Annotated in this window: 51 protein-coding genes (2 of these 51 only partly in view); 29 read left to right on the forward strand and 22 right to left on the reverse strand. The window is 43.3% G+C overall.

From position 1 onward, the window contains the following. From V7O63_RS09705 to mtaA, 3 genes are all read right to left on the reverse strand, one after another. Nucleotides 1-1,124, reverse strand: the 5' portion of a protein-coding gene (locus V7O63_RS09705; protein ID WP_340818293.1) for a Cache 3/Cache 2 fusion domain-containing protein. It extends 940 nt beyond the left edge of the window; 1,124 of the gene's 2,064 nt are visible here — the first part of the coding sequence; it begins with the start codon at nucleotides 1,122-1,124; its stop codon lies beyond the left edge, outside the window. 257 nt (nucleotides 1,125-1,381) lie between these two features. Then, the gene (locus tag V7O63_RS09710) at nucleotides 1,382-3,436 is read right to left on the reverse strand and encodes a Cache 3/Cache 2 fusion domain-containing protein (RefSeq protein WP_340818295.1); all 2,055 of its coding nucleotides are present in this window, start codon (nucleotides 3,434-3,436) and stop codon (nucleotides 1,382-1,384) included. A gap of 442 nt (nucleotides 3,437-3,878) precedes the next feature. After that, nucleotides 3,879-4,910 (reverse strand): methylcobamide:CoM methyltransferase MtaA, encoded by a 1,032-nt coding sequence (mtaA, locus tag V7O63_RS09715; protein ID WP_340818297.1) that lies wholly within the window; start codon nucleotides 4,908-4,910, stop codon nucleotides 3,879-3,881. A gap of 262 nt (nucleotides 4,911-5,172) precedes the next feature. Between mtaA and V7O63_RS09720 the strand changes: the two genes are divergently transcribed. Both V7O63_RS09720 and V7O63_RS09725 read left to right on the forward strand, forming a co-directional pair. Next, entirely contained in the window at nucleotides 5,173-5,976 is an 804-nt protein-coding gene (locus V7O63_RS09720; RefSeq protein ID WP_340818299.1) for a hypothetical protein, read from the forward strand. An 8-nt stretch (nucleotides 5,977-5,984) separates the two neighbouring features. After that, complete coding sequence (locus V7O63_RS09725; RefSeq protein ID WP_340818300.1) at nucleotides 5,985-6,926, forward strand: hypothetical protein; 942 nt, start codon at nucleotides 5,985-5,987, stop codon at nucleotides 6,924-6,926. Between the two features lie 45 nt (nucleotides 6,927-6,971). Here V7O63_RS09725 and V7O63_RS09730 read toward each other — a convergent pair whose 3' ends face one another. From V7O63_RS09730 to V7O63_RS09745, 4 genes are all read right to left on the reverse strand, one after another. Beyond that, nucleotides 6,972-7,565, reverse strand: a complete 594-nt coding sequence (locus tag V7O63_RS09730) for a Maf family nucleotide pyrophosphatase (protein WP_340818302.1) — start codon at nucleotides 7,563-7,565, stop codon at nucleotides 6,972-6,974. Between the two features lie 114 nt (nucleotides 7,566-7,679). Further along, the gene (locus V7O63_RS09735; RefSeq protein ID WP_340818303.1) at nucleotides 7,680-8,795 is read right to left on the reverse strand and encodes a hypothetical protein; all 1,116 of its coding nucleotides are present in this window, start codon (nucleotides 8,793-8,795) and stop codon (nucleotides 7,680-7,682) included. A gap of 57 nt (nucleotides 8,796-8,852) precedes the next feature. After that, the gene (locus V7O63_RS09740; protein ID WP_340818304.1) at nucleotides 8,853-9,254 is read right to left on the reverse strand and encodes a tetratricopeptide repeat protein; all 402 of its coding nucleotides are present in this window, start codon (nucleotides 9,252-9,254) and stop codon (nucleotides 8,853-8,855) included. A gap of 118 nt (nucleotides 9,255-9,372) precedes the next feature. After that, on the reverse strand, nucleotides 9,373-9,765 hold the full coding sequence (locus V7O63_RS09745; RefSeq protein ID WP_340818305.1) for a B12-binding domain-containing protein: 393 nt from the start codon (nucleotides 9,763-9,765) through the stop codon (nucleotides 9,373-9,375). Between the two features lie 252 nt (nucleotides 9,766-10,017). Here V7O63_RS09745 and V7O63_RS09750 point away from each other — a divergent pair, with 252 nt between their 5' ends. The 5 genes from V7O63_RS09750 (at nucleotide 10,018) to V7O63_RS09770 (ending at nucleotide 20,014) form a co-directional block, all read left to right on the forward strand. Then, nucleotides 10,018-11,529, forward strand: coding sequence for a small ribosomal subunit Rsm22 family protein (locus V7O63_RS09750; protein WP_340818306.1), 1,512 nt, complete (start codon nucleotides 10,018-10,020; stop codon nucleotides 11,527-11,529). Nucleotides 11,530-11,670: 141 nt separating this feature from the next. Next, a complete protein-coding gene (locus V7O63_RS09755; RefSeq protein WP_340818307.1) occupies nucleotides 11,671-14,145 on the forward strand; it encodes a DUF3656 domain-containing protein in 2,475 nt (824 codons plus the stop codon). A 70-nt stretch (nucleotides 14,146-14,215) separates the two neighbouring features. After that, on the forward strand, nucleotides 14,216-14,587 hold the full coding sequence (locus tag V7O63_RS09760; RefSeq protein ID WP_340818308.1) for a hypothetical protein: 372 nt from the start codon (nucleotides 14,216-14,218) through the stop codon (nucleotides 14,585-14,587). 181 nt (nucleotides 14,588-14,768) lie between these two features. Next, complete coding sequence (locus tag V7O63_RS09765) at nucleotides 14,769-15,701, forward strand: PAS domain S-box protein (RefSeq protein ID WP_340818309.1); 933 nt, start codon at nucleotides 14,769-14,771, stop codon at nucleotides 15,699-15,701. A 473-nt stretch (nucleotides 15,702-16,174) separates the two neighbouring features. Continuing rightward, the gene (locus tag V7O63_RS09770; protein ID WP_340818310.1) at nucleotides 16,175-20,014 is read left to right on the forward strand and encodes a methyl-accepting chemotaxis protein; all 3,840 of its coding nucleotides are present in this window, start codon (nucleotides 16,175-16,177) and stop codon (nucleotides 20,012-20,014) included. Between the two features lie 67 nt (nucleotides 20,015-20,081). On the opposite strand, the gene V7O63_RS09775 is transcribed toward V7O63_RS09770, so the two are convergent. Then, nucleotides 20,082-20,885: a winged helix-turn-helix domain-containing protein gene (locus V7O63_RS09775; RefSeq protein ID WP_340818312.1), complete on the reverse strand. Its 804-nt coding sequence runs from the start codon at nucleotides 20,883-20,885 to the stop codon at nucleotides 20,082-20,084. Nucleotides 20,886-21,081: 196 nt separating this feature from the next. Between V7O63_RS09775 and pncB the strand changes: the two genes are divergently transcribed. The 9 genes from pncB (at nucleotide 21,082) to V7O63_RS09820 (ending at nucleotide 28,797) form a co-directional block, all read left to right on the forward strand. After that, on the forward strand, nucleotides 21,082-22,290 hold the full coding sequence (pncB, locus tag V7O63_RS09780) for a nicotinate phosphoribosyltransferase (RefSeq protein ID WP_340818313.1): 1,209 nt from the start codon (nucleotides 21,082-21,084) through the stop codon (nucleotides 22,288-22,290). A 776-nt stretch (nucleotides 22,291-23,066) separates the two neighbouring features. Continuing rightward, nucleotides 23,067-24,302 carry an ABC transporter substrate-binding protein gene (locus tag V7O63_RS09785; RefSeq protein ID WP_340818314.1) on the forward strand — a complete coding sequence of 412 codons (1,236 nt, stop codon included), beginning with the start codon at nucleotides 23,067-23,069 and terminating at the stop codon, nucleotides 24,300-24,302. Beyond that, a complete protein-coding gene (locus V7O63_RS09790; RefSeq protein ID WP_340818315.1) occupies nucleotides 24,299-24,994 on the forward strand; it encodes a GTP-binding protein in 696 nt (231 codons plus the stop codon). The genes V7O63_RS09785 and V7O63_RS09790 overlap by 4 nt, the downstream gene beginning before the upstream one ends. Continuing rightward, entirely contained in the window at nucleotides 24,995-26,008 is a 1,014-nt protein-coding gene (locus V7O63_RS09795; protein ID WP_340818316.1) for an ABC transporter ATP-binding protein, read from the forward strand. Between the two features lie 81 nt (nucleotides 26,009-26,089). Beyond that, the gene (locus V7O63_RS09800) at nucleotides 26,090-26,275 is read left to right on the forward strand and encodes a DUF1059 domain-containing protein (RefSeq protein ID WP_340818317.1); all 186 of its coding nucleotides are present in this window, start codon (nucleotides 26,090-26,092) and stop codon (nucleotides 26,273-26,275) included. Nucleotides 26,276-26,413: 138 nt separating this feature from the next. Beyond that, nucleotides 26,414-26,695 (forward strand): hypothetical protein, encoded by a 282-nt coding sequence (locus tag V7O63_RS09805; protein WP_340818319.1) that lies wholly within the window; start codon nucleotides 26,414-26,416, stop codon nucleotides 26,693-26,695. Nucleotides 26,696-26,974: 279 nt separating this feature from the next. Beyond that, nucleotides 26,975-28,048 carry a mercury methylation corrinoid protein HgcA gene (hgcA, locus tag V7O63_RS09810; RefSeq protein WP_340818320.1) on the forward strand — a complete coding sequence of 358 codons (1,074 nt, stop codon included), beginning with the start codon at nucleotides 26,975-26,977 and terminating at the stop codon, nucleotides 28,046-28,048. Further along, nucleotides 28,048-28,353, forward strand: coding sequence for a mercury methylation ferredoxin HgcB (gene hgcB / locus V7O63_RS09815; RefSeq protein ID WP_340818321.1), 306 nt, complete (start codon nucleotides 28,048-28,050; stop codon nucleotides 28,351-28,353). The genes hgcA and hgcB overlap by 1 nt, the downstream gene beginning before the upstream one ends. A 237-nt stretch (nucleotides 28,354-28,590) precedes the next feature. Beyond that, nucleotides 28,591-28,797, forward strand: coding sequence for a TRAM domain-containing protein (locus V7O63_RS09820; protein ID WP_340818323.1), 207 nt, complete (start codon nucleotides 28,591-28,593; stop codon nucleotides 28,795-28,797). 321 nt (nucleotides 28,798-29,118) lie between these two features. On the opposite strand, the gene eif1A is transcribed toward V7O63_RS09820, so the two are convergent. Both eif1A and V7O63_RS09830 read right to left on the reverse strand, forming a co-directional pair. After that, nucleotides 29,119-29,454 carry a translation initiation factor eIF-1A gene (eif1A, locus tag V7O63_RS09825; protein ID WP_340820833.1) on the reverse strand — a complete coding sequence of 112 codons (336 nt, stop codon included), beginning with the start codon at nucleotides 29,452-29,454 and terminating at the stop codon, nucleotides 29,119-29,121. Between the two features lie 306 nt (nucleotides 29,455-29,760). Then, a complete protein-coding gene (locus V7O63_RS09830) occupies nucleotides 29,761-31,128 on the reverse strand; it encodes a DEAD/DEAH box helicase (protein ID WP_340818324.1) in 1,368 nt (455 codons plus the stop codon). Nucleotides 31,129-31,472: 344 nt separating this feature from the next. On the opposite strand from V7O63_RS09830, the gene V7O63_RS09835 reads away from it, so the two are divergent. Beyond that, the gene (locus V7O63_RS09835) at nucleotides 31,473-31,796 is read left to right on the forward strand and encodes a Rieske (2Fe-2S) protein (RefSeq protein ID WP_340818325.1); all 324 of its coding nucleotides are present in this window, start codon (nucleotides 31,473-31,475) and stop codon (nucleotides 31,794-31,796) included. A 306-nt stretch (nucleotides 31,797-32,102) separates the two neighbouring features. Then, nucleotides 32,103-32,591: a type IV pilin N-terminal domain-containing protein gene (locus V7O63_RS09840; RefSeq protein ID WP_340818326.1), complete on the forward strand. Its 489-nt coding sequence runs from the start codon at nucleotides 32,103-32,105 to the stop codon at nucleotides 32,589-32,591. Between the two features lie 14 nt (nucleotides 32,592-32,605). Here the strand turns inward: V7O63_RS09840 and V7O63_RS09845 are convergent, their stop codons facing one another. From V7O63_RS09845 to V7O63_RS09875, 7 genes are all read right to left on the reverse strand, one after another. Beyond that, nucleotides 32,606-33,361, reverse strand: coding sequence for a class I SAM-dependent methyltransferase (locus V7O63_RS09845; protein ID WP_340818327.1), 756 nt, complete (start codon nucleotides 33,359-33,361; stop codon nucleotides 32,606-32,608). 204 nt (nucleotides 33,362-33,565) lie between these two features. Beyond that, on the reverse strand, nucleotides 33,566-34,597 hold the full coding sequence (locus V7O63_RS09850) for a PKD domain-containing protein (protein WP_340818328.1): 1,032 nt from the start codon (nucleotides 34,595-34,597) through the stop codon (nucleotides 33,566-33,568). Nucleotides 34,598-35,068: 471 nt separating this feature from the next. Next, nucleotides 35,069-36,448 carry a methanol--corrinoid protein co-methyltransferase MtaB gene (mtaB, locus tag V7O63_RS09855; RefSeq protein ID WP_340818329.1) on the reverse strand — a complete coding sequence of 460 codons (1,380 nt, stop codon included), beginning with the start codon at nucleotides 36,446-36,448 and terminating at the stop codon, nucleotides 35,069-35,071. Between the two features lie 11 nt (nucleotides 36,449-36,459). Further along, complete coding sequence (gene mtaC, locus V7O63_RS09860) at nucleotides 36,460-37,224, reverse strand: methanol--corrinoid protein MtaC (RefSeq protein ID WP_340818330.1); 765 nt, start codon at nucleotides 37,222-37,224, stop codon at nucleotides 36,460-36,462. A 639-nt stretch (nucleotides 37,225-37,863) separates the two neighbouring features. After that, on the reverse strand, nucleotides 37,864-41,031 hold the full coding sequence (locus V7O63_RS09865) for a PAS domain S-box protein (protein ID WP_340818331.1): 3,168 nt from the start codon (nucleotides 41,029-41,031) through the stop codon (nucleotides 37,864-37,866). 243 nt (nucleotides 41,032-41,274) lie between these two features. Further along, nucleotides 41,275-42,039: a methanol--corrinoid protein MtaC gene (gene mtaC, locus V7O63_RS09870; protein ID WP_340818333.1), complete on the reverse strand. Its 765-nt coding sequence runs from the start codon at nucleotides 42,037-42,039 to the stop codon at nucleotides 41,275-41,277. A gap of 175 nt (nucleotides 42,040-42,214) precedes the next feature. Next, nucleotides 42,215-42,583: a VOC family protein gene (locus V7O63_RS09875; RefSeq protein ID WP_340818334.1), complete on the reverse strand. Its 369-nt coding sequence runs from the start codon at nucleotides 42,581-42,583 to the stop codon at nucleotides 42,215-42,217. A 95-nt stretch (nucleotides 42,584-42,678) separates the two neighbouring features. On the opposite strand from V7O63_RS09875, the gene V7O63_RS09880 reads away from it, so the two are divergent. From V7O63_RS09880 to V7O63_RS09900, 5 genes are all read left to right on the forward strand, one after another. After that, complete coding sequence (locus tag V7O63_RS09880) at nucleotides 42,679-43,590, forward strand: DMT family transporter (RefSeq protein WP_340818336.1); 912 nt, start codon at nucleotides 42,679-42,681, stop codon at nucleotides 43,588-43,590. A 139-nt stretch (nucleotides 43,591-43,729) separates the two neighbouring features. Continuing rightward, on the forward strand, nucleotides 43,730-44,062 hold the full coding sequence (locus tag V7O63_RS09885) for a carboxymuconolactone decarboxylase family protein (protein WP_340818338.1): 333 nt from the start codon (nucleotides 43,730-43,732) through the stop codon (nucleotides 44,060-44,062). Nucleotides 44,063-44,263: 201 nt separating this feature from the next. Then, nucleotides 44,264-44,587, forward strand: a complete 324-nt coding sequence (locus tag V7O63_RS09890) for a hypothetical protein (protein ID WP_340818339.1) — start codon at nucleotides 44,264-44,266, stop codon at nucleotides 44,585-44,587. 11 nt (nucleotides 44,588-44,598) lie between these two features. After that, the gene (locus V7O63_RS09895) at nucleotides 44,599-44,922 is read left to right on the forward strand and encodes a hypothetical protein (protein ID WP_340818341.1); all 324 of its coding nucleotides are present in this window, start codon (nucleotides 44,599-44,601) and stop codon (nucleotides 44,920-44,922) included. Between the two features lie 540 nt (nucleotides 44,923-45,462). Then, complete coding sequence (locus tag V7O63_RS09900; protein ID WP_340818343.1) at nucleotides 45,463-45,663, forward strand: hypothetical protein; 201 nt, start codon at nucleotides 45,463-45,465, stop codon at nucleotides 45,661-45,663. 49 nt (nucleotides 45,664-45,712) lie between these two features. Here the strand turns inward: V7O63_RS09900 and V7O63_RS09905 are convergent, their stop codons facing one another. Beyond that, a complete protein-coding gene (locus tag V7O63_RS09905; RefSeq protein WP_340818345.1) occupies nucleotides 45,713-47,113 on the reverse strand; it encodes a sodium:alanine symporter family protein in 1,401 nt (466 codons plus the stop codon). 124 nt (nucleotides 47,114-47,237) lie between these two features. Continuing rightward, a complete protein-coding gene (locus tag V7O63_RS09910) occupies nucleotides 47,238-48,347 on the reverse strand; it encodes a transposase (protein WP_340817689.1) in 1,110 nt (369 codons plus the stop codon). 402 nt (nucleotides 48,348-48,749) lie between these two features. Here V7O63_RS09910 and V7O63_RS09915 point away from each other — a divergent pair, with 402 nt between their 5' ends. Further along, entirely contained in the window at nucleotides 48,750-50,861 is a 2,112-nt protein-coding gene (locus tag V7O63_RS09915) for a M4 family metallopeptidase (RefSeq protein WP_340818347.1), read from the forward strand. Continuing rightward, the gene (locus tag V7O63_RS09920; protein ID WP_340818348.1) at nucleotides 50,858-52,207 is read left to right on the forward strand and encodes a PqqD family peptide modification chaperone; all 1,350 of its coding nucleotides are present in this window, start codon (nucleotides 50,858-50,860) and stop codon (nucleotides 52,205-52,207) included. The genes V7O63_RS09915 and V7O63_RS09920 overlap by 4 nt, the downstream gene beginning before the upstream one ends. 378 nt (nucleotides 52,208-52,585) lie before the next feature. Here V7O63_RS09920 and sfsA read toward each other — a convergent pair whose 3' ends face one another. Continuing rightward, nucleotides 52,586-53,323, reverse strand: a complete 738-nt coding sequence (gene sfsA / locus V7O63_RS09925; RefSeq protein WP_340818350.1) for a DNA/RNA nuclease SfsA — start codon at nucleotides 53,321-53,323, stop codon at nucleotides 52,586-52,588. A 244-nt stretch (nucleotides 53,324-53,567) separates the two neighbouring features. Here sfsA and V7O63_RS09930 point away from each other — a divergent pair, with 244 nt between their 5' ends. Beyond that, nucleotides 53,568-53,762 carry a hypothetical protein gene (locus V7O63_RS09930; protein WP_340818352.1) on the forward strand — a complete coding sequence of 65 codons (195 nt, stop codon included), beginning with the start codon at nucleotides 53,568-53,570 and terminating at the stop codon, nucleotides 53,760-53,762. A 230-nt stretch (nucleotides 53,763-53,992) separates the two neighbouring features. On the opposite strand, the gene V7O63_RS09935 is transcribed toward V7O63_RS09930, so the two are convergent. Then, nucleotides 53,993-54,658 (reverse strand): hypothetical protein, encoded by a 666-nt coding sequence (locus V7O63_RS09935; protein WP_340818353.1) that lies wholly within the window; start codon nucleotides 54,656-54,658, stop codon nucleotides 53,993-53,995. A 217-nt stretch (nucleotides 54,659-54,875) separates the two neighbouring features. Between V7O63_RS09935 and V7O63_RS09940 the strand changes: the two genes are divergently transcribed. From V7O63_RS09940 to V7O63_RS09950, 3 genes are all read left to right on the forward strand, one after another. Then, entirely contained in the window at nucleotides 54,876-56,594 is a 1,719-nt protein-coding gene (locus V7O63_RS09940; RefSeq protein ID WP_340818354.1) for an ATP-binding protein, read from the forward strand. A 125-nt stretch (nucleotides 56,595-56,719) separates the two neighbouring features. Continuing rightward, complete coding sequence (locus tag V7O63_RS09945; protein WP_340818355.1) at nucleotides 56,720-57,136, forward strand: HIT family protein; 417 nt, start codon at nucleotides 56,720-56,722, stop codon at nucleotides 57,134-57,136. 108 nt (nucleotides 57,137-57,244) lie between these two features. Then, complete coding sequence (locus tag V7O63_RS09950) at nucleotides 57,245-57,445, forward strand: helix-turn-helix domain-containing protein (protein WP_340818356.1); 201 nt, start codon at nucleotides 57,245-57,247, stop codon at nucleotides 57,443-57,445. A gap of 88 nt (nucleotides 57,446-57,533) precedes the next feature. On the opposite strand, the gene V7O63_RS09955 is transcribed toward V7O63_RS09950, so the two are convergent. Continuing rightward, nucleotides 57,534-57,671, reverse strand: partial view of a secondary thiamine-phosphate synthase enzyme YjbQ gene (locus tag V7O63_RS09955; protein ID WP_340818357.1) — the final stretch only. Its footprint extends 255 nt past the window's final position; 138 of the gene's 393 nt are visible here — the last part of the coding sequence; the start codon falls outside the window, past its right edge — the gene reads right to left on this strand; its stop codon occupies nucleotides 57,534-57,536.

The following is a 57,671-nucleotide window of genomic DNA, read 5'->3' on the forward strand; positions in this document are numbered from 1 at the left end:
GTTTCCAGTATGCTATTAAGACCCTGTGGGATATCTACAAAATCAATATCAACGTCTGTTTCCGCTCTGGAGTTGATCTTACCGTCCATTGCATCGTCAGATATCTTCCTGAAGTCTGAAACGATCCCATCAACACCTCTGGAAATGGATCTGCTTATCAGGACACCAGCAACAGAACCCAGAATGGCAAATGCAATCACAGCTGCTATTATACCGTTCCTGATAGCCCTTACAGGAGCTTCGAACTCATCGATGTATGTACCTGTTGCAATGATCCAGTCCTTTTCATCATAATAGGAATAGCTCATTACCTTTTCCCGGCCTTCCCATTCATAATCGATCCTTCCTTCTTTATTTGCAACCATCTCCTTTACAAAATCGTTCTTATAGATATTGTCGCCTTCACTGGTAGGATGGATTATGAGATTACCTGCGGAGTCCATCACATACATGTAACCGGTCTCACCAACGGTGATATCCAGCATCTGATCCCTGATCTCCTGTGTATAATGCTCTTCAGGAAGACCGACGAAAAGAATGCCGATTATCTTTCCTGAGGTGTCTTTTATAGGTTCATAGATACCCAGGTACCATTCACCAAGCACATCAGCCCTTCCTGAATAGGTCTGGCCTCTCTGTACAACTGTCTGGTAGACAGCATCGGACACACTGGTCCCCACTACACGACTTCCGCTGCTACTCTTGATAGTAGTGGATACACGAACAGCTGACCCATCCTTTACCTGGAATACGGTAAGGTCACCACCGGTCTCATCTTTTACCTCGTCAAGGATCCCATAATTACCATTGACAACATACTCACCGAATAATAGATTCCCATCTGATATCGTAGGACTGCCAAGTGAGTAGAAACTGTTACGCGCCACACCCTGATTTGATTCCAGATTTTCCTGGCCTACTGAAAAAACAGCCTCTATATACTGTTCTTCCATCAATGCCTGTTCATCGAGTCTTTCATATAACTGTTCTTCTATAGCAGTTGCAGCCTTTTCATAAGCAAAAAGACCAAGAGCAGTTACAGGTAGAATACTAAGGATCAAAGCAAGAGCAATGATCTTCCTGTTAATAGTTATGTTTTTTAAGTTCAAAGAGAGTTTTTTCAAATTAGATCACCACATCTGTCATCTATTTTCGTTTTTAAGCATTAGTTGAACAGATGCTATATACAACAAATCAAATATATAAATCTAGTGATGAATATAAAAATTTTCGATATGAGGAGGCATACTAGTCTAAAAAATAAAGGCAAATAATACTAATTTTTATTTAAAGCCGTTAAAAACAAAGAAGAGAATAATATTTAAAAGAATGAAATGTCTAAAAAAAGATAGGAAATAGAAGGGAAATTCCCTTCTTATCCTTATTCTGTCATATACTTCGCAACGAATTCCTGCATCTCAGCAGACATCTGAGCAAGTTCCTGTGAACTCCTGGCGAGCTCCTGCATGGATGCGTTCTGCTGCTCAACTGCTGCAGAGGTTTCCTGAGTACCTGCTGCTGCCTGCTCTGAGATGGATGCGACCTCATCCACAGTTGCAGTGACCTCCTGGATAGAGGCGGACTGCTGTTCAGCGGCTGCTGCAATGTTCTCTGCCATAAGAGCAACTCTGTTACTCTCCTCAACGATCCTCTGAACGGCTTCAACAGTGTTGGTCAATGCACCGACACCTTCTGTGACGGTATTTGTACCGGATTCCATTGATGCTACTGCTGCATGGGTACCATTCTGGATCTCAGCAATGAGCTCAGATATCTGTGATGCTGCGTTGCCTGAGTCTTCAGCAAGCTTTCTTACCTCATCTGCAACAACAGCGAAACCACGACCGTGTTCTCCTGCCCTTGCAGCCTCTATGGCAGCATTGAGTGCAAGCAGGTTGGTCTGGTCAGCTATGTTGGTGATAAGCATAACGATCTCACCTATCTGGTTGGACTTGGCCTCAAGTTCTTTGATAACATTCGCAGAACCATTTGTTGCATTCTGGATAGCATCCATCTGTACAAGCATCTCTCTGGACTGGTCACCAACTTCAGAGATGAAATCCCTTGCTGCATTTGCTGCTTCTGCTGCCTGCTGGGCATTGGTAGCAATGTCCTGTACGCCCATGGTCATGTCATTCATTGTCCTGGCAACATCCTCTGATCTTGCAGACTGCTCCTGTGAGCCTCTTGCTATTTCATTAACAGTGTCAGATACCTGTGTAGATGCTGCGGTCATCTCTTCGACTGATGCAGACATCTCTTCTGCAGTTGAAGCAACACCATTTGCACTTTTACTCACCACATCGATGACGCTTGTGAGAGTTTCCAGTATATCGTTAAGACCAACAGGGATGGATGTGAAGTCGATATCGACATCAGTTTCGGCTCTGGAATTGATCTTACCTTCCATTGCATCGTCAGATATCTTCTTGAAATCTGAAACGATCCCTTCAACACTTCTGGAAATGGACCTGCTTATCAGAATACCTGCTGCTGAACCAAGTATTACAAATATGAGTATAGCTGCAACAAGACCATTTCTGATGGCTCTTACAGGAGCTTCGAACTCGTCTATGTAAGTACCGGATGCAATGATCCATTCATTTTCAGGATAGTAAGCGTAGCTGATCGCCTTGTCACGTCCCTGCCATTCATAGACAAGTCTTCCTTCCTTATTTGCAACCATTGTCTTTGCAAAGTCATTTGAAAGAAGGTTATCTCCCTCGATGCTTGGGTGAATAATTACATTACCCTCGGTGTCCATCACATACATGTAACCGGTCTCACCAAAGGTGATGGTTTCCATCTGTTCCTTGATCATCTGACGGTAGTGTTCTTCAGGAGTAGCTATAGAAAGGATACCAATAGTCTTTCCTGCAGCATCCTTGATAGGTTCATAGATTGTCAGATAGGTTTCACCAAGGACATCAGCCTCTCCCAGATAGGTCTGTCCCCTTTGAACAACGGTCTGATAGACTTCCTGTGAAACAGTGGTTCCAACTGCACGGCTTCCACTTTCATCAATAATTGTGGTAGATACACGAACAGCTGAGTTATCCCTTACCTGAAAGATAGTTGCATCAGAACCTGTCTCTTTCTTTACAAGATCGACTACTTCGTAATCGTTATTGATCACATGATCGCCAAATACCAATTGATTATCTGATATTGAGGGGGATCCGGAACTATATAGTTCAACACTTGCAACACCAATATTGGATACAAGACTTTCCCTGGCTACTGTGAATACGGCTTCCACATATTGTTCTTCCATGAAGACCTGTTCATCGAGTCTTTCATGGAGTTGTTCTCTAATAGCAGTCGAGGTTTGCTCGTAAGCAAATAACCCGACCGCTGTTACTGGCAAAATAGTAAGTATCAATGCAAGAGCAATGATCTTACGGCTGATAGTAATGTTTTTCAAATTCAATTTCATTGTCCACATCCTCATCTTGTATATACATCATTTCGAATTTATTAACAATTGTGAATAGTATATTATACACATGCGTGTATTTGTTGCTCACTAGAGGACTTATATGTAGTGTCTAAATATATAAATGTGCTGATTAGTTAGCCGACATTCGAACAAAAATTAGTTACCTGTCAAGGAGTGTATTTAAGATACTCGAATATTTCACATGTATTGAACTTATTATCTAATGTGTATCAATATCACAATAAAAATGCAATTACAACAACATTATTTTAAAATAATTAAGAGATAATTATTCCTGCATATACAATAATTAATTTTCGTATACAGATCATTCAGATATAAGGAATGGATACAGACGATCATTCTTACAGATAGATGTATCCATCCGGAATAAGAACCACATAATAACTGGAAGAAATAGCAGTCAATGAACCGGAAATTAGCTGCTGTCCTCGTAAAATTCATTCCTTGCGGCCACAAAAGCCTTGATATTATCTATCGGAGTACGTGGAGCTATACCACAACCCGGTGAAAGTATACCAACACCATCCCCGATGCATTGTTTTGCCTCTTTTTTTATGTGTTCGGTACTCTTGCCAAGCAGGGTTGCTGCAGGCGAGACATTGCCAATTAGACATATCCTGTCCCCTACGACCCGGGCTGCATACGCAACATCGACCTTCTCCTCGATGCTCAATCCTTCGAATCCCGATCCAACTACCATTTCCAGGATCGCAGTGGCATCGCCGCATATGTGAACGATGCTGTGTCCTTTCATTTCCCCGGTGAGTTCCCTGTAATGAGGAAGCACAAGTGACTCGAAAAGTGACGGAGGTAAGATATCAGGACCGGCCTCTGAGTCTATAATGACCACAGCATCAACACCCCTGTCAAAAAGGGCATTTGAATACTCGATACAGACCTTTTTTCCAATGATCATCAGTTCTTCGAGGAGTTCAGGGTCCGTTATACACCATTTAAGGTAGTTCTGCGCACCACACAGATAGAATGCAATAGCAGCAGGACCTACCATTCCTGCTATCACAGGAACATCATCCGACACTCTGCCCTTTATGATATCCGTGGCTTCAAGCATCGCTTTTATCCTTTTGCTCTCAAGCAGATCGTCAGGAATAGAGATAGTTGCAACATCTTCTTTCTTCTTACATGGATGATCAAGCTGGTAAGGTTGAGTATCCAGAGAGCCTTCATCGAATACACATCCAAGGGTCTCAGCTATGATCGAATTACAAAAAGGATACCTTACAGCCTCAAGACCCATTACCTCATGTCCTGCAATTGCCAGTGATGCCATCTTCTCCGGATCATAATGTGCTTCGGGCCATTTAGCGCCTGTGAGCTCCATAAGCTCCACAGTTCCGGTCTGAGTGACTGCACATACAGGAACCTTATCGACATCTTTCCTTTCAAGTGAACGGATAAAGCGTTCTTTTAGTGTAAGCTCGGCCAAGAGAATATTCCTCCGAAATATAAAATGGTCATCCTGGATAGCGACCATTGAGACATATGTGTTCTAACGATATAAGGGGTTCTTCCAGGTTGAGCATATACAGCATCTTGTTCTTTATTTCTGCACCCCTCAACATCTTGCAGAAAATCTATCCCCTCAATATTTTTGACAGATCATAAATATAGAAAACGACAATTGACGACAAAAAATACCAAATGTTTTATATGTACTCAAGTAATTTCTGAGAGTGAGGTACAAGAATATGGCTGAAATATTTCAAAAGATGATAGTAATAACATCACTATTAGCTCTGGTATTGATGTCAGGGTGTGCGGAAGAGCCGGTCGACCCTGTAAGCTCCGAGAACGTTTTCCTTTCAGTATCACCTGTTGTTATTAAGGAATTCAATTCACAGGACATTACCCTGACAGTTAGCAACAATGCCACACAGGCAATCGATTCCGTCCAGCTGGTCAGCTTTACACCACTTACGGTAGCAGGAACGAACTCGATCAACATACCCGGGAAAACAGGAACTCCAGAATCTTCTGCACTCTATGTTCAGGTCACAGCACCTGCATATGACACGGATGTCAATGACTCTGCAGTAACTGTAAGTTATCTTTCAGGCATGGACGAGGAAGGAAAGCAGGTCACAAAGACAAGCTCCATACCTGTTGATATCACAATACTCCCTGACGTGAAACTCCAGTTCCTTGGTTTTGTCACAAACATGAGTGCACTGCGTACAACAGCTTCCGATTCATGGGAACTTGATGCAGGAGAAGATGCGACAATAAGTTTCTCCGTGAAGAACCACGGACAGAGCACAATACCTGCAGAACTCCTTACTGTTGTAGCTGATGTTGACAACAAGCTCATAGCAGACCAGGCATCAATGAACATAACACAGGCAATGGCAAAGAGCGGAACATCATACACAAAGGGATTGCAGATACCTGTGAACGATGACGCACCCAACGGCGAGACCGATGTGTATGTTAAATTGATGTACGGGGACCATATCGTAGATGAGCAGACACTTACACTAACAGTCAAACTGTAGGCGGTAGTATGAAAGTTAGGAATTTCCTGATCTTTCTCTCCGTTCTCTTTTTTTGTTTTATCAGTGGATGCCTGAATGAGGATCTGAGAACTGAGGAACAACATCCGGTCATAACCAACGTTGATGTCATGGCAACACCTGCAGATGAAGAGTTCCAGCTCAGGGTCACTGCTTATATCCAGAATCCTGCGAACAGTGATACCGGTTCACTTTCTGTCAGGGTGAAGACAAAGGACCCATATACCAATCTGATAACCGCAGAATACAGCGAGAGCGTAGGATACCTGAAAGCGACCTCGCAGACCTATAAGGCATTCAATTTCAATGTGCCCAATAGCGGTGACCAGCTGGTACAGGTAGAGCTTTTCGAGGATACGAATCTTGTAGATGACCATACGACCCAGATAGAACTCGTTCAGGGAACCGATGATGTGGTCGCGAATGTGATCCTTACCGACCTTATGATAGAGACCATACAGGCAACCAACTACGGAGAGGACATTATCTTCGAGGCATCCCCGGGACTATATAATCAGGGAGATGAAGTAAATAAGGTCACCGTGGTCGTTACAGCCACCGTGGATGAGTATACAAGATACACAGGAAGTGTTATAGTCTCGAATCTGGAAGCAAACCAGAGAAAGAGAGGTACTGTGAGAATGACGGTCCCTGCAGATGAGTCGTACTCCTTTGAGGTCGATGTTATCGTTGACGGGGAAGTGACATCCAGTGCAGCCACCAGCATGTCAATAAAGCTCCACGACCTGAAACTTGAGACTCCGGTCACATATCCACTTCTTGGATCCGAAGCTCCTGTAGAAGAGGAAATGCCTGAAGAGGAAGTAGAAGACACTGCAGCTGAGGAATCCCCCGGATTCGGAATACCAGTACTTGTGATATCAATGCTGTTCGCTGCCGGTACTATAAGAAAGAAGAACAGGAAAGTGTGATCATTCTTTTTTATTCTTCTTTCTTTTTTCTTTTTTTATTTGAATTCAATATCCATCTAAATGCAGGACATCGATGCGGAATCCTTCAAGCATCCCTGACAATCTGAAAAGTGGAAGGCCAACCACATTGAAAAAGTCACCTTCTATCCTTTCCACAAGTATTGCACCTTTTCCCTGTATAGCAAATGCACCGGCTTTGCCCATGGGTTCACCTGTATTTACATAAGCATCGATCAGCTTGCCGCTCATCTCTCTCATCCGAACGACTGTCATCTCATGTTCAGTGATTAACTTCCCGCTGGCAACATCAAGTACTGTAAGTCCTGTGACGGCTTTTATGTCCTTTCCACTTATCATGGACAGCATTGTCCTTGCATCTTCTTCATCCTCCGGTTTCCCCAGAACCTTATCATCACAGATCACAACAGTGTCTGCAGAGATGATAATGCCTTCCTTGAAACCACCAGCAACATCCAGTGCCTTTTCCCTTGAATGATGCATCACAAGCTCTGTCGGATCCAGACCATCTACCGTTCCCTCGGCATAGGAGCTTACACGAACCTCAAAGTCCCTGCCGATCAACTGTGCAAGAAGCTCTTTTCTTCTTTCGGATGCTGAAGCAAGAATGATCATTTTCATGTAGCTAACAAGGGTTGAACATGATATTTACTTTATCACGAAACCCGGGAACCTATCCGGGAAAAGAGTTCCAAAAAAGAAAAATTAAGGCAAACTCCAGTTTACCCTGTCTATTCACTCTTCTGGTAAGGCCACTGGACCCGAACCATCATCAATGTTGCCATTTCCTCCTTTATACATATTATGGCGAGAATCAAATATAGGCAGGTCCACCGGATACCACATCTGCAGGAAAGTCAACATATGATATTTCATGAAGACCTTTGCAGGCATTGATACGAACGACATCACGAAAATGAAGAGAATGAACTCGACAATAACTATTGGTATCAAGAGGATCCATACAGTTGTATCTGAGACAAGTGCCGAGAAAATAAAATAGCAAACAAAGGCAACAAGAGCCAAAACGATCAGGACGAGGACGGCAACGATAACCCCGACTATCGCAACAGCTATTCCCACAGCAATACCAAGTATGAGGCGGCCTATCCAGTATATGATGATCTGTTGCCAGTCACGTCTGAACTGTTCAACTACCCTTGATAATCCGGAGAAGAGACTGATCCCTGAGTACATCGAGACCGGTATTGCCATATTGATAAAAGAATTTATGACCCCCATTATCAGCGCAACTACAAAAAGAACAGCTATCAGGAATAATATCATAAAAGGTAACATCAGGAGTAGTGCATTGAAGTTGATCGAGTCCGGATCTGCCAGACTTGCAAATGAGATACCTGCAATTGACAGGAAAAGCAATGCTGCAAGACCGAATATCGTTAAGGTCACAAGACCTAACAGGATGCGCAGAACGAAAAGTGATAATCCTTTTCCGAAGTATCTTTTGAAATATTTCCGTATCTGTACATCATTGGATACCAGCGATCCTACAAAAACGAATTCCATTACACTGCTGATTATGCTCATCACCAGTACAAAGAGAATTATCGCCAGGACAATACCGATCATAAGGGCCACCACAGAATGAGATGCGAAGAAATTCTGTATCGTATCCATTATCTCGGTAAGACCGGCCGGTACATCTGAGAAGTCCGTATTGGAATCACCATAGGAACCACCATTCCCCCCGCTGTTGAATCCACTGCCACTTCCAACAAAGAAAGCTATTATGGCTAATTTGATCCATTTCCAGAGGTCAAAGGGTTCAATAAGACATGTCCGTGTCCTTTCTATGGCACGGCCTACAGCATCAATTACATACCAGCTCATGTAAATTACTATAAAGTGTGCAGATAAATAGTTACTGGTTTTGTCTCAATTGGAATATCAGTTGAAATATGAATTGACACTGCTGCGGTTCCTTGCACCAAGTATGACCTGTTTCAGCATTACGAGCCCGTCATCCTGCGGGTAATAACCTATCGCCCTTTCCAGGATCTCCAGTGACTTTTCAGGCATCGATGAATGAAGACATGCATCTGCAAAGGTTATGAGCACGGTCCTGGAGAAAGGATCTATCTCAAGAGCTTCCTCAAAGATAGCAATTCCTGTTTCAGGTTCACCTTTAAGGCAATAGGCAAGTCCTTTGAGTGACAGGGCCCCTTCATCCTCTGGATTATGTTCAAGGATCTCATCCAGACAGGATATCGCTTTTTCGTATTCCCCGTCAGCGATCAGGATATCGGACTGACGTAGAAGGAGCTCTTCATTTGTAGCAGAACCATCCATAATAAAAAATGAATGTTCATTATTAATAAATATTTCACCCTGTGAACAGTCTCAATATAAAATAAATTGATGAGTTGAAAATAAAATAGATAAGATACCTTATGATCGATATCTTATATCATATACTCAAAGCGATGTTCCCGAACATGTTCAGGTCCATATGTCTCTCACTTGCACAACGTTTCAGCATTGAAAGACCTTTTTCCATGATCCTTGATGCTGCCATGATATGCAGAAGCGGGACATCTCCATTCTCAAAGCGGTCACCCATTTCTTTCATTCCCTCAATGAATCCGTTCTCTATCAGATCAACCGGGTCCATGCCTGCATCCACCGCTTCCCTTACGGCAGATTCGGCCTCGACGCTGTCAAAGTTCAGAATAGAGTCCCGTGCTTTTTCTATTATCTTCTGAAATAATGGTTTTAACGGTTTGTCAGCTTCCATTTGACCAATCCTTAATTCGTATCCTTCTATGCTTTCTATATTGTTCAGAGAAGATCCCTCGTCCATGTGGAAGTTCCCTGTTCACTTCATACCTGTTGTTCTGATCGTTCGTGTTAATCCAATTAACTTGTTTTAAAACAACTAAATTTGACTACTCTTTAATGATATTTAAATGATACGCCTTTTTGTAGTTCTTCAAAAAATCTCACCTGAGATGAACGGTACACCACTATCACCTACTATCACCCTTTTGACCACCCTGTCTAATCACCCTTTTAATCACCATATTTATCACATGGTAAGAGCTATGATTCAACAATGTCAGACAGGGAGATCATATCCACATTCAAATACGTCTCACGTATGAGACCGGAATTCATGTTATCAGAACTTACAGATTACCTCAAGGAAGAAGCATCTGTCCGGCAGGTATACCAGACCCTTGAACCACTGTTCTTTGAACTGGGGGTAGACGTCATTGAGGAAGGTAATGATTACAGGATCATCAGGGCAGCCTCCAGAAAACAGATAGAGCTGTCCGGTGATGAGATAAAGAAGAACGACCTCTTTTTCAGTTCACCCGGTGTTTCAAGGAAAATGGAACGTCTCATCGAACAATACATAGAGAAGAAGACCAGCAAGAAATGGGATGATCCCTTCGTACTTGAAAAGATAAGGAAGGCCATCCGGAACCAGAAAAACAGCTACTGGAAAGAAGGGAAAGCAAGGAACATAAGCTACGGGAAAGGCTACGATGTACTTGGATACCTTGCATACCAGTTCCCGGTATATTTCGTACAGTTCCAGTACCTGCTCTATGATATGGCAAAGGAAGGACTCCTGCGGGACCGTATGAAGATACTGGATATCGGTTCCGGACCCGGTACTATACCCCTGTCCATCATTGACCTGTACAACCGTCTTGATGATCACAAGGCTGAGATCCACTCGATCGAGCTTTTCGATGAGAATGTGGAAGCCTACAATTTCCTTGTCCCACAATATGCAGCGATACAGTCAAATGTCACTGTGAAAGAACCCATCAGAGCCAACATCAGTGAAGTTGACATCGAAAAGCTACCTGAGAATATCGACCTCATGGTCTTTTCAAATGTGCTGAACGAGATGAAGGACCTTGACCTCCAGCAGAGGACCGCTCTTGTAAAGAAGATGTCAGAGAGATTATCCCCTGATGGCAGTATAGTAATAATAGAACCTGCTGACAAGAACAACTCCATAGAGATGAGAAGGCTCAGCATAATGCTAAAACAAGCCGGCCTTAAGATCTACAGTCCCTGTTCATTCCTCTGGTCCGGCGAATGTACACTGGACAAATGCTGGAGCTTCGAGCAGAAACAGGATATAAAGGCTCCAAGGCTCATGGTGAGAATGGCAGAATGCGACGAACCCTACCGATACATCAATGTGGATATCAAATATTCATACGCGATACTCAGAAAGGATAAACTGGCAAAACAGAGTTTCATCACTCCTGCAAAGTCAAAGTTCGCCCGCATGTCAAAGATAGATACCCATAACCAGAAGCGCATAAATGTGATGTGTTCACTGATGTCGGGAGACCTTGGAGACGAAAAGTACAGTCTCTATCGTATTTGTGACGGTACCTCTAAAAAGGCAGTTTATGCGGTATTGCCCGCCCATAATCTCACAGAGGACAATGAGGTTATCACAAAGGCAGAGTATGGAAGCATACTCAGGATATTCAATGTGCTTGTAAAGTACAATGAAGCCAACGATTCGTACAACCTGCTCATAGGAAAAGGTACTACGATAGAATCAGATTCCTATTCTGAAGCCGAAGAACATTGAGACACACGATTGTAGAAATCGTTTTAAATCAGACGAACATATTACAGGCCGACACGCATATTACACTAATGCTGAATCTGCATGGTGCCTGCGATAACTTCGTGGAATATCCTTACATTCAATCAATAGAACCTGATCCATATGCATAGTAACAGCCCTTCAAGATGTACACCACCTGAGATACTGGCACCTGCCGGAGACCCTGAAGCCCTGAAAGCCTCAATAAAAGGAGGAGCTAATGCAGTTTATCTGGGTGTAGGCGAGTTCAATGCAAGACAGGGTGCAAAGAATTTCTCAATCAGTGAACTCAGGGAGAACATAGAGTTAGCACATTCATACGGTGTCAAGGTATTCCTGGCACTGAACATACCACTCAAACAGAATGAGGTTCAGGATGCCATTGACATAGTTCACAAGGCATATGCTTACAATATAGATGCCATCATACTGGAAGACCTCGGTCTTTTCTTTTTATTGAAAGAGCATTTCCCGGACCTTCCGCTACATGCAAGCACCCAGATGACCATACACAACCCACAGGGTGTTGCCTTCATGGAAGATGCAGGTGCTTCAAGGGTCATTCTTTCAAGGGAACTTACAACGGAACAGGTAAAGAGCATCATCGACCAGACATCCGTTGAGATAGAGATATTCGTCCACGGTGCACTTTGTTACTCATTCTCAGGAAGATGCCTGTTCAGTACAGCCATAACCGACAGAAGTGCGAACAGGGGAGCATGCTTCCAGCCATGCAGACGACCATTTAAGATGTCAGTGGATGGGCAGATAATAGACAGTGAACTTGTCGGTGACTATCCCATCAGTTGTGCAGAACTCTGCACCTTCCCCGGACTTGAAGAGATCATAAGGAGCGGTGTCAAAAGCCTGAAGATCGAAGGAAGGATGAAAAAGCCCGAATATGTGACTGCCAGTGCCAGAACCTATCGTACTGTTGCGGAAAGGATATGCGATACAGGAGAGAACTTCAGTGCAGAAGAACTGGAGGAAATGGAAACCGAACTGGCAAAACTGTTCTACAGGGGATTCACACGAGGTTTCGTACTTGGTAAAGACGATGTCACCCAGCGGAAATACAGTGCTAATTATGGTGCCTATCTCGGTACCGTATCCGGTATAACTAAGTCAGAGGATGAAGGCAGACTCACCATCACCCCTCTTGAGGATATTAAACCCAATGACGGGATCAGCATAAACACGAAGATAAGGATGATAGGATGCCGTATCGACGGAGTTCTTGTTGATGGAAAGCCGGTGGATGTGGCAAAGAAAGGAGAAGAGGCCACCCTTCTGATAAGTCCCAAGACCAGTAAGTCGATCAGGAAAGGTGATGAGGTCTATGTATCCACCGACCCGCAGTTGTTGCAGAGCCTGCAGGATACCGAGCTCTATACCACACCCCTGAAGATAACTCTCCATGCAAGGATAGGAGAGAAACTCAGGGTATCTGTAAAGAGCAGGGACATGGAAACAGAGTCCATAAGCGATTATGAAGTACAGGAAGCAAAAAAAGCACCAACCGACAGGGAACAGATAATAACTTCTCTTGCGAAGCTCGGTGATACTACATTCCACGCAGAGGATATAGTCCTTGATATTGATGATAATATATTCATTCCCCTTGGAGCACTCTCCGGGACCAGAAGGGAAGCTGTGGATGAGCTTTTCAATTCCAGATTCCAGTCACAGGGTCGCAACCGTGCATGTCCTGATGTGTCCACCGGATACAATAGGAAAAAAGGCAATTTGGATTCAGGGAACAACATACCACTTTTGAGTGTAGAGGTATCTGATATCGACTCCGTTATCGTTGCATCAAAATCAGGTGCTGATATAATCTATGCACCGATCGGTCTTTTCAGCGAGATGATGAACGAGGACAATATTCTCAGGGTCAATGGACTGAAAGAGAAGGATATCGAACTTGTCCTTATCACACCACCCATAAGTTTTGAAGAGGAAATGCCTGCGATAAAGGAACTGATGCAACAGGTGGTAGATGCAGGTTTCAGTCTTTCCTGTTCGAACTACGGAACCGTAAGGCTGGCAAACGAACTGAATGCACCCTTCGTTGCCCAGAAGGAGTTCAATCCCTTCAATGCATACACAGTGAACGCTTTCGGGACATCCGGTGCCTATCGCGTCACACTTTCAACTGAACTGAACCTGGAAGAGATCAAGGATGCCTGTGTTGCAAGTGATCCGAAGGTACAGACAGAGATCATTGCCTATGGGCGTGAACTCCTGCTTGTGACAAAGAACGATCTCCTGAAGCCTCTGATCGATGACGGTACTATCAAAGAGGACAGTGAGGTCTTGCTCATTGATAATACCAAAGGCTCATTCCCTGTAAGAAGAGAGAATGAACGTACCCTTATCTACAATTCCACTGTGCTCAATATGCTTGAGGACATTGACAAAATATGCGACTCTGGTGCAGACGTCCTGAGACTGGACCTGTCCCTTTACAACAGCAGAGATGATATCAAGGACATCACGCGTAATTTCAGAAAAGCCCTTGAAGGCAAACAGATAAAGCTGAAGTCCTCACGAGATGAGGAATATGACCAGGGACATTATTTCAAAGGCGTCCTGTAAACTACAGAATGCGATCACAGAACGCTTACGGTCATTGATATTTATAGGTAAAAAAACGAAAGGTGATAATATGGCAAGAGAACTTTCCCCCAGAGATATAGAAGTATTGAAGAAGGTAGCTCCCGAATGTGCAGGACTTGAGTGTGCAGGGTCAAAAGCGCCCTACAGGTCCATACTTCCACCACTCTCCAACCACTTTGCAAAAAGTGAAGAGGATTTCAGGGAACGTATCTCCGCACTCGATGACGATGACCTTGATTACCTGTTGTCACTTATAAAGACCGGAGAGGAAAGTCTTGGTTGCATACCTCCGCACTATATGACAGTCTTCCTTGAATTCATCAGTGAGAAGGTCAGTGAACAGAGTGCAAAAGAGATCATGGACATATATATGGAACTGCAGGAATGTAAGACCGGCAATTCACCGATCTCATTTATCTGAGCTCAACGCTAGTTTTATATAATCTCCTGTTCATCTGAATAGTATATTATAAAAAAGATTTTATAAATTGTTGCAAGGTCAGTTCAATGATCGGTCCCCTCCGGGAAATACTGATCGTGAACGATCCTTTTTTGAAAAGATACCAGAAGTTGCAATGCGGAATATGACGGGGAGTGATAAGTTGTCTGAAAGACCGGCACAGGAATTTGCAAAGGAAGATGGTCCGATCTTTGCTTCAATTGTCAAAAATAGTCCTGATATCTGTGTTGTGAAAGACCTTCAGCTTCGGGTCATAATTGCTAACATGTCTTTTGCCAGAGCTATAGGTGTGAATTCTGTAGAAGAACTTATTGGAAAGACCAATGAGGAACTTTTTGTTGACCCCCATAATTCAGAACTTTCAAAAAGCCATCTGAAGAACGAACTCAAGGCACTAAGACTGAAGCCGGAAGAGTATATTGAATCCGAGGAAACGCTAATCTACCCGGATGGGAAAAAGCATGTTCTTTCTGCCCGAAGGTTCCCGATATTCGATCATGATGGAACACTGATGGGTACAGCGAACATATCCAATGATGTCACTTCCCTTAAGGAGGCTGAAGAGGAACTTCACCAGATGGAAGATTGCCTGAAAAGACTTGCTGATATCATGCACACAAGTCCTGATGCGATCAGTGAATTAAAGGATGCGGGCCTTGCAGATCTGGTGAATAGATGGCTGGACCCAGCCCGGACAACAAGCGATGGTAACAATAGTATCAAAAAGGAACTGGACATCCCGAACGACCCACACATCCTTGACAAAAAGGACCTGATGGAAAGGCTCGATAACGAAGATGTTCGTAACCGTATTATCTCGATCTTCCTGAATGATGCCCCCGGACAATTTGCCAAACTGAAAGGACATCTTGAGAAAGGTGAAATGCAGAAGGTCATGGAGTATGCCCACAAGATAAAAGGTGCATCTGCAAACATCTCGGGAATCGCCCTGAGCAGAATTGCAGGTGAGATCGAACAGTCAGCTAAGTTGGATAACTTTGATGATGTTATGTCTATGATACCGGAACTGGAAAAACAATATTATCTGCTGGAGACCGTCCTTAAAGATCTCTGATCCTTATACAGATACTATTTTCATCTCCATTCAATGGAATACAATTATCGGGCAACAAGGGATATCTGAATTTATCATTTTGATGCCAGGATCGAGGCTATTTTTGTCCCTCATAAGGAAGAAATTGAAAAGCTTTAGGTAGCATCTTTCAATGCATATACTAATAAGTAGCAGTTAACACTTTATTTCAGAATTGTTTGTGCTAACATACATATTTTTATGATATTGTTTAAGTGTTAATTCGAATTTTAACTAATTTTTGAGAAGGCAATCTTAAATAATTTATTTAATACTTAACAATGTGAATGTCAAAAATAAATATCTGTTCACATTGTTAATAAATAAATATATATATTATATTTTTAGGATTATTTAATTATAGCATTGATGCTTTTGAAGAGAGTGCTCCAAAGTGTATCTTTGTGCTACAAAGATTATGATTATTATTAAACAATAGACGGGGTTTATGCAATATGTTCAATAAAGACTGGAAACTCAATTCAGAGATAACAGAAGTTATAAGCAGCTTTATGGAAGGGAACCATGATCCAAGGATCAGGACCCAATCAAAACAGCAGGATCAAAGAACTGCAGATAGTATCAATCTTTTACTTGACGAATTTGCGAATTTAAAGAGCGAACTGGCTACAAAGAAGAACACCGGTGAAGAAATGAATTGTTCGCTCATCCTGAGTGAGGTATCCGCACTTGTTGAAGCAGCCACTGAAGGACGTCTTGATTCAAGGATACAGACCGAATCTTTTACCGGTGAGTCAAAAAAGATGTTCGAACTGCTCAATGAGCTTCTGGATACGATAATAGGACCACTGAATGTCTCTGCTGAATATATCGACCGTATTTCAAAAGGTGATATTCCCGAGAAGATAACGGATGAGTATAAAGGGGATTTCAATGAGATAAAGAACAACCTCAACCAGTGTATAGATGCGGTGAATGCACTTGTAGAGGACTCATTGATGCTATCAGAAGCAGGAGTGGCAGGTCAGCTTGACACAAGGGCAGATGCAGAAAAGCACAATGGGGATTTCAGAAGGGTTGTGGAAGGGGTCAACGACTGTCTGGACGCAGTGATAGGACCATTGAATGTAACGGCAGAATATGTGGACCGAATATCTAAAGGTGATATCCCGGAGAAGATAACAGATGATTACAACGGGGATTTCAACGAGATAAAGAACAACCTCAACCAGTGCATAGATGCAGTGAATGCACTTGTAGAGGACTCGTTGATGTTATCAGAGGCAGGGGTGGCAGGTCAGCTTGACACAAGAGCAGATACAGCAAAACACGCCGGTGATTTCAGAAGGGTTGTGGATGGGGTTAACGGTTGTCTGGATGCAGTGATAGGACCCCTGAACGTAACGGCAGAATATGTGGACCGAATATCAAAGGGTGACATCCCGGAGAAGATAACAGATGATTACAACGGGGATTTCAACGAGATAAAGAACAACCTCAACCAGTGCATAGATGCGGTAAATGCACTTGTAGAGGATTCCCTGATGTTATCTGAAGCAGGAGTGGCAGGATTACTTGACACAAGAGCAGATGCAGCAAAACACAGTGGAGATTTCAGAAGGGTTGTGGAAGGGGTGAACGACTGTCTGGATGCAGTGATAGGACCCCTGAACGTAACGGCAGAATATGTGGACCGTATCTCTAAAGGTGACATTCCTGAAAAGATAACAGATGATTACAACGGGGATTTCAATGAGATCAAGAACAATCTCAATCAGTGTATCGATTCCCTGAATGCCCTCCTTGGAGAGACAGACAATCTTATAGATGCAGCAGTTGCAGGAAAACTTGCAACCAGAGGTGATGCAGGGATGTTCAACGGTAAATTTGCCGACCTTGTTTCCAATATCAACCTTGTCATCGACACCCTGGTAGGTCATATAGACCAGATCCCTGCTCCTTTCATGATAATCGACAACGACTTCAGTATCGCTTATATGAACAGAACAGGTGCCTCTGTTATCGGCAAGGAACCTGTGGAACTGATCGGCCAGAAATGTTACGATAATTTCAGGACATCCGACTGTAATACGGACAAATGTGCCTGCGGAAGAGCAATGAAGACCGGCAGAAGTGAATCCAGTGAGACCGATGCCCATCCCGGAGGCAAGGACCTTGTGATCGAGTACAATGGTGTTCCTATCAGGAACAGGAGTGGAGAGATAATCGGAGCACTTGAGATTGTAATGGATAAGACCGCAGAAAAAACAGCTCTGGAAGAAGCAGGCATAAAGGCAGACTACCTTGAGAAGGTGCCTACACCTGTAATGGTAGTTGACAAAGATTTCAATATCCAGTTCATGAATGGCGTTGGAGCAGCAGCTGTAGGAAGCACGCCTGAAGGATGTGTGGGTCAGAAATGTTTTGACCTGTTCAATACGGGACATTGTAATACGGAAAACTGCCAGGTTGCAAAGGCAATGAAGACAGATTCGATCTGTACGAATGATACTATCGCTAAACTGCCTTCCGGGGAACTTCCTATCAGATACTCGGGTGCTCCTCTGAAGAATGAGGATGGAGAGATCATTGGTGGTCTGGAATATGTCCTTGATATCAGTAAGGAAATGGAGATCACAAAGGGAGTGCATGATCTTGTAGAGGCTGCAATTGCAGGCAGGCTGGATGAACGTGCAGATGCAAGCAGCTTTGAAGGCAACTACAGGCAGATCATAGAAGGCGTGAATGCAACTCTGGATTCTGTCATAGGCCCTCTTAATGTGGCTGCTGAATACATAGACCGCATATCGAAAGGTGACATACCCGAGAAGATCGCTGATGAATATCAGGGAGATTTCAATGAGATAAAGAACAATATCAACCAGTGCATCGATGCGGTGGACCTGCTTGTAAATGATGCGGTGATGCTTGCCAATGCAGGTATTGAAGGAAAGCTCTCAACACGTGCCGACACAGAGAAACATAGTGGTGACTTCAGAAAGATAGTTGAAGGTGTGAACAATTGCCTTGATGCCATAGTTACACCAATAGAAGAGACTTCGAGGGTTATTGAAGAATACTCTTCAGGCAATCTTCACACAAGAGTTGAAATTGAGACCAGAGGCGATCTCAGGAAACTGGCAGATACACTTAATGGCTTCGGCCAGGAACTGCAGGCGATCATTTCGGATTCAAATGCCGTGCTTGATGCAATTGCAAACAATGACCTTACCTGCCACTCCCGGATACAGGGAGCTGGTGAGTTCAGGAAATTCACCGATGGTGTTGAGAATTGTCGCAGGTCCCTGAACGATATAGTCTCAACTGTAATGAAAGATGCACAGAACATTGCTGCAACTGCAGAGCAGATGTCAGGTTCATCAGCCGAGATAGCTACTTCTGCCAATGAGGTCTCAGCTACCGTTGAAGAGATATCCAGAGGAGCACAGGTTCAATCCTCCAAGTCAGAAGAGGTTGCAAGGACAATGGTCGATATGACACAATCGGTCCAGGAAGTGGCAGCTAATTCACAGAGGACAGCAGAGAGCTCTATTGCCTCAAATGAGCTGATACAGAACCTGGGGACTGTAGCCCAGAGTCTCCAGCAAAAGATGAACGGCATAAAAAGTGCATCTGAGGAATCATCACAGCACATAAATGATCTTGCAGAGAAATCCAACCAGATCGGAGAGATCGTTCAACTTATCACAAATATAGCTGACCAGACAAACCTGCTTGCACTCAATGCTGCCATAGAGGCTGCAAGGGCAGGAGAACACGGACGTGGTTTTGCTGTTGTTGCAGATGAGGTCAGGAAACTTGCTGAGGATTCAGGAAATGCAGCAAAGCAGATCGCAACGCTCATTCATGCAATGCAGGAAGGTACTACCAATGCGGTCAGTTCAATGGAACAGGCCAGTTCAGAGGTAGCAACAGGTGCCCAGTCCCTTGATGAGGCCGTAGGTTCGATCGACAGTGTTGTAGAATCCGGGAACACTATCGTTAAAATGGTCCAGGAGATCGCTGCTGCTGCTGAACAGCAATCCGCCTCAATACAGGAGGTCACAGCCTCTATCGAAGAGGTATCCTCCATATCCGAGGAATCTGCTGCAGGTACAGAGGAAGCTTCTGCAGCCGTTGAACAGCAGACAGCATCCATGCAGGAATTGACGGCTTCAGCACAGCAACTGGCAGATGTTGCATCAGAAATGCGCTCTGTTGTTTCTAAATTCAGGATAGACAATGGGAGTAGTGCATCAAGATCATCCCAGATATCAGCTTCCGAAGATGAGATGACAGAGAAAAAGATGCAATATGGTACGTTAATTGTCTGAACCTTACATATTGGATATTCCGGATGTTAGATATCCCGGATATACGACCTCCCGTAAAAATGAAAAACTAGATGTTGCTGAGCTTTTCGTGAAGCTCAGCCATTCCTTTCAATGTGAGATATCCTTTTTTTGTCATCATATAATCCCCGCGTTCGGTCCTCTGTAGTATCATCCCCGTATCCAGCAATTTCTGGATATGGAAGAGAAGGTTCCCTCCACGCAGGCCTGTTATCTTTGAAAGCTCTGAAAAGCTCCGGGTATCAGAGTGCAGCGACCTCATGATCGCAAGACGCTGTTTATTGGCAAACGGTTCACAGACATCGGTGACAACGTCGTCTGAAATATCATTGATATCAATATCATGATCACTGCAGACTTCTTCCTTTGGAGTGTTGAAAGAACGTATCAGCCCCATCTGTTTATCGAAGATCCTTGAAGCTGTCTGAACGCATCCATCGCAATTATCCGTGATCGCAAAACCTTTCAGTTCATCGAACCTTTCACTGAAATTATCCAGGGCCTCTTCGGTTACCCTGTCCTCAAGAAGCAGTAGTGCCATCTCATGAAGAAGATCGGAAAAAGCAGGTTTGCAGATGTCCTTATTTTCACAGTCGATACAGAAGCCTTCGTCAAATGACTCTTTTGTGTCCTTGAGCATGTAGTTCAATATGGGACGAGAGAGATCACCTTTCATTTCCATGAACATGGCATCCTCGCGGTGGTGATTTGAGCGTTCCAGTGCTTTGTTAACATCTATTTTGAGCGATATTATCTCCGACCTGAGGTTCCTGAACTCCTGAAAGAATACTTCTTCAAGGCCATCTTTGCTGTTATGTGTGTTTTTGCTTATTTCGCTGCTCAGACAGATCATCCCTTTTTCGTTCTTTGGTCCTTACATTAAACGGTACATTATTATTGTGTTTAACTATATTAATCTATACCAAAAACCATGATCTGTTCTTTTGATCGATTACAACACAATCAAACATGATATATAGAAAAAAGTTATACGATGTAAGAAGGCTATACAGCAATTACTTTTAAGAAATGAAAAAGGAAGAGACAACTTGATCTGCTCGATACTGGATAATGATCTTTATAAATTGACAATGCAGATGGCAGTCCTTGAGCTATTTCCGGAGGCATCTGCGGAATACAGGTTCACCAATAGAGGGAAGCAACGTTTCACGCAGGCGTTCGTTGGTGAACTGAGAAGGATCATTGATGAGGATATCAGCCGTCTCAGCCTTACTGAGGATGAATACACATGGCTCAGAGCTGAATGTCCGTATTTCAAACCCAGCTATGTCGAGTACCTTAAGAATTATCGTTTCGACCCTTCTGAAGTGACTGTAGGACTGAATGAGGAGTCAGATCTCGATCTTACGATACGGGGTCCCTGGCATAGCAGCATCCTCTGGGAGATCGTCCTTATGGCAACTATCTCAGAACTCTATTTTGAGATGATAGAGACAGACTGGAAGGATGAGATCCACGGTGATATACCCGGTTATGACAATCTCCTGAAGGAATACGAGAAGCTCATGATAAGTATCGCAAGAGAACTTGAGCAGAACAACTGTGGATTCTCCGAGTTCGGAACACGCAGAAGAAGAAGTTTTGAGATACAGGACATCACGGTTGGGAAACTGCACAAATGCAAAACGTTCTCTGGTACAAGCAATGTCTACCTTGCAAAGAAATACGGTGTCAGACCAACCGGGACCATCGGTCATGAATGGATAATGGGAACTTCCGCTCTTATCGGATTGCGCAATGCCAATCTTTTTGCACTTGAGAACTGGGCAAATGTTTACAAAGGTAACCTTGGAATAGCCCTTTCAGATACTTTCGGCTCAGAGCCGTTCTTCAGGAACTTCAACCTGAAACTCTCCAAACTGTACGATGGTGTTCGACATGACAGTGGTGACCCTCTGAAGTTCGCTGACAGGGTGATGGAACACTACAGGAAGATGGGGATCGATCCGATGACAAAGGTCGTCATCTTCAGTGATTCACTCTCTGCTGCAGATGCTATCGAGATCAAGGAACAATGCGAAGGCAGGATCAACTGCATCTTTGGAATTGGTACGAGCCTGACAAACAATCATGAGTTCTTCAGATCAAGCCCGCCTCTTAACATGGTGATCAAACTACATAGCATAGATGAGATACCTGTGGTGAAGCTCAGTGATGATGAAGGAAAAGAAACAGGGGATAGTGACGCTATCCGCGTGGCAAACTACATCTTTGGCAGGAAAGGACTCGATGAATGATATTATCCGACCTCATCAAAGATACGGGGTCAGTTTTGACATTAAGCCAAGAGAGACCATTAAGGACAAATAGACCAGAAACAATGCAAATCCTTTCTTGAGTTCGAGATAAGTGCTATGATTCATATATTTCCCCAATACAATAAAGGACCTGGTCCTATAAATACATTCTTAATTATTGGGGCATAAATATAGAATAATTTTGCGAAGATGATTCTTTTTCACGTTGTTAACAAAGAATATCGTTATCCTTTGCGCTATTGTATACATGAAAAACATAGAATTATAAAAAAGACCGGGGTATTTAGCTCCATAATGACAATAACCCCTCAACAAACATGATCCCAATCCATGCTCATACTCCACTTCAAACATGAGACCAGAATACGGATGCAGATGTGCCTAATTCATAGACAATATCTGAGGGGATGACAGATGAAACGAAATATCCGTGATTCAGGTCTCTGTTGTTATCGTTTTTATTTTACATGTTTGTTGAGTATGAAATAGTACTTTTGTATACTATTTAAATATATCTACATGTGAATATATCATCATTATGATGAACTCTCCTATAAAACCGAGGATGATCTTTGATTTAAAAGTAATCCCGGAATTTTAATTAAATTCACATACTCCAGTAGTAGGAAATGTACTTCTTAGATGACAATACTTATATGTTTGTATTGCTATTGGAATAACTGGCATCCCTGCAACCCCTACAATTCCCGTAATATATGCAGAAAACTGCTAAAAAAACAATCAGAGGAAATGATATGAAAAAAATAGACGAAACAATGAGTATATACCAGATCATAAATGAATATCCATTTCTACTGAAAATATTCAAGCAGCACGGCATGGGTAAGTTCGAGAACAAGGATGTTCTTGACCAGCTTGGTCCTTTGCTCAAACTGAGAACCGCACTTTCAATGGTAGCAGTGAACAAGGATTCCTTTATCGAGCTTCTGAACCAGGCCATTGCGGACAATGAAGCAAATGGAGACTTCACCCTTGCAGATTCCCCTGAAAGACAGAAAGAGCTGACCCTGCTTGCCCTATTACCATGCGGGATGAAGATGCCTTTCAACAGGGCTCTCAATGAATTCTCCACCGAGTACAGCAAAGAGACAGGAAATGTACTGCATTCCCTTGTAGAAGGTAATGTGAACCATGAGATATCCTATTATGCGTATATGGATTCCGTCACCTCGGTTGAAGAACTGCCTGATATTATCATCAGTTCCGACATCAACAGTTTCTATCACAAACCATTCCAGGAGAATTTCCTCAATTATGAATATTTCACGGACCTTGGTGCCTCACCAATGAACAGTGACTTTGAGTCAATAGGTTTTGCAGACCCGCGAGGTCAGTTCACAATGCTCTCCGGAAATCTCCTTGTCCTTGTCACCATAGATGAGCTCATGGACGGACAGGTCACACCTACTTCATGGGAAGATGTACTGAAAGAGGATTTCCGTAACAAAGTGATCATGCGTGGACAGAACGGCTTCTTCTGTAATGGCGTACTGATACCCTTCTACCAGTTATACGGAATGGATGGTATCAAGAAGCTTGCTTCATCCGTGTATGCCGGGTCCCATCCTTCCGAGATGGTGAAGATGATCGACAGCAGGAAGGATGATGTCCCTCCAATGTACATAATGCCTCATTTCTTCGCCATGAAGATCAAGGATAAGTCCAGAGTAACTATTACCGTACCAAAAGAAGGTGCAATTGTAAGTCCGGTGCAGATGCTGGTAAAAAAGGAGGCTACCGAGAGAGTGAAGGGAATAACTGATTTCCTTTGTGGAAAGAAGTTCGGCGAGATATCAGCCAGAGCCTTCTTCCCCACAACCCATCCTGATGTACAGAACAAACTGGAGGACGTGGACTCGCTCTACTGGCTGGGCTGGGACTTCCTGCTGGACACTGATATCGGTGCTCTCAAGAAGGAGATAGCAGAGGTGTTCAACAAGCAGTTCATGATAACCGGAGGTGTCGTTTGAGGCTTGTTACCGTAGCAGGCCCACCGTCATCGGGAAAGACCAGCATAATCATCAGGACCATTGAGGAACTCAGGAGCAAGGGTCATACCGTAGGTGTTGTGAAGTTCGACTGCCTGTCCTCGCAGGATGAGGAAATGTATTCAGCTCACAATATACCTGTCAGGACCGGACTATCCGGAGGACTATGTCCCGACCATTTCTTTGTAAGTAATATAGAAGAGGCCCTGAAATGGGCAGAGGAACGGAATTTCGACTACCTTATCACAGAGAGTGCCGGTCTTTGCAACCGCTGTTCCCCGCACATCAAGGATGTACTCGCTATATGTGTTATCGATAACCTCAGCGGTGTCAACACACCCAGGAAGATCGGTCCGATGCTTAAACTTGCAGACATTGTAGTAATCACGAAAGGGGATATCGTCTCTCAGGCGGAACGCGAGGTTTTCGCATACCGTGTCAGGCAGGTCAACCCCGGCGGAATGATCGTGAATATCAACGGAGTTACAGGACAGGGGAGTTTCTATCTTGCAAAGTTCGTGGAGAAAAGCTCTGCTGTGGACACACTTCAGGGAGCAACACTTAGATTCACCATGCCCGGAGCCCTGTGTTCGTATTGCCTTGGTGAGAGGAAGATAGGTGATGACAGACAGATAGGCGTTTCAAAGCTTGTGAACTTCAGAGGAGATGATTGATTGCGCAAAGAAATGCTTCATATGACCATAGGTGAGCTTATGGAAATGATGCCATGGATCGAGGATTATCTCTCATCGTTCTCCATGGACACCGAACAGTTCGGCAATATCAGACTGGAAGAACTTGAAGTAACTCCGGGAGAGGAATTCTTCGAGGAGAAAGGAAGCGACTATCATGCTTTCATAGACGGTCTCTTCATGTTCATAGAGCAGGTCAAAGCCCTTCAGCAGGAAAGCGTCTTCACGGTGGAATGCCTGACCATACTTCCCGGAAAGGACAAGAATGGCGATAAAGAGGTGTTCTCGGTCGAGCTGAAAAAGGGAGAGGTGACTGCGATAGTTGGTCCCACCGGATCTGGCAAATCCCGTCTCCTTGCCGATATAGAATCCCTTGCACAGAATGATACCCCCACCGGACGCAGCATAATGGTCGATGGTCGCTTCCCGGATGATGAGGAACGATTCTCCACCGAGGGACGCTTTATAGCACAGCTCTCACAGAACATGAACTTCGTCATGGATCTCAGTGTAGAGGATTTCCTGACACTTCACGCCGAGAGTCGTATGGTGGATGAGATATCCCACATAGTCCGAAAGATATACGATACAGCGAATGTCCTTGCAGGTGAGCCTTTCAGCAGGGAGACCCCTGTAACACAACTTTCAGGAGGACAGTCAAGAGCCCTGATGATCGCAGACACAGCACTCCTGAGCCCCGCATCAGTTGTCCTGATAGACGAAATAGAGAACGCTGGTGTCGACAAGGTAAGGTCTCTGGAACTCCTGGTAAGCAATAACAAGATAGTCCTCATCAGTACCCACGACCCTCTCCTGGCCCTCTCCGCAGACCAGCGAATTGTCATTAAGAACGGCGGTATATCAAAGCTCATGAAGACCACAGATGATGAGAAAAAGCATCTGGAAAGTCTTGAGAAGATAGACAGGAAGATCACACAGCTCAGGGATCAGTTAAGAACCGGGGAAGAGATCGATCTGAGCGAACTGCTGGTATAAATTGATTCATTGTACCGATATCATGTCAGTTACCTCTTAAATAGAAAGAAGAAGATATTGTAAATTGGGAGTGTATAACATATGACATATAAGTTAGCGTGTAAAGATACAGGAGTTAGTTGTCCTTTTGTTGCTCAGGGAGAGACCATTGATGAAATGATGGAAGTTGCTGTAAAGCATGCAAAAGAAGAACATGGCTATACTGATGAACAGATAAATGATCCTGAAACCCAAAAAATGATCAAAGCGGCGATTAAGCAAGAGTAAGATCGAATACAAACTTTTTTAATCTTTTTTTTGGCTCCTTTTTTACCCCTTAACAGTCATTTAATTTCATCTGAAATATTACCCTTTGGATATTTAAGAGGATACAAATTAAATAATTCCAGACCATTCAGGGTCAACATGGCAAAAAAGAAGAAAGATACAGATGAATTCGAATTACCCGATGATCAAAAAAAAGCCCTTGATGATTGGATAATGGCAAATATACTGCCACAAAGAACACCAGAGAAACCTTACGCCAGTTATGCGCTTAAACTTCTTTTCGAGGAATCACCAGATGGTTTCTTCATCACAAATCCACAGTTTAAAGAAGCCATGCTAAGATGTGGATTTTCACCCGTAAATAAAAATAAACTGAATTGGGATTTCCGGGTTTCCATAACATCTCCAGAGTCGAAATGATCGAAAATTATGGATCAGACAGATATTGAACCAGCTTATCTCATTGTCCATAATAAAGAGATCTTCTTTTAATGGAGAGTTTTTGGAGATAGGAACAACTTTAACAGACCTAAGTACCCGGCAAAGCTGGCACACTCCGAAAAGATGAAGTAAAAGTATTCATGGTCCTGAGTAAAGATCAATATCCCTTTTTAGATCAACCAGATAGATATATATGTAACATCCTTGCATACTAGGTTTGTTCAAATATTTTTGAAACATCTTTCTGTAGGGAAGTACATGGACACTAAAAACAAAGATATCTGCGATTCATCGGACACAAAAGCAGATACATCCCAGTTCATCACAATGATAGGTCTTGGTGATAGCCCTGCACCTGAGATACATGAGACCACAGGCACTCTCACGTTCAGTGACCATCTGGACCACTTCCTTGCAAGATGGGGGTTCAGACGCTCAGAGCACATAGTAGAACCCGGTATCTACAAACTCGGTGATCCGGACCCTGATTCTCCGGTCTTCGTCTCAGCCAACTACACCCTCAGTTTCGATGCGCTCCGCAGTTCACTTGCAGGTATCGACTGCTATATCCTTGTCATAGACACGAAAGGCATCAACGTCTGGTGTGCTGCCGGAAAAGGAACATTCGGGACCGACGAGATAGTCTGGCGTATCAAATGGTCAGGACTTGATAAGGTAGTGAACCATAGTAATCTGATATTGCCACAGCTCGGTGCTCCCGGTGTATCTGCACATGAGGTAAAACGTCGTTCGGGATTCAAGGTGGAATACGGGCCTGTCCGTGCAAAGGACCTGCCTGAATATCTCAGGAACCATACTGCAACACCTGAAATGAGAAAGGTCAGGTTCACCTTTTGGGACAGACTGGTGCTGACACCCATAGAATTCGTCCATGTGGTAAAACCAACACTGGTGGCTGCCATTTTACTTTACCTGCTGTCCGGTCCCTTTGCAGCGTTCGCTGCGGTGGCCACAGCATTCTCAGGAACAGTACTGTTCCCTGTCCTCCTTCCATTCCTGCCTGCCCATGACCTCAGTGTCAAAGGGATCATCCTTGGATGGCTCACAGCGCTACCATTCGGAATAGTCCTTGCAGCCAACACACAACTGCCACTTTGGGAAGAGATCCTTGCACTGATATCCCTGTTCCTTATAATTCCGGCAGTTATAGGATTCCTTGCACTGAACTTCACAGGTTGCACTACCTATACGTCCAGAACCGGGGTGAAGAAAGAGATATTCAGGTATGTACCATATATGGCACTGAAAGCAGGTACTGGAACACTCTGCCTTGTAATTATTGGAGCCAGCCGTTTAATGGGGATGATCTGATGTTCAATTCATACAAAGAGAATACACTTCAATACTATCCTGAGAAATGCATCAACTGTCTCATGTGTACAAAAGTCTGCCCTCACGGGGTTTTCACTGAAGGGGAAAAAGGAAAGGGACATGTGGAACTCACAAGGCCAGAAAAATGCATGGAATGCGGAGCATGTGCCGGTAACTGTCCAGTAGAGGCTATCGAGGTCGAGAGTGGTGTAGGTTGTGCATGGGCTATGATCGGTGCAGCACTCAAAGGCAAGGATATGGATAGTGATGCAGTCTGCTGCGGAGAGGATGGATGTTGTCAGTGAGGATCTGCAGGAACAGGACTTTAAATAATCCCAATGACCGAATATTGCAAAAGAAAAGCAGTATCATGCACAATCCTTTTATACGAACAGACCTATGATAGAGTGCTTTAAAATAGGATTGTTTTGCTAAACGTACAGGCATTAATGGCATTTACTTAAATTGTAGATTACTATTTTGCATTATGTTTTCAGCTTACTCAGTATTTTAAGCTTAAATTAAAAGGACGTATATTTAAAATGTTTAACAGAGAAGAATCCACAGCGCCAGTAGATGCCGGCGAGACATACGATGTAACAATTGAAGATATCGCAAGAGAAGGCGACGGAATTGCAAGAGTAAGCGGTTTCGTAATTTTCGTCCCAGGCACATCCGTAGGCGACGAAGTAACCATCAAAGTAACAAAGGTTCTCAGAAAGTTCGCATTCGGTGAAGTAGCTGACTAAGCACTTCACTTTTGTTGAAGTATCCAATGATACTTCAGCATTTTTTCAATATATCTTATTCAACTAACGTATTTTAATATCTTTTTTATCACATCAACTTCTTTCTTCCCGAATCCATTCTTTCTATTCTCAGATATGTTCAGGACATATCACTTCAGAATATAATCGTCCATGACCTCTGGTCAGGAAAAGAGAAGAATTGCAGAATTAGAAATAAAAATTAAATTACGATACAATGCAAGATCATGATGAAAAATTGAAGTGTAAAAACAAAAAACGGAATGGCACCTCAGAAAAGATGAATAAATAAATTCATCTTATCTACTTGAGGTAACCCTTCTTTTCCAGCCAGTTGACCTGAGGACGGGTGTACTTCCAGATCACATCAGCCTTCTCATCCTGGATCTCCCAGGGGGTTGCTATAACGATGTCACCTTCACGTACCCACATTCTCTTCTTCTTGGAACCAGGGATACGACCCATACGGACAACACCGTCCATACACTGTAATCTTACCCTGTTAGCTCCGAGTAAGCTGGAAACTGTTGCCAGTACCTCACCATTCTCTTTACGCGGGGTCCTTACCCTGACGACCTCACCCTCAGGGTTTCCTCCACTTGCGTTACTCTTCCTTTTATTACTTCTATAATTAGCCAGATTAATTCCTCTATGTGTGAACTTTTTATTCCTGTCCTATTCAAAAGGATAATCATAAGAAATGCAACTGACAGATGATCAGAAGCAAGAATATCCTGTCCGATAGAACATATCATGCCATTCTAATTGCTGAAAAATAAGTTATTTTTGCAGCATCTACATGGGCATTGTCCTTTCTTTATATGATAGATCCAAAGTATATAATATGTATCATATGTTTATAAGAAAACAGCAGATGACACCTGCATATTTTCTTATAATTCCTTTTGTCTGCTTATATTCCCGTTATTGCACCATCTTAGTGCATCACTTCTTGTCAGCGAGCATTATCTTGACAAGACCCGCAGCAACATCCATTGATGTGCAGTCCTCATCAAGCATCTGCTCCACCCAGTGGATATACTTACCAAGATGACCTTCATCAATAGTATCTTTCACTTTCTTTGCGAGCATATTGGCCTTGAAGTCCTCGGCATCGCTCCTGGTAGGTATCTTGCGGCACTGGATCTTTGTCTTGGTGTACTTCTGGATGCTCTTGATCTTATAGATCTCCTTCGGGGTGACAAAGGTGAATGCCATTCCCTGCCTTCCTGCACGTCCCGTCCTGCCGATCCTGTGGACATATGATTCCTCATCCTGTGGCATATCCAGGTTAAATACTACCTCGATATTCTCCACATCGATACCACGGGCTGCCACATCTGTAGCCACAAGGGTCTCTATCTCTCCTTTCCTGAAAGATGCCATTACCTTCTCTCTCTGGTTCTGCTTCATATCACCATGAAGACCATCTGCAAGGTAACCTCTTGTCTTGAGGGTAGCAACAAGCTCATCCACCTTCTTCTTGGTATTACAGAACACAAGGGAAGATTTGACATCATGGATATCGATCATCCTGCAAAGGACATCCGTTTTCATATGATGTTTAACTTCAAAATATGCCTGTTCCATATTCGGAACCGTAACTACCTTGTGGATGGTCTTTACATGCTCAGGATTCTGCTGATATCTCTTCGTGAGCTTCATTATAGGCTTTGGCATGGTAGCAGAGAAAAGAATGGTCTGCCTTTCTTCAGGAGCACTGCTAAGTATACTTTCGATATCCTCCCTGAATCCCATATCAAGCATCTCATCAGCCTCATCCAGAACGATCATTTCAAGACCATCCAGCTTCAATGTTCTGCGCTCGATGTGGTCAAGTACCCTTCCCGGAGTACCGATAACGATCTGAACACCCCTTCTGAGGGCCTTTATCTGTCTATCAATATTCTGTCCACCGTAAACAGGCAGGATCGTGGCCCCTGTATATTTACCAAGTTTACCCATTTCCTCTGCAACCTGGTTTGCAAGTTCCCTTGTAGGACAAAGCACAAGTACCTGGGTCCTCTTGCTTCTGGCATTGACCATTTCAAGAGCTGGTATGCCAAATGATGCGGTCTTACCTGTACCTGTCTGGGCCTGGCCGATAACATCCCTGCCTTCAAGAATAAAAGGGATAGACTTGGACTGAATAGGAGTGGGTTCTTCAAAACCCAGGTCAGTTATTGCTTTTTCTATATTACGTGATAATTGAAGGTCTTTAAAAGTTGATGATTCCATAGTAATAGTTCCTGTGATTATGTGGCCCTGCATGTAAAACATGGGATGAGTGACATCATCATGATCTGTTTCCAATTTGGCCCTCTTTAAGAATAAATGTCCCAAATTGTTTTGGCAAGACAAAACAAAAAAGAGCAGTGCTTTACTAACAGCAACAATGGAGTTAAGTCTGTCGGTGATAAGGAAGAACAGGCTGGCAATTCTGGCGATCAGGACCGGATATCCTGACGATCAGACCGCATAGATGCTATAGATCCCTACAGTTAAATGAGCATATCAGAGCTAATTTATTTATAAAAGGAGAACAGTGGGCTTTATGGGAGTATTTGTCATTACCTGTAGGTTTACAAACAGGATATCCCATGAACATTTGAATGAACCATAGTAAACAATTATGGGAAAATAGGGAGAAATTGATCATGTCAGAGTGGATAGTCGCAATGAAAGATGCAGACCTGAAAGAAGAGAAGATCAAGGTCATTAAAACAGAGAACAAACAGATCGCCCTTATCAGGAAAGATAATGATATCTTTGCACTCCTGAATGAGTGTCCTCATGAAGGATGTCCTCTTAAGAACGGAACACTTGAGGACTATACACTTAAATGTGCCTGCCACAACTGGGGATTTGACATCCGCACCGGAGAGAATGTTGATACAGGAGAATATATCGATATAGATGACCCAAGGGTGGACATCTTCGAGACAAAAATAGAGGATGGTAATATAGAGATCCTTATTTAGGACATACCCTTACAAGAGGATTAGGATCCTTATATATCCGTCAGTGCATACACAGTAACACTTCCTGTTATGACCATGCCAGTAGCATATGCCATGAAGCATGGATAATTTATTTTATACAGTATAGCATATATTTCCAGGTAATGATCTGAATAGTGAATTACAAATGTCCGGAATACTGGAATTAAAGAACACTTACAATATAAATATATATTTATATTATAACTGCTTAAAAGGTATTTTAGATTATAGGCATACATGGAGCGGGGCTTGCTTCATGCTATTTTAATATATAGAGGTGGAAAATTGTACAGATCATTCAAGAACTCAGAAGCGTTATCTCCGGTCATAGGAACCATCATGATGGTAGCTGTAGCCGTCATCCTTACAGGAGTTATTTTCTCAGTAATAGGACCTGACCCTATAAGGAGTGCCCCACAGGCAGGCATAATAGCATCCAGCGACAGTATCGGCTCAGACATAGTCGTCAAGTTAACACATCAGGGTGGCGAAGAACTAATATTCACTGAAGCACAGACAAAGATAATTATTTCAGGCAGTTCTAACGCTGATGGTACTGTATCTTTCTCAAACCTTGTCACTGAAAGCGACAGGAAATTCACTACTGGCGATTCACTCTACCTGTACATTGCAGGTGGTGACGTATGCATTGGTAACAGCACTCTGCCAAATGCTGACCACACCGATATCGCTCAGAGTGGTGAGACAGTTGATATCAGGGTCCTTGATGTCAATAGTCAGCAGATGATAGCTGACATCAGTGCCAGATTCTAAATATAAGTAACAGGTCATTTGTTTGCGTTCTTCTGGAAAACGAAGAACGTATAACCATATTCATCTGAGTGTTCTTTGAAGACCTCTATCTCTTTTCTGGAAAACTCGATTATCATTTCTGCTTCGGTGTTCCCTTTATATTTATCACTGATATCATCGAGTCTTTTTTCCAGAGGGATGTAATAGTCATCCCACCAGGCAGAAGCTGGCAGCTTAAAGCGGTCAATGATATTATATCCTGCTGACGTGATGACTTTTTCAGTGTCAGGTATATCCCTGATATCAGGATAGCTTTCCTGCCAGAACTGAAGTGATTCCGCAGAAGGTTCATCTTTGAACCATGTTGCTTCTGTAACTGCCATATAACCTCCTTCTTTCAGGAATTGTTTCCAGTATGAAAGTCCTTTTTCAAAACCAATGATAAAGATAGAACCTTCAGCCCATATAACATCAAATTCCCCGGCTTCGAACGGAAGGTCATCCATAGAAGCACAGACCGTACTAATCCTGTCCTCAAGTCCCTCTTTTGCTGCATTTTCCATCAGTTCATCCAGAAATGGCTGGTAAATATCAGTTGCAGTGATGTGACATTCATTGCAGATCCTTGCAAGATGGATCGTCTGCATACCCACACCACAACCAATGTCAAGGATCCGGGATACATCTGGAACAGAGGGTATTGTCCTGAAGGCCTTTTCAGTACATTCATTGCTGCCAGGACCCTGTCTGGGCAATCCGTCAAATATCTCAAAAATAGGTGATTCACTCATAAATATTTTTAAGGAAAATACAGATTAAATCTGTTGTGCTCTGTAGTTAATAATTACGTTTTTAAAACATGCCAGTGAGAACTGAATATATAAAGTACCAGCACACACTGAAAGTAGAACATGATCAGAAGATACACTGGAAGAAACGGGATAGCAGGAGATCTGTAGCTCCTGACATTATCCCTTACATTACATTTTATTTGTTTACCTGAACTTGTCAAGATAGTACTTGAAGAAATTCTCAACGGTCACGGTTGTAACTGATGTATCGGTGTTGCCTCCATTATCCATAACAGTAAGTGTTACTGTGTATACACCTGCCGTGTTGTATGCATGGAAAACGGTCGAACCAACTGCAGTTGTACCATCACCAAGGTCCCAGGTATATGACATTATAGTTCCGTCAGGGTCATAGGAACCGGTGGCTGCAAGTTTCATCTTCTTTCCAACCCTTGCATCATACGGACCATTTGCATAGGCGACCGGTGAAAGGTCTGAAGGAAGAACTTCTACTGTCAGGACTCCGGTATCAGTGAGATAGCCATCTGTTACCGCAACATCTATGGAATGTGTACCTACCTGACTGATATCAGGTGTCCACAAGAGGTTCCCTGTTGAAGCATCAAATATAGCTCCCACCGGAAGGGAAGCTGCTGAGAATAAGAGAACGTCATTGTCTGCATCCGTTGCCTGCAAGGTCAGGTCAAGGACCTTGTTCTCAGTGATCTGCACCGTGCCGGTATCGACCAACACAGGTCTTGAATCTATCAGTATTGTGGCATCGTTCACAACATAATTTGCGGAATTTGAAGAAGCATCACTTACAATGACATTCTCAAGACCAAGAGTCATATATCCGACATTATTTCCAGCATTCATGGTCAGAGACGCAACCGTACCTGCCTCTGATACAGGCGTGTTCCCAATGAGCGCAGAATAGACAGTTCCGGAACTGGTACTGCTCTGCATATTCTCTTTCACTTCAAAGACGGTTGATGCACCATAACGGGAGAAGATATCCCCTTCTGAAATAGCAACAACTGAAGTACTCTCATCAGTATACGTCATATCGAACTGTACACCGGAAACAGGAATTACTGGCATAAGTTCTACCATTACATTAAACGTGCTTCCCGGCTCTACCTGATAGGAAGATGGGATCACACTTATCTCGCTTACATCAACCTGTTCCGAACTTGTGTTCCCTGCAAGACCCAGAACAGTGATAATTGTCATTAGGATAAAAATGAAGAATAGATTAGATCGTTTTGGAAGATTCATGAACGCACCACATTTGAGGATGCTTGTTTATGCATATTAGGGTAATGAGTATGGATCACCCGAATATGTACATGAAATAAGGAAGTGTGTACATAAATAACAGTTTATCTCAGAATAAACTGGAAAAGTGATACTTTTAATCATTATGTCCTTGAATATAACCCTATTCAAATGAACAGAAGAATGAGAAACATAGAAGAGTGAATTTTTCAAAGGCTTTACAGAGGGAAGGTTCGATACACATGCCATAAAATGAAGGTTGTGGAGTTGGAGGTAGAATTGATGGCGTTGTGACCCTGTTTTTTACTGTAAAGCCTATGAATTTTATTGTGGAGTTAATTTTTAGTGATAATTGTGATATGATATTTCGTTTTTGAAATATGAAAGAAAGAAGTTTTTCCGAAGAAAAACTTCTTAGTACTACATTTAGAGAGCGTAGTTCTCTGGCTTGAAGACTGGTACTTCTGTCTTGAACTTCTCCATGCATTCGCTCATGAATGTCTCGGACTCTGAGGTGATTGCGTCGAGTTCTGCGGTTGCCTTTGCGAGTGCACCGAGCTCGAACTTTGTCATCTCAAGACCCTCTGCGTTGTTCAGAGTGTCACAGCATGCTACTGCAGCGTTCTTTGCACGGAGGAAGATGTCGTCTCCGTCCTTTACGATTGCTTCACCGACTGCGTATGCGTTGTCGTATGCAAGGACATATGACTGTGGGTCTCTGAATCTGTCGGAAGCCATGAGGAGGTCTCTGAGGATCTTCTCGTTTCCTGACTTAAGAGCTGTGTTCATGAGAGCACAGTCGTAGTTGAGGGACTCGGACCAGCACTGTACTGATGTACCACCGAATTCTGCGTGGTATTCAACAGACTCGTTTGACCAGAGGTCACAGCACTGCATGATAAGGTTACCCATGACATCGGAGTGTGCACAGGTGGATGTCTTACCTTCAAAGGACATTGGCATACCGGAGATTGCCTTTACGATGATGTTCTCGTATCCACAGTCCTTTCCTGGACCTACTGCGCCAGCCTCGTATGCTGCGAGTGATCTTGGAGCGGAGATTGCTCTTGCGAGGATTGCAAGGGTGTGTGCAAGGTTCTTGTCGAGGAGACCACCTGCAATGAACATTGCGGTGTTTGCCTGTGCACAGTCTGTGTCACCAGCAGCGGTTACGCCCTTCTGCTGAGCTACCTTTGCGATCTCCTGCCAGAGGTATTCCATGTCCATGGTACCGAGGCAGCCGATTGCGTAGAGCATACCTGGAACGTCGTTCCTGAGTACTGCGTAGTCGAAGATCTCCTTTCCACCCATTGATTCAATGGAGAGAAGGTCTGCGCCGCTTTCTGCGATCTGTTCGAAGGACTCCATGACCACTGTCATCTTGTCGCCTCTGAGCTCCATGAACTCTTTGTGCTCTCTGATGTCACCAGGGGTGTGTCTCAGTGCACATTTGATTCCATATTCTTCATGGTACTCTTCCATGATGGTCTTCTGTGCGTGTGCTACAGCTGCTCCCCATGATGGGTTGTTGGTCATCTGCTGAACGTGCTCTGTCTCAAGTACTACGGATGGGAAACCGACCTGGACCATTCTAGCCATGATGTCTTTTGTGATTCTCTGGTACTCGTTTACGAGCTTCTCCATAGACTCACCAGCTTCTGGCCTTGGTGCGTAGTTAACTTCTGCAGTTGTGTATCCTGCTCCTATCTCGAGGTCAAGACCTGCTTTCACAGGTTTCTTTGCGTTACCGAAGACCATCTCATCTGCTTCGGAATATGCCATTGATGTAAATCTGTTAATTGCCATTTGTGATCACCTTAGTGGTTGTGGAATTTCTCTCTCAGTGCTGCAATGTCTGCGCCTGCAATGATAGCGTCTGCCATCTTTGGTGCGTCTGCTGCTTCTTCTCCGTATACACCAAGTGAGTAGGTTGATACGAAGTCCTGGTTGACTGCTCCGCCACCACATGCGAATGGAAGCTCAAGTCCGCCTTCTACAAGAAGGTCGTTGACTTCCTTGAATGCGTACATGGTTGTTGTCATGAGTGCAGTTCCGGTCATCATGATTGGCTCGTATTCCTTGACAGCTGCGATTGCTTCTGCTGCTGGGACATCTCTTCCGAGGTCGATGACTTCATAGCCGTTTGCTCTGAGGAGAGCTGCTACGATTGACTTTCCGATGTCGTGTACGTCACCTTCTGCGACCATACAGACGACCTTGCCCTTTGGCTCTGGTGTGGAATCGCCCTGTGCCTTACAGAACTCGATACCCTCAAGCATTGCGTCTGCGGACATCATTACGTTTGGAAGGAAGATTACACCCTGGTCATAAAGGTCTGTTACTACCTTCATACCGACCATAAGTGCATCGTCGATGAGTGCGATTGGGTCCTTGCCTGCTTCGATAGCTGCTTCAAGACCTTCGATGACATCATCTTCTTCACCCTCGAAGATCGCTTCTGCGATTGCTCTGAATAACTCATCTTTTGGATAGAGTTCAGCTGCTGCTTCCTCAGGGGTCATTGATTTTTCCATTTTAACGTTGTATCTGATAAGGATACCTTCTTTGTCTACTATTAACATTCTATACCTCCTTCAATTTGGATAGTTTAGTTCTTTGAGCTTGGGTCAAGCTCAATCCAATCTACACAAAAAGGTTCTCTCGAACCTCAAAATACCCACTTTTTTCATGATATATAAAGGTTATCTTGCTAATGTACACATATATAAGTATTACTATTTGAGAAAAATCAAACCAATATAAAAATTAAGATTTATATGCGTTATTGATAGTGTTTTTTTAATTCATGTGCATTTGTGTAATGCAGCAGCTACAAAATATAGGCAAATGTTATTATATAATGAATCAAAAGATTATCTAAAATAACTATATAAAAAGAAATGTATTGCTCAGAATATACAATAGACAATAACATACAAAATAGTAAAAAAAGACTACCGATGCATATCGATATTAAAAAATACAAAGAGAATAAAAAAAAGTTACCAGAAAAAAGACCATTACATTTAAATAGAACAACATTCCGGATTTTAGGTTTAGCAGACAGTAAATTCAGAGAGTAATTGATAAAATCACAATCCAGACACTCATTATGAATAAAAATGAAAAAATAACTAAATATAATAAAGTAGACATAAATTACTCAGGAATAAAGAGTAAGATATCTGGAAAAAAGCCACATCCTGACCAAAAGAGATATATTATACCATTTCTCTGCTAACGCATATCGTTATTGGGTCATCATCCAGTTGCCCCGCAGAACAGCGCATCTCAACAGGTATGACCTCACTTTCTGAAGATTCAAAAGGAATAGTACAGACATGTGCCCTGCCTTCCAGTATATCCCTGATCTCAGCTGCAACCTCAAGAAGCATCTTCTGTGGATAGATATTGACGAGGTTCATTCCGATCAGGTCATTTTCCGAATATCCAAGCCGTTGGTATGAATAAGGATTCGCATAAAGTATACATCCATCACTATCCAGCATGAACACCATATCGTTCATTGACTCGAAAATTACCTTCAGGTTCCTGATATTGTTCTGTACATCGGCCTGCTCACGCATACGACCGATGACCGGACCCATCTGGGAAGCTATCGCTTCCAGGGAGTCCCTTACCTCAAAAGGCACTGCATAGGCACTATGGGATGATAACATCAGTATGGCTACAAGCTCCATACCATACCTGATAGGAATAAGTGCTGTGGCTTCAAGTCCTTCAAAGCTTAATTTCTCACCAGGAATCATCGATGTCAGTTCATAATACCGTGTATACAATGGATACTCTGTCTTGAGAAGGCGCGCATGGATGGACTTGCCACTGTAATGTCTTGCACCCTTTACAAAATCAGATGACAGGCCGGAGTGAGCTACTATGTTCATATCTCCGGTGGATCCATCTACCAGATAAAGTGCACCACAATCAAGATCATCCATCTGAGTGGTGAATTCTACCAGCTGTGAGAACATATCACCGACATCACCAAGCGGACTGAAAAGCATACCCATATCAGAGCCTATCTGCATGAAGCTCTTCACATTCTTGCGCTCGGTTATGTCTACAATGATACCCTGGATATACTGGACATTTCCTTCTGCATCACGTTTGATGACCGATCTCTCATCAACCCACCTGACCTCTCCTGCTTTTGTAAGGATACGATACTCAAAGGACAGATTTTCCTCACCTGAGAACATATCATATTCCATAGTGAGCCTTTCAACATCAGAGGGATGAACAATATCACCGTAGAGAACATCGCCTGACATCAGCGCATTGGCATCGTAACCGAACTGAGAGATATTCTCTGATACGAATTCGACCTTCCAGTCCTCATCAGGCCTCCAGAAGAAGACGACAGCAGGACTGCTCTTGATAACTGTTTCCAGTACCTTCTGAACTTCTATAAGATCTAGTAGTTCCTTTTCCTTCTGCTTCTGGTCGGTTATATCCCTGATAATAGCCATGATAGCCGGGCTGCCTTCATGATCGATTATAGAGGAGTTGATCTCAGTAGGAGTATTCAGTCCATCCTTTGAGACCAGTTCTATCTCGTATTTCAGGGAAGCTTTACGGTTCTTTTCGAGACTGTTCCTGAATTTCGTCATCACAAGGCGTTTGTATTCAAGGGGCAGAAAATCCTCGAATGGCCTGTGAATTACCTCTGCTTTTGAGAAGCCTGTTATCTTACTGAACATCATATTGGCAAATACCAGCATCTCATCCTGCACCACGATTATAGCATCATTACCTTCTTCTACAAGTGTGGAATATTTTTTCTCAGAAGCCTTGAGCTCTGCTTCAGCCTGCTTCCTTTCAGAGATGTCCCTGACAGCCATCATAACAGAAGGTTTTTCCTCATGCATGATGAAAGAAAGACTAATCTCAGCAGGGAAGGCTCCTCCAGCTTTTTTCAGGAACTCGATCTCATCGTTCCTGCGAATACTATGCCTGTCTTTCAGTACTTTCTTAATACGTTTACCGACCATCCGCTGATAGTCGATCGGTACATGATCAAGGAAATTCTGTTCAAACAATTCCTCCCTGGAATAACCGGTCAGTTCAGAGAATTTAGAATTTATGAATTTGAAAATATCGTCCTGCAGAATGATAATACCATCATTACCCTTCTCAACAAGTTTTGAGTATTTCTCTTCAGATGCCTTAAGCTCAGCTTCAGCCTGCTTCCTTTCAGAGATATCCCTGACAGCCATCATAACAGAGGGATGCTTTTCATAGGATACATAAGAAAGACTGATCTCGGCCGGGAAGGTATTCCCATCACTTTTCAGGAACTCTACCTCATCATTCCTTTTGATACTCCGTTTATCCTTCAGGACCTTCTTCAGCCTCTTTGATATCATTCGATAATATTCCAGAGGAACCGCTGAGAAGAATTCACTTTCCTGAAAATGATCGATCCCGTAACCGGTCATCTGGGAGAATTTCGAGTTTACAAAGCTCAGTTTTCCATCCTGAATGATAAGGATACCGTCATTGCCTTTCTCAACAAGTGTGGAATACTTTTCCTCAGATGCCTTGAGTTCAGCCTCGGCCAGTTTTCTGTCAGTTACATCCTCTATGGAAAGGAGGATACGTCGCTCAGAGCCAATACCGACATCAAGAGGTCTTGCAGTCAGACGCATTGTCCGTATACCAAGACCCTCAATAACACAATCTACCTCCTGGTATTCAAAGAAATAGTCCTCTTCAAGTCCTTTCTCCAGAAAAGCAGTCAATTCCTCTTTGTTCTCATTGCTGAGACTCAGAAAGTGTCGGCCTTCGGTGTTCTCCGGCTTTAGTTTGAAAAGATTATAGAAATATTCGTTAGCAGAAAATACATGGAACTTGCTATCGAGTATCAAAAGGGGATTCTGTATGCTGTCAACAATATTCCTGCAATAGTTCTTTTCTGAATCCCCGGAGACATTGGGACCAAATTCCCCTTTCAGGGAGAGGATCCCATGGAAAAGGTAGTTACCATCCTGCTTGACCCGGTAAGTATTTTCAACTACATCGCATGCCCTGCCATCGGCAGAGATGATCCCATACTCTGCAGTAAAAAAAGAACTTTCATCCCTGTGATTGAATTCCAAGAAACTTTCTGTAAGCTCTTTGTTGTATGAAGGATGTACTATATCCGAAAAAGTGATATTTCCAGAGATGAGATCATCAGGAGAATAGCCCAGAAGTGAGATATTATCAGAGACAGATATCACTGGCCTTGCAGCACCATCGCCCCATAGAAAGGAAATGATAGGTACCGGGTTTGCGGACCTCATATCCCCCATACAGGACATATGATCTTTTTCTATCTGATCTTCAGAATTGATGATACGACCACCTTCTGTGATATATTCTCTCACGACATTATAGATGAAGTGTTTTTACTTATTCATATTAGATTAAAAGTTACAGTTATTATGCATTCTTGAAAAAACCACTTTTCTGAACTCTTTTCTTTTCCGGGAAAAAAGGAGATGTTAAATACATGTAAGATCCAACCATAATTTGGCTCCCGTCTGAATGTTGTACTTCCTTCAATCCAATCTACACAAGAAGGGGCGTGTTTGGATGTGAGCCACCTGTTCCTTCCAATTGATCAAATGTCAATGTACGTGGAATTTCTCCCTTAGTTCCCCAATACCCTTGTTCTCGATTATCATGTCCGCTATCTTCGGAACAAAAGCAGCATCCTCACAGTATATCCCCAGTTCATACTTCATGACGAAATCCTGGGTCACAGCACCGCCACCACATACGAATGGTATATTTATGCCATTCTCAAGCAAACGGTCATTGACCTCCATAAATGAATACATTGTAGTTGTCATAAGGGAAGTGCCCGTAAGCATGATAGGCCTGTACTTAAGCACTGCCTGGATCACCTCGTCAATAGGAACATCGCTTCCAAGGTCAATGACCTCGTATCCATTCGACCTCAGGAGTACGGTCAGTATCTTCTTCCCGATATCATGGATATCCCCTTCGACGACATAAGAGACAACAGTTCCCTTATATTCAGGGGCCTTTCCGGATATCTGTTTACAATATTCTATGCCATCACTCATCGCACGGGATGCTATGACAACATCCGGAAGGAACAGTACACCATCATCATACAACTGGGAGACAATATCCATACCTCTTATGAGGGCATCATCAATAAGGTCAAAAGGATCTTTCCCGGCATTTACCGCCTCTTTAAGTGCAATAATAACCTCATCCTCATCGCCTTCATAGACAGACTCGACAATATTGCGCAGTAGTATATCAGAAGGGAAAAGTTCTCTTGCTATCTCGTCAGGTGTAAGTTCTCTTTCGAGTATGACATTGTATCTGACAACGATACCTGTCGGATCTATATCCAGCATTGAGCCTCCGTTTTTGAGATTCGTTTTCTATAAGGTCGTACGTGCCTGAGTACAGGCAGCAATTTGCGATAGCAAACAGATAATGTATATACAAATTACTAACGGCTTATATTAACAGTAGATCTGATATGTAAAGGTAACGTCTAAAAAAGAATAGAAATTTTAAGGTAGAGAACTATTTTGCGTCTTTATTTTCTTCCCAGATACCAAAGATGTTGCCTTCGGTATCCAGACATATAGCAAGATAACCCCATCCGGGAACAGGCATCTGGTTAAGGACCTTCCCGCCGGTTGCTTCTATCTTTTCAGCATACTCCTTTACAGAAGGAACCCCGATATAACTGGTCATACGCTGTTCCGGTTCTCCTCTAAGACCCATTCCACCCCCTATACCAGCTTCACCATCAAGACCGGTACTTTCAAAGAGATAGTAATCCATATCAGGCATTGGTTTCTCGAATTTCCAGCCAAAGAGGTCGCCATAGAATTTCTTTGAGCGCTCAACATCATCTGCAGGTATATCTATGTGAACAAAAGTTGCCATTGTATTAACCCCTTTTAGAATAAGGTCCATGATTATAAATGATCTTGTATCCGGTCACCAAATCCTTTATAGTATACTCTGCCGTTTCCCATTCAATGAACCCGGGATCCAAAAAACCCTACTTTGAACTAATAAGTGGTTCTGTTCTTTTCGGACTCCTTGGTGTTTTTGTCGATCACCTGGAAGCCGTACCCACCGGGCCGATGATATTCTATAAGCAACTTTTCGGTGTCCTTGCGTTGCTGATCTTCATAATGATCACAGGGCAGTTGTCCGGGATAGTACCCCGAAAAAAGAAACGTTACCTGTTACTGCTCGGGCTCATAAACACATGTACTATTTTCACATATTTCATATGCATCAGGTACACAAGTTTCTCAGTAGCCATACTGATGCTCTACACTGCACCGATGTATGTGACACTTCTCTCACCGGTAGTACTGAAGGAAAAGATCACACGTAAAGGAATACTGGCACTGATACTATCGTTAACAGGACTGGTGTTCATTGTCGATATGGGTAATGTTACAGAAGGATTCTCAACCGGCAACGGATACTTCATTGGTATCATTTCAGGCATGCTCTCCGGTCTTTCCTTTGGAAGCCTGATAGTGACTATCCGCTATACCAGAGATGATCACTCAAGTATTGCCCAATTGTTCTGGTTCACCCTGATAGGAGTTATCCTGTTGCTTCCATTTGCGGGAAGGGTCTCAGCTCCAGTACTTGCTGATAACCTGAGCCTGCTGATAATATTCGGTGTAGTGAACACGGCCCTGGCTGCTCTGCTATACATCAGTGGCATATCGCAGATAGAGGCTCAGAAAGGCAGTATACTGGCTTTACTGGAGCCTGTCAGCGGCATTTTCTTCGACGTGACAATACTCCACACACCCCTACTTGCAAGTACGATGACAGGATGCATTTTCATTCTTCTTGGAGCATATGTTGCAGTTATGGAAAAAAGCCCGGGGATATTCGGAAAGTATTTTAAAATACAGGTATGAGAATCGTTTTCAGGTATTCTGACCGGATAATTAGTTTTATATACCCATTTCAACATATTTTGAAGTATCTGGTGCTGACATTAAACTCCAGTTGCCAGATCAACAGTGTTAACTGCGAAAAATATTGGAGATAAATATCATGAGAATGCTTGAAGAATTCTTCCCTGAATTTACTGAAAAACTTGACGAGATAGACAAACTCTATGCTGAGATGAGACCTATCGATGAGAAAACATACCAGTACCTTTGTTTTGCGCTGTCCATCAAAGCAAGGTCAAAACCATGTGTCCTTAAACACTTCAAAGGTGCACTGGAAGCAGGAGCCACTGTAAAGGACCTGTCCTACATATTTGCACTTACCATGAGAGAGGCAGCCGGTGCCGATGACTGCTGGACACATGACGTGATCGGTGACTGGAAGGAGATCCTTGAGGGGAACGTTAGTTGTACCTGCTGTGGCGATGAGGAATAATTACCATATCAATACAGGAATGTGTCCTGTTCACACATTCCTCCATTTTACTGGATATTCAGCTAACAGCGAACGGTACTGCTGAAAAACATCCAGTTTTTAATTTTGACGCAAGCTTTTAAAACCATTCACATTCAATGATTCGTATTGAATTCTGTTACCACAGGCCGCAGGCTAAAGGAAAGATAAAGGAAGATACACATGCCATCTGAAGTAAAGGTCAATTCATCAATCTGTGGATTCACCCACAGGATAACAGGACAGCTTGAAGGAAGAAAGACGGTCATCACCGATATCGAGACTGATTGCAGCAAGGTTGCCAAAATAGCTCACATGGAGATACCAAAGAAGCAGACCCTGAACATAAAGGAGAACTATGTAATGGACCAGGCACAGGACCACTGTTGTGCCACATGTATCGTACCAGCAGGAGTATTGCATGTATGTAAAATGGAACTTGGTATGCTTTCCCCGACCCTTGCAAAGCAGTCCGAAAGAGTGAGCATTGAGTTCAACGTTGATTGATGAGGGTTCGAATGTCAACAACGGTAACTGTGAATTCAGCTATCTGCGGGTTCACCCATAAGGTCACGGGAGAACTTGACGGCGCGAATATCATAATAGATATAGATACACCATGCGAGAAGATCAAGCAGATGTCACACATGGAGATCCCCATGATGGAGACCATGGACATCAAAGACAATTATGTCATAGACATGGCAAAGGAAGCACAGTGCACACCTGTTTGCCTTGTGCCTGCCGGAATCCTCCATGTATGCAGGATGGAAACCGGAATGCTCTCAAAGAACCTCGCTAAGAAGTCAGGAAGAGTAAGTATAGAGTTCGATGAGCTATAGATCACACATTACTATAGTTCATAGTCAAGTTCATCGTATCATTTACGACAGATATTAAAAAGAGATGGAGGAGATGGGTGCTGAGCATGCACCCATTGGAATCTTTCCCTTTAAGAATCCTGAGACCGGCATCTATTGGAGAGATGGCAGTTCGTTTTTCGTAAAGATGGAATCGATATTGCGTAAGGGGGACGCATTTACCGGTCTCATTTTGAAGGCTGGGATATCCGCGCCTTTTTTACCGTATGATGATAGCTGGTAGCTCATTCTACTCATCATACATCTTCTGAAATGGTTCAGGTTTATCAACCCATATCTCAGTTTTGTTGCTATATCCATTTTTTCACCTTCTTTTGCCTTTGTCGGCAGATTATATCTGACTTTATAATATATAAGACTATTTACTAATTCGTGTTTCTGTCCTATTTTAATAACACAGTAAATACCGGTCTGAAAAGAATGATGACTGAACGAATTAAAGCCGTTAATGTAAAAAGACTTTTGAACCATTGGGATAGATATCGATATAGGAGGTCTCATATGGACGACAGGACTCAAAAAAAGGAAAAGAAAGTAGAGGATATTGAGATTCCCAGTCTTGATGAACAGATAGATACATGGTGTACGGTCCCGGAGCAGAGTGACGAAACCAAGAGTGCGTCAGACCTTGAGGTCGATGCATGGTGCGATAATACCACTGTGGAAGAAGAAGAGAAAAAGAAAAAAGAAAAGCAACAATAGATATCGCCTTTTTAGCTGCTTTTCTGAAGAGAAGTATTATTGTATTGCGTCAGGAACCCTTCTCCATCTCAGCGAAATATTCTTTTGTCTCTGATATCACGACCTTTCTCAATGCTATGAGAGCTATCAGATTAGGGACAGCCATCAGACCATTGAATATGTCAGCCAGTATCCAGATGACATCCAGAGTAAGGAACGCTCCAAGCGCTACCATCAGTACATAGACAAACTTGAAAGGTAGTATGGCTTTCACACCAAATAGGAACTCGGTACAACGTTCAGCATAATAGTTCCATCCGAGAATGGTCGTAAATGCAAAGAACATCAGTCCGACTCCCACCACATAGGTACCTGCATTTTCCAGTACGGATGTGTATGCATAGTTTGTCATATAGGCTCCGGCAAGTTCACCTTTCCATGAACCACTGATGATGAGCACCAGTCCTGTCATGCTGCAGACGATAATTGTATCAAAGAAGGTCGCGGTCATGGAAATAAGACCCTGTTTTACCGGACTTGTGACCTTAGCTGCTGCTGCTGCTATGGGCGTACTTCCAAGTCCAGCCTCGTTAGAAAAGACACCTCTTGCCACACCAAGCTGTATCGCCATCATGATGGATGCTCCCAGAAAACCTCCTGTTGCTGCTGTCCTGGTGAATGCCGACCTGATAACCAGGGCAATTGCAGAGGGGATCTGCTCAATATTCAGGAACAATATCAATAGCGAACCCAGCACATAGGCAGTGGCCATGGTCGGGACCACCAGTTGCGCTACTTTTGCGATACTCCTGATGCCACCAATTGTCACAAGGAATACCAGTATGGTGACAACTGCACCGGTGTAGATCACAGGGATATCAAATGTTATGTTCGCGGAATCTACAATAGCATTCACCTGGGTGAAGGTGCCTATTCCCATACATCCGACAAAGATACCGAAAACAGCGAAGATCTTTGCGAGCAGGCCGCTGTAAGACCTGTCTGCAAGACCATTTTTTATATAATACATGGGACCGCCGGAGACCTGTCCCTTCTCATCGAAGGTCCTGTATTTTACCGAGAGCATGCACTCTGCATACATGGTTGCCATTCCAAAGAATGCAGCCACCCACATCCAGAACAAAGCACCGGGTCCTCCGGTCTTTATTGCTGTTGCAACACCCACAATATTACCAGTTCCCACCGTGGCTGCAAGTGCAGTGGTCAATGAACCAAAGCTGGTGATGTCACCCAACGATCCTTTTTCAGGTCTTCCTGACAAGGTGACATATCTCAGGGCAAGGGGTAATCTGATGATCTGGAGAAAACCAAGCCGGAATGTGTAGAAGAATCCCGTTCCCACCAATAAGGCCAGCAATGGCGGACCCCATACTAAGCGGTCGATCTCTGTGAGATATGCAAGCATAGACGAATGATCCGGCAGATACCCTATCACATCAAGTAAACCCATACATAACTCCGTTAAAGTTTATGAACGGAGTTACATATATAAGTATTTCATAAATTTCAGCTTTAATATCGAGATTATCAAATTAGCTCATCTTTTTCTCCATTCTAATTTGACAAGCTTTTTCTCACACATAATTTGCAAATGAATTTGGATTTTTGACCTTGTTTTGCAAATTTGCAATCAGCATCAATTGATAAACAACAAAGTTCATGGTAACATAGAGTTCTCTGCTTCCTTTTCTGATTGATCTAACATCAAATTTGAGAATATGCTTCACATGCTTGTGAAACCTTTCACAATCTTGTCTTGTCCCTTTTTTCTTCTGGAATTCTGCATCCTCCATGTTCTGATTTCTTAGATACATTCCAACTTGCTTTGACCTTCCATGTTTGTAGAGGAACTTCAATTTTCTGTTAAGTGGAAAGTGGGGGTCTCCCCCACTTTTCCACATCTTGTTCATCCAATGATTGATTCTCTCTATTCTTCCTTCCTCACTGACAACAGCATCAGAAGGAAGGGATATTGTAGGATTCACATTAAGATCATTCCAGATATCTGCGTAGTTAGTGAATGAATCATATGCACCATCCAAAGCATATGAATCAACTTCAGGATTCAATCTTTTCAAGAACTCAATATGCTGTTCCAGTTGTGGAGAATCATGTGCCAGTCCCTTTGTATACGTCATGTACAATGGACAAGTTCCGATTAATGTGATATGCGCTTTATCCATTTTACAGTTATAATGCGGATTATAATCACTATGCTTGTCGTACCTAGAAGCTTCAATAGGTGTTGAATCTGTTTTTAGGTCCTTTGAAGATGTTAGATCTAGTATTCTCGAAGCTACTTTTTGCATTATTTCCCGGAATCCATTTTCTCCTAACCTGTATTTCACAAAGTGGTGAAGTGTTGCTCCAGTTGGCATTGAAATATCATCGTTCGTATTAACAAAACGAAGAAGCAGAGCTTCTTCATCTGTTAGCGATGAGATAGTTTTGTCAAATGAGAGTTTTCTGAAACACATGACAATGGTGAGTTTTATCATAGAAGAAACACGATACTTGAAATGCCAGTCTTTATTGGAATAGTAGTTGTTTTCAACATGCTGTGCGATATCATCGATATTAAGAGAATGTAGCAACCGGCAAATTGACACATTATCTTTACCAACGTAGTTTCGAATGGAGTCCTCAAAGAGGACTCCTTTATACACAGTACAAATATCCTCCATGAGACTGGCCAAATTTATACTATATGAATCTATTGACCTAGCTACTGTTTTTTTTGGGGGGGGGGGCGAGGTCTTAAAGAAAAAAGAGGTAAGCTTTTAAGTCAAAATTCTAATTTGATGGACTCAATATCAAACTTTAGATATATCCGTCCCATCCTGATCCACAAAAATTGCCCTGATGCCAGAATCAATAGCAAGCATGTATAGATCTTCTTACAGGACAGATCCATATCTTAAAATAGTAGTGAGAGTAAACTTTATAAATTATAAGATATGACCTATAATAGGGAGAGGTGCAAATACAGAGCTTAGCGGGGGTGCTCTAAGTCTGTTCATTTGATCCGGATCCCCGATATAATCCAGAACAAACTGATAGTGTGAACTATAGGGGGAAGATAGGGTATGTATGAACCCATCAGGAAACAAAAAGAGATATTAGAAGGGCTTAAGAAGGTCAATCCTGCTCTTGAGGTAAAATGGGATGAAAGGACCGGAAGTCCGAAAAGATTGAAAGGAATACTTACCAGTATCGGACAGCAGGACCCGGGCAGAGCTGCTTTCGACTTTATAGAAGCTAACAAGGGACTATTCTTATTAGATTCCGTTCAGAAGGAAATGGTCCTGAAAAGAATAGATACGGACAGGATAGGTGCAAAACATGTCCGTATGCAACAGGTCTACAAGGACCTGCCTGTATTCGGCAGCGAGCTCATTGTTCACATTGATGCCAACAGCAACATAAAGGGAACCACTGGTAAACTGGTACCAGCTATCGATCTGCCTGATAAACCAAAGATAAGTGCTGAACAGGCGATGAAAGAGGTCCTTGGTGACCAGAAGGATAATGTTAAGAGCCATATCCATGCAGAGCCAAAACTCATGGTGCTGACCCAGTTCGTGGAAACACCGCATCTTGTCTGGCATGTGACCGTCAATGGTATGGACAAGACACTTGCAGGTGATGATACACCTGCTAAATGGGAGTACTTTGTCGATGCACTGGATGGCAAGGTCCTCTGGAAGTTTAACAATGAACAGACACATACCAGCACCACGGGTTCAGGTATCGGAAGATACTCAGGAGCTGTTACTGTCAATACGGTACACGACCACGGTGCAGGAAATTACCTGCTGGAGGATCAGGGTGTCCCAACTTCTGCAAGGGTTGTCACACATGACGCAGACGGAGGATATCCACCTGCCGATGTTTCAGAGGATAATAATAACAACTGGTCAGCAGCAGCACAGGGACCGGATATCGACTGTCACCTCTACACGAGGATTGTCTTCGACTATTTCTTCACCGTACACGGACGTGACAGCTATGATGATGCCGGTGCCGACATGCACATCTATGCGAACTGTGGTACCGACTGGAACAATGCATCCTGGAACGGCAGTTATGTCAAGATAGGAAACGGAGACGGAATACGCTACAGCCCTCTATGTGCACTTGACATCATTGCTCATGAGTGGACACATGCTGTGACCGAGTACACCGCCGGCCTTGTCTATAGCGGGGAATCGGGTGCCCTGAACGAATCCATGTCCGATGTATTCGGTTGCCTTATCGCAGGTAACTGGCTCTTCGGAGAGGATGCATGGTTGCTGGCTTCCGCACCTGGATCACGTAACCTTGAAGACCCGACAAACGGAGGTCAGTATGACCCGACTGATCCTATAGACAGTGTTATTGCAGGTCATCAGCCGGACCATATGGACGATAAGTATACCGGTACAGCAGACTATGGCGGAGTACACATAAACAGCGGTATAATGAACAAGGCCGCTTACCTTATCGCAACAGGTGGTACACACAGAGGTATCAGGATATGTGAAGGGCTAGGAAACGATGTGCTTGGACTCCTGTATTACCAGGCGCTTACAACACACCTTGTCTCAAGTTCCGATTTCAGTGACATGAGAGATGCGGTACTGGATTCACTGGATGACCTCTACTCGACCAACCCGCACTATTCCCGCTGGAGAGCAAGCATCATAAATGCATTTGCTGCTGTGGGTATCGGTACGGCAGTCACATGCCCGATAACATGCTGGATAGCACCATTCATCTGTCCACCATCACCACATCTGGTATGCCCTCCATCACCTCGTTTCATGTGCCCGCCGGCACCGTATATCTGCCCGCCTGCACCTGACTTCGTGTGCCCACCATCTCCTATGATTGTATGTCCACCATCGCCATATGTTGCATGTCCACCGTCACCGGGGCTTTCCTGTCTGCCGGGACCTGACCCACTGCCATATACACCTGAGATACGTGTGAGACATCCTGTCATCTCATTGAAGACGGACATAATAGAGATAGTCGGAATCGGTCCTGAGATCGCTGCACTCTTCAAGGCAAGGTCGATCTCGACCCTTGGTGAGTTCCTTAAGGCAACAGAGAACAAGAAGAACATCTCTGAACTTTCAGAGACCCTGGGCATCTCAGCCACAAGGATCAACGACTGGAGAAAGAAGACACTGGTATTGCTTGGAGAAGTTAAGTGAGCAACTTGAAAAACAGTCCGGGAGATGATCCCGGAAACTTTTCTATTTCAGATAGCTTTGAGCTTGTGCCATATTTCCCCTTCCGCATCAACAAAGAGGATGAACTATGGGTCATCAGGAACCCCCTGACCGGACAGGAGAACGAACTGAACGAGGCCGCCTTCTGGATGCTCAAACTCTGCGACGGGTACAGGACACTTGATGAGATCATCAATGACATCTCCACCGCCTACCGGACCGACAGTGACACCGCATATGCCATGAGTGCACCCCTGCTTGAGAAACTCACCGGGGACGGAGTGCTATGGTGGCGCAAAGGAAGACTGAACTACTGGAAAGTACCTGCACCTGCCGGTGTTCTCTGGGACCTTACTTCAAGATGTAACCTCAGATGCAAGCACTGTGTCGTAAGTGCAGGAGAAGCAGGCAGGGATGAACTAAGCCTTGATGAATGCCACAGGCTGATAGACCAGTTCGCAGAGTTCGGTATCGGACAGCTTATCCTCAGCGGTGGTGAGCCAATGGTAAGAGAGGACTTCTTCGATATTGCTGAATATGCTACTGAAAAAGGACTTCTGATACAGGTAGCCACCAACGGAACCCTGATAGATGAAAGTGCAGCACAGAGACTTGCCAGTATAGGAGCATCTACACAGGTGAGCTTCGATTCATCCGAGCCTGCCATCCATGATGATTTCAGGCAGCACTCTGGTTCGTGGCTGAGAACGAAGAAAGGTATAGAGCATCTGAAAAAGGCAGGTGTTCCTGTCACTCTAGCCGTGACAGTGACCACCATGAACATCGATGATGTCCCGCATATCTATGAAATGGCAAAGGACATGGGAGTGCAGACATTCCGCATACTGCCTTTTGTACCATTTGGACGTGGGAAGTACGCTGATGAACTGGAAGTATCGCCGGCGAGAATGGGTGAACTGACAGAGTTCCTGCATTCTAAAAGGGATGAGGACGGTCTCAACATTGCACCAATGGAGTTCGAATGTACTTTCAGCCCTCCACCAGAACAGGGAATAGATAATGATACCAGAATAGGATGTGACGGAGCCATATCATACTGTACTGTGAATTCAAGTGGAGAGGTACTTCCATGCAACTACTTCTCAGGAGCAGATGCAGAGAATATCAGGGAACATGATTTCAGATGGATATGGGACAATTCCCGTTTCCTCAACTATTTCAGGAGCCTGAAAGCAACTGACGTGAAGGGAAGCTGCCAGGAGTGTAGCTGGCTTCCTGTTTGCAGAGGAAGCTGTATTGCCGCCAACTTTGCACACGGGGACATGTTCCAGTCGAACTGTCACTGCTGGCTGGTTAATGAAAAATGAATTTCCGGCTCTGTAGAATTCCTGCCATTTAAACTCTAACACAGCAGGTCGCTTTGGTCAGATCGATATGGTCGATCGTAGCCCATGGATAACTTGACCGATCCCGAAGGGTACGGCGAAGCCGGCGCTTTCCCATAAGAAGATACAGAATTATCTGCATAATGCATTGTACTTTCTTTGCAGGCATTCTGTAGAGATCTCAGTATAAATACAAGTATGTGGAAGCATCTTCTGTATAGCATCATAGGAATGTGCCGCCTTCGGCGGATGGTTATTTTGTTTTTAGTTTATCGGTTGTTTTTATGGAAATTAAAAGAGCAATGTTGTTTCACTTATATAAACAGAATTTCTACGAAGATAATTTTCCATTTTATGATATCAATACAAAACCCTGTCACACAGTGGAAGTTGTGACAGATAATGTATATTGCTACCTTCAAATGAGAACTGAAGCGGGAATACTTTTACACCTGCTTCCAGAGCCTTTTCGAAAGTATCCGCAAATGCAGGGTCAATGATACCGTTGGCCGTGAAACACTCCGCCTCCGGTCTGAGAACCAGTATGATCACCGCAGCATCATGACCTTCCGACCTTGCCTTTATCAGTTCCTCAAGATGACGCTTTCCACGCGTTGTCGGTGCATCCGGGAACGAGGCGACCCTGCCCCCTGCAAGTGTACAACCCTTGACCTCGATCCATGTACTCTTCCCATCTTTCCGGACAAGATAATCAAGTCTGCTGTCCCCATATCTCTGCTCCGGCAGTATACTATCTGCGTTGCTCAGGTCATCGATGATACCGTTCTCGATCACCCATCCGGATATCTGCCTGTGAAATGCGGAGTTGATGAGTATCCAGTTGTCACCGGACCTGCCAGCTATCATATCCCATCCGGTCTTCCTGTTCGGATTGCTGGCCTTGCGTAAAAGTACCCTGTTTCCGGGATAGAGTATATCCAGCAGTCTGCCTGGATCATGCACATGGACCTTTTCATGTGTTTTGATGCCATTGTTCTCTATCTCGACAATGGCAAGGAAACGGTTCGGACGTTCTATGAATGTACCTTCGGTGTCGATGTGGATATTGAGGACCTGTGGATGGGTGTTTGGGGTCATGAATGCTTCTATGATTTGTGTGGATTCGATATAGAGGTTGTGTGAAGAGGATGAGGGACATATCTGTAGCATATCATGTTCAATTGGTTATTGCATTAAGCAAGCAAGTATAAAATAATTCTAAAAAAGGAAAAGAATCATAGAAATTCAATTTGTTTTGATTTACATTATATTAGTATAGAAATAAATTTTTATTCTATAAATATCAATATAAAATAGATGGTATGAGCAGAGGAACAAAATGATGAAAAATATTGATTTTTTAAATTTTGCTGAGATAGGGATAGTTGAAATCTTAGTATCTTTGTTTGTTGCTGCATTAGTATGCATACTTTTAGAGAAAGTTGTGAAAACACTTTCGATTATAATTAAAATTCTCCTCATGATTATAGGAGGACTAGTAACGCTCTACTTCTTGATGATGCTTAATGGAGTATAAACAAAAATAAGATAGATATACAAAGATACAAAAAATTACTTGGAATATTCAATGTGAGTTAAGTATTCAATACCAAATTATCCTACTCAATAGTTGTTAACAGGTGTAGAAACCAAGAACATACTTATATCCTAAAAAACATTCAAATCTGAAATGAACTGGCAATCAATCTTCAATGAGCTATTTTCAGACATTTGTAAATAAAAAGAACGGCAAGTATCATAAACAACTCACACCACCGCCTTCAAAGCAGAAAGTGCCGCCGTCTTCAAAAAGCCCTTGCATTCGATGTCAATAGAACCATTGTCAAGGGACATTCCCAGATAGGCCAGTGGGTCATCACTTTTGAGTATGCCACGGATAGCGTTCTCTTTTCCTGTGACGGTTACTGTAGGGTCGATATCCTCACTGCCGGATATCTTCCTGAACTCCGTGATAAGGCCATCCTCTGTGACCACTTTGATCCTCATGTTGCTGTTGTCGTTCATATCGATATCGAGAAGGATCACATCATTCCCTGCAACCTTTTTCACAGCATCGGGAACCTCGTCGATACCGGCATTGTAGTAGCCGACGTATCTCTTCATCTGGCTGTAAAGGTCGGTCTTAACAGGTTCTGTGTAAGTTCCTGAGACAGCCGTGTTCGAACCGGAGCCTGTTGAGCTGGTACCTGTTGAACCGGAAGGAGCACTATTACGTCTGGTATCCTCAGTCTTTTTCGTATTCTCAGCGTCCTTACTCAACATGGATGGTAATACATCATGTTCATCCAGTTCGCTCTTGATCTCATCTGCCATTTCCGCCAGTGACAGGTTAGAGAATGCAAGCAATATGAATATAGCAACTGTAATACGGGCTAATTTTTTGACATCCAACCGTTCAGTATCCACTCTCATACTGATCAGCATGGTATGTTCAGCATAAAAAGAAGATGTTCATGAAAGATCGATATATGTACAGATAATCTCGATTCGAATTATTGTATACAGAATGATATACAGGATTTTAATTTTACTTGCATTCTTAAATAGGAATAGTGTATTAGTATAATATTATATTGATATAATAGTATATTTGTAAATAAATACCATGATGTAAAAGATCCAGGTACACATGCGTTCCGATCATAAGATAATACTGACCTCCTTTGTAGTCGGAGTTCTTTTCTGGTTAATAGATTCACTTTTAGATTTCTATATATACTATGACGGAACAGGAACATTTTCTGACCTGCTTCTGTCTGATGTACCGGCACACGAGATATACATCAGGTCTTTTGTACTGATACTCTTCACGGGATTCGGTTTTGTTCTTTCCAGAATGGTCAACAAGGTCAACAAAGTAAGTGAAGGACTCGATGAGAGAGTAAAGGAACTTAACTGTCTCTACGAGGTCTCAGCAACAATAGGAAAGAACTATCCTCTCAACAAAACACTTGAAACCATAGCTGACAGCATCTATTCCACATGGCATTATGCAGACCTGACAGGTGTACGGATAGTACTGGGTGATATCAGTGTAAATTCGGGTGATCCCATACCTACCGATATGAGAATATCCCGGAATATCTTCATAGACGGATCACAGGAAGGATTCATAGAGCTCTGTTATTCCCATGAGATCCCTGATGCAGGGGAGAAATGTCTGCTTACTAAAGAAAAGGATCTTCTGGGAACGATTGCAGAGAATATAGGTCAGTTCAGTGTACGCAAAAGATCCGAGCAGGAACAGATGGAAAGTGCAATAAAACTTCGTGAGCTTGTGAACACCATTCCTGATCTTGTTGCACTTAAAGATCCGAATGGTGCCTACATCAAATGTAATCCGAAGTGCGAACGATTCCTTGGTGCAAAAAATGCGGATATAGTTGGAAAGACCGACTATGATCTCCTTGACAAAGAACTGGCAGATTCCCTGAGAGAGAAGGAAAAGGAGGTTATCGACATTGGAGAACTCTCTATTGAGGAAAGGGAGATAGTCTTCGCAGACAATGGGGAACGACAGATAGTCGAGATTATCAGAGGTCCCATATACGCATCTGACGACTCTCTCATGGGTCTGCTGCTCATCGGCAGGGATGTTACCAGACGTAAGGAAACCGAACTCGGCCTTTTCAGGGATAAGGAACTGGCAGAGGAGTCCAGTGAGAACAAAGGCAGGTTCCTTGCGCATATGAGCCATGAGCTCAGGTCACCTCTTAATTCAATTCTTGGTTTTTCCGATATTCTTCTTGAAAGTAGACCAGGAGATCTGAATGCAAAGCAGAGCAGTTTCGTCCAGAACATAAGGAAAAGCGGGGAACACCTGCTGGAGCTGATCAATAATATCCTTGACAATTCTAAGATCGAGTCAGGACAGATGGAATTCGAACCTGAAAGACTTTACCCGAAAGAAGTGATCGATGAGGTAATCTTACTTATTGAACCCACTGCACAGACGAAGTCCATCGACCTGACATCAAAAATGGACCTCGACAATGTTAAGATCAATGCCGACCGGATCAAGATGAAACAGATCATATACAACCTTCTTAGTAACGCTGTCAAGTTCACCCCTGAAAATGGAAATATCGATATTATTTCAGCCCTTGTTGACAATAACATCCAGATATCCATCTCAGATACCGGCATCGGTATCCCATCAGACAAGCAACAGTCCATTTTTGAACCATACAAACAGGCTACATCTTCATCCAATGGCCACTACAAAGGAACCGGACTCGGACTTGCCATCGTCAAAGAGTTCGTGGAGATGCATGGCGGCGATATCACAGTTGAGAGTGAAGAAGGAAAGGGCAGCACGTTTGTTTTCACGATACCTGCGGGAATGTGAACCCTATTTTACCCGGTATTGTAAAATCTATTCTTGTATTTCCCGTTACAATCCATACTATGGAACAACCTGCAACAACAACAATCATTAAATATCGAAAGGATCAAAGGAAGAGGGTGATACATATGGATTGTCTATTCTGTAAGATAGTTGCTGGTGAGATCCCATCACATAAGGTCTATGAAGATGAATTCGTCTATGCTTTCCTCGACATATACCCCTGTTCTGAAGGACATACCATTGTTCTTCCGAAGAAGCATTTCGGCAGGTTCACCGATATGGACGGAGAGGAAGCAGCAGCACTCTTCAGTTCAGTGAACAGGGTCGCTAAGACGGTTGAAAAGACACTGGGACTCGAAGGGATGAACATCGGTATCAACAACGGGGAGATAGCAGGGCAGACAGTGCCACATGTGCACGTTCATATCATACCAAGACGTGCAGGGGACGGAGAAGGTAACATGCACACCATCGTTGAACTGCATCCTTCAACAGATAACCTTCCCGAACTGGCAGAAAAGATAAGCAAGTCCTTTGAATGAAACGCAACCTTCATTCCTCAGGAAAGCCAGAATATCATATTCATTCAGATCGATCTAGAACCATTTAAACTACAATAACTACAATATCAACTACAGGAGAAATGAATTATGGCAGATGATGAACTGAAAGTACTCGATGCGCTTAAAGATGCAGCAAAACCACTTAGACCAGGCGAGATAGCCGAACTTACAGGTCTTGAGAGTAAAGAGGTCAGCAAAATCCTCAAGAAGCTCAAGAGCACAGATGCTGTCTGTACTCCAAAAAGATGCTTCTATGCACACGTTGACTACGAGAAGTCAGAAGAATAAACCTTCTTCATATTCTTTATTTTTCCTTTTTTGTATTCTCATTCCGGTATTATCGTTATCTTTGCTGACCATCCGACCCGATACTTCATCAGTCACTGCTCAGCACGGTCACAGTGACCTCTCTTGTCCTCGGTCCATCCAGTTCTGCAAGGAAGATGCTCTGCCATGTACCAAGTACAGGTCTTCCGTCTGCCACAGGTATCATCTCACTGCTGCCAAGTAGCAC

Origin of the sequence: Methanolobus sp. WCC4 (assembly GCF_038022665.1) — an archaeon.
In the GTDB taxonomy this organism is placed as follows: Archaea; Halobacteriota; Methanosarcinia; order Methanosarcinales; family Methanosarcinaceae; genus Methanolobus.

What these genes read in the sequence shown, in the direction of transcription:
- V7O63_RS09835 (WP_340818325.1), top strand. Translation starts at nt 31,473, where the DNA reads ATGTCAGAGTGGATAGTCGCAATGAAAGATGCAGACCTGAAAGAAGAG.
- V7O63_RS09940 (WP_340818354.1), top strand. Translation starts at nt 54,876, where the DNA reads ATGCGTTCCGATCATAAGATAATACTGACCTCCTTTGTAGTCGGAGTT.
- V7O63_RS09785 (WP_340818314.1), top strand. Translation starts at nt 23,067, where the DNA reads ATGAAAAAAATAGACGAAACAATGAGTATATACCAGATCATAAATGAA.
- V7O63_RS09805 (WP_340818319.1), top strand. Translation starts at nt 26,414, where the DNA reads ATGGCAAAAAAGAAGAAAGATACAGATGAATTCGAATTACCCGATGAT.
- V7O63_RS09845 (WP_340818327.1), bottom strand. Translation starts at nt 33,361, where the DNA reads ATGAGTGAATCACCTATTTTTGAGATATTTGACGGATTGCCCAGACAG.
- V7O63_RS09890 (WP_340818339.1), top strand. Translation starts at nt 44,264, where the DNA reads ATGCCATCTGAAGTAAAGGTCAATTCATCAATCTGTGGATTCACCCAC.
- V7O63_RS09875 (WP_340818334.1), bottom strand. Translation starts at nt 42,583, where the DNA reads ATGGCAACTTTTGTTCACATAGATATACCTGCAGATGATGTTGAGCGC.
- hgcB (WP_340818321.1), top strand. Translation starts at nt 28,048, where the DNA reads ATGTTCAATTCATACAAAGAGAATACACTTCAATACTATCCTGAGAAA.
- V7O63_RS09745 (WP_340818305.1), bottom strand. Translation starts at nt 9,765, where the DNA reads ATGGACGAGGGATCTTCTCTGAACAATATAGAAAGCATAGAAGGATAC.
- V7O63_RS09820 (WP_340818323.1), top strand. Translation starts at nt 28,591, where the DNA reads ATGTTTAACAGAGAAGAATCCACAGCGCCAGTAGATGCCGGCGAGACA.
- V7O63_RS09770 (WP_340818310.1), top strand. Translation starts at nt 16,175, where the DNA reads ATGTTCAATAAAGACTGGAAACTCAATTCAGAGATAACAGAAGTTATA.
- V7O63_RS09725 (WP_340818300.1), top strand. Translation starts at nt 5,985, where the DNA reads ATGAAAGTTAGGAATTTCCTGATCTTTCTCTCCGTTCTCTTTTTTTGT.
- hgcA (WP_340818320.1), top strand. Translation starts at nt 26,975, where the DNA reads ATGGACACTAAAAACAAAGATATCTGCGATTCATCGGACACAAAAGCA.
- V7O63_RS09895 (WP_340818341.1), top strand. Translation starts at nt 44,599, where the DNA reads ATGTCAACAACGGTAACTGTGAATTCAGCTATCTGCGGGTTCACCCAT.
- V7O63_RS09800 (WP_340818317.1), top strand. Translation starts at nt 26,090, where the DNA reads ATGACATATAAGTTAGCGTGTAAAGATACAGGAGTTAGTTGTCCTTTT.
- mtaC (WP_340818333.1), bottom strand. Translation starts at nt 42,039, where the DNA reads ATGCTGGATATAGATCCGACAGGTATCGTTGTCAGATACAATGTCATA.
- V7O63_RS09740 (WP_340818304.1), bottom strand. Translation starts at nt 9,254, where the DNA reads ATGGATGGTTCTGCTACAAATGAAGAGCTCCTTCTACGTCAGTCCGAT.
- V7O63_RS09720 (WP_340818299.1), top strand. Translation starts at nt 5,173, where the DNA reads ATGGCTGAAATATTTCAAAAGATGATAGTAATAACATCACTATTAGCT.
- V7O63_RS09930 (WP_340818352.1), top strand. Translation starts at nt 53,568, where the DNA reads ATGAAAAATATTGATTTTTTAAATTTTGCTGAGATAGGGATAGTTGAA.
- V7O63_RS09880 (WP_340818336.1), top strand. Translation starts at nt 42,679, where the DNA reads ATGAACCCGGGATCCAAAAAACCCTACTTTGAACTAATAAGTGGTTCT.
- V7O63_RS09950 (WP_340818356.1), top strand. Translation starts at nt 57,245, where the DNA reads ATGGCAGATGATGAACTGAAAGTACTCGATGCGCTTAAAGATGCAGCA.
- V7O63_RS09850 (WP_340818328.1), bottom strand. Translation starts at nt 34,597, where the DNA reads ATGACAATTATCACTGTTCTGGGTCTTGCAGGGAACACAAGTTCGGAA.
- V7O63_RS09730 (WP_340818302.1), bottom strand. Translation starts at nt 7,565, where the DNA reads ATGAAAATGATCATTCTTGCTTCAGCATCCGAAAGAAGAAAAGAGCTT.
- V7O63_RS09900 (WP_340818343.1), top strand. Translation starts at nt 45,463, where the DNA reads ATGGACGACAGGACTCAAAAAAAGGAAAAGAAAGTAGAGGATATTGAG.
- V7O63_RS09945 (WP_340818355.1), top strand. Translation starts at nt 56,720, where the DNA reads ATGGATTGTCTATTCTGTAAGATAGTTGCTGGTGAGATCCCATCACAT.
- V7O63_RS09935 (WP_340818353.1), bottom strand. Translation starts at nt 54,658, where the DNA reads ATGAGAGTGGATACTGAACGGTTGGATGTCAAAAAATTAGCCCGTATT.
- V7O63_RS09910 (WP_340817689.1), bottom strand. Translation starts at nt 48,347, where the DNA reads ATGGAGGATATTTGTACTGTGTATAAAGGAGTCCTCTTTGAGGACTCC.
- V7O63_RS09750 (WP_340818306.1), top strand. Translation starts at nt 10,018, where the DNA reads ATGTCAGACAGGGAGATCATATCCACATTCAAATACGTCTCACGTATG.
- V7O63_RS09710 (WP_340818295.1), bottom strand. Translation starts at nt 3,436, where the DNA reads ATGAAATTGAATTTGAAAAACATTACTATCAGCCGTAAGATCATTGCT.
- sfsA (WP_340818350.1), bottom strand. Translation starts at nt 53,323, where the DNA reads ATGACCCCAAACACCCATCCACAGGTCCTCAATATCCACATCGACACC.
- V7O63_RS09775 (WP_340818312.1), bottom strand. Translation starts at nt 20,885, where the DNA reads ATGATCTGTCTGAGCAGCGAAATAAGCAAAAACACACATAACAGCAAA.
- V7O63_RS09905 (WP_340818345.1), bottom strand. Translation starts at nt 47,113, where the DNA reads ATGGGTTTACTTGATGTGATAGGGTATCTGCCGGATCATTCGTCTATG.
- V7O63_RS09915 (WP_340818347.1), top strand. Translation starts at nt 48,750, where the DNA reads ATGTATGAACCCATCAGGAAACAAAAAGAGATATTAGAAGGGCTTAAG.
- mtaB (WP_340818329.1), bottom strand. Translation starts at nt 36,448, where the DNA reads ATGGCAATTAACAGATTTACATCAATGGCATATTCCGAAGCAGATGAG.
- V7O63_RS09885 (WP_340818338.1), top strand. Translation starts at nt 43,730, where the DNA reads ATGAGAATGCTTGAAGAATTCTTCCCTGAATTTACTGAAAAACTTGAC.
- V7O63_RS09755 (WP_340818307.1), top strand. Translation starts at nt 11,671, where the DNA reads ATGCATAGTAACAGCCCTTCAAGATGTACACCACCTGAGATACTGGCA.
- V7O63_RS09760 (WP_340818308.1), top strand. Translation starts at nt 14,216, where the DNA reads ATGGCAAGAGAACTTTCCCCCAGAGATATAGAAGTATTGAAGAAGGTA.
- V7O63_RS09735 (WP_340818303.1), bottom strand. Translation starts at nt 8,795, where the DNA reads ATGAGCTGGTATGTAATTGATGCTGTAGGCCGTGCCATAGAAAGGACA.
- mtaC (WP_340818330.1), bottom strand. Translation starts at nt 37,224, where the DNA reads ATGTTAATAGTAGACAAAGAAGGTATCCTTATCAGATACAACGTTAAA.